General features: G+C 38.7%; 54 protein-coding genes. 29 read left to right on the forward strand and 25 right to left on the reverse strand.

Annotated elements, in window-relative coordinates:
* From LY11_RS01805 to LY11_RS01825, 5 genes are all read left to right on the forward strand, one after another.
* Window positions 1–870, forward strand: an 870-nt coding sequence (locus LY11_RS01805; protein ID WP_211321464.1) for a sensor histidine kinase, incomplete at its 5' end; no start/stop codon positions are given.
* A gap of 18 nt (window positions 871–888) precedes the next feature.
* Window positions 889–1,329: a response regulator gene (locus tag LY11_RS01810; RefSeq protein WP_111632012.1), complete on the forward strand. Its 441-nt coding sequence runs from the start codon at window positions 889–891 to the stop codon at window positions 1,327–1,329.
* Window positions 1,330–1,376: 47 nt separating this feature from the next.
* Window positions 1,377–2,900 carry an ATP-binding response regulator gene (locus tag LY11_RS01815; protein WP_111632013.1) on the forward strand — a complete coding sequence of 508 codons (1,524 nt, stop codon included), beginning with the start codon at window positions 1,377–1,379 and terminating at the stop codon, window positions 2,898–2,900.
* A 129-nt stretch (window positions 2,901–3,029) separates the two neighbouring features.
* On the forward strand, window positions 3,030–3,191 hold the full coding sequence (locus LY11_RS01820) for a lmo0937 family membrane protein (protein ID WP_111632014.1): 162 nt from the start codon (window positions 3,030–3,032) through the stop codon (window positions 3,189–3,191).
* A gap of 105 nt (window positions 3,192–3,296) precedes the next feature.
* Window positions 3,297–3,761, forward strand: coding sequence for a ferritin-like domain-containing protein (locus LY11_RS01825; protein ID WP_111632015.1), 465 nt, complete (start codon window positions 3,297–3,299; stop codon window positions 3,759–3,761).
* 163 nt (window positions 3,762–3,924) lie between these two features.
* Here the strand turns inward: LY11_RS01825 and LY11_RS01830 are convergent, their stop codons facing one another.
* Together LY11_RS01830 and LY11_RS01835 are read right to left on the reverse strand one after the other, a co-directional pair.
* On the reverse strand, window positions 3,925–5,085 hold the full coding sequence (locus LY11_RS01830) for a DmpA family aminopeptidase (protein WP_111632016.1): 1,161 nt from the start codon (window positions 5,083–5,085) through the stop codon (window positions 3,925–3,927).
* A gap of 46 nt (window positions 5,086–5,131) precedes the next feature.
* Entirely contained in the window at window positions 5,132–5,488 is a 357-nt protein-coding gene (locus tag LY11_RS01835) for a winged helix-turn-helix transcriptional regulator (RefSeq protein WP_111632017.1), read from the reverse strand.
* Window positions 5,489–5,649: 161 nt separating this feature from the next.
* Between LY11_RS01835 and LY11_RS01840 the strand changes: the two genes are divergently transcribed.
* The 3 genes from LY11_RS01840 (at window position 5,650) to LY11_RS01850 (ending at window position 8,089) form a co-directional block, all read left to right on the forward strand.
* On the forward strand, window positions 5,650–6,180 hold the full coding sequence (locus tag LY11_RS01840) for an NAD(P)H-dependent oxidoreductase (protein WP_111632018.1): 531 nt from the start codon (window positions 5,650–5,652) through the stop codon (window positions 6,178–6,180).
* 71 nt (window positions 6,181–6,251) lie between these two features.
* Complete coding sequence (locus LY11_RS01845) at window positions 6,252–6,797, forward strand: hypothetical protein (protein WP_111632019.1); 546 nt, start codon at window positions 6,252–6,254, stop codon at window positions 6,795–6,797.
* Window positions 6,798–6,844: 47 nt separating this feature from the next.
* Window positions 6,845–8,089: a PQQ-dependent sugar dehydrogenase gene (locus LY11_RS01850; protein WP_245952553.1), complete on the forward strand. Its 1,245-nt coding sequence runs from the start codon at window positions 6,845–6,847 to the stop codon at window positions 8,087–8,089.
* 62 nt (window positions 8,090–8,151) lie between these two features.
* On the opposite strand, the gene LY11_RS01855 is transcribed toward LY11_RS01850, so the two are convergent.
* A complete protein-coding gene (locus LY11_RS01855; RefSeq protein WP_111632020.1) occupies window positions 8,152–10,386 on the reverse strand; it encodes a S9 family peptidase in 2,235 nt (744 codons plus the stop codon).
* A 93-nt stretch (window positions 10,387–10,479) separates the two neighbouring features.
* Complete coding sequence (locus tag LY11_RS01860; RefSeq protein WP_111632021.1) at window positions 10,480–11,409, reverse strand: NAD-dependent epimerase/dehydratase family protein; 930 nt, start codon at window positions 11,407–11,409, stop codon at window positions 10,480–10,482.
* A 121-nt stretch (window positions 11,410–11,530) separates the two neighbouring features.
* Between LY11_RS01860 and LY11_RS01865 the strand changes: the two genes are divergently transcribed.
* Entirely contained in the window at window positions 11,531–12,190 is a 660-nt protein-coding gene (locus LY11_RS01865; RefSeq protein ID WP_111632022.1) for a hypothetical protein, read from the forward strand.
* A gap of 7 nt (window positions 12,191–12,197) precedes the next feature.
* On the opposite strand, the gene LY11_RS01870 is transcribed toward LY11_RS01865, so the two are convergent.
* Together LY11_RS01870 and LY11_RS26480 are read right to left on the reverse strand one after the other, a co-directional pair.
* Complete coding sequence (locus LY11_RS01870; protein WP_111632023.1) at window positions 12,198–13,061, reverse strand: DUF808 domain-containing protein; 864 nt, start codon at window positions 13,059–13,061, stop codon at window positions 12,198–12,200.
* Window positions 13,062–13,145: 84 nt separating this feature from the next.
* Window positions 13,146–13,442 carry a hypothetical protein gene (locus LY11_RS26480; protein ID WP_146610784.1) on the reverse strand — a complete coding sequence of 99 codons (297 nt, stop codon included), beginning with the start codon at window positions 13,440–13,442 and terminating at the stop codon, window positions 13,146–13,148.
* A gap of 17 nt (window positions 13,443–13,459) precedes the next feature.
* On the opposite strand from LY11_RS26480, the gene LY11_RS01875 reads away from it, so the two are divergent.
* Both LY11_RS01875 and LY11_RS01880 read left to right on the forward strand, forming a co-directional pair.
* Window positions 13,460–14,278, forward strand: a complete 819-nt coding sequence (locus tag LY11_RS01875; RefSeq protein ID WP_111632024.1) for an AraC family transcriptional regulator — start codon at window positions 13,460–13,462, stop codon at window positions 14,276–14,278.
* Window positions 14,279–14,318: 40 nt separating this feature from the next.
* Entirely contained in the window at window positions 14,319–15,887 is a 1,569-nt protein-coding gene (locus tag LY11_RS01880) for an FAD-dependent monooxygenase (RefSeq protein ID WP_111632242.1), read from the forward strand.
* Window positions 15,888–15,996: 109 nt separating this feature from the next.
* On the opposite strand, the gene LY11_RS01885 is transcribed toward LY11_RS01880, so the two are convergent.
* The 5 genes from LY11_RS01885 to LY11_RS01905 all read right to left on the reverse strand — a co-directional run bounded on the left by LY11_RS01885 (window position 15,997) and on the right by LY11_RS01905 (window position 21,011).
* On the reverse strand, window positions 15,997–16,782 hold the full coding sequence (locus tag LY11_RS01885; protein WP_111632025.1) for a hypothetical protein: 786 nt from the start codon (window positions 16,780–16,782) through the stop codon (window positions 15,997–15,999).
* Between the two features lie 134 nt (window positions 16,783–16,916).
* On the reverse strand, window positions 16,917–17,687 hold the full coding sequence (locus tag LY11_RS01890) for a LytR/AlgR family response regulator transcription factor (protein ID WP_170132602.1): 771 nt from the start codon (window positions 17,685–17,687) through the stop codon (window positions 16,917–16,919).
* Complete coding sequence (locus LY11_RS01895) at window positions 17,684–18,754, reverse strand: sensor histidine kinase (RefSeq protein ID WP_111632026.1); 1,071 nt, start codon at window positions 18,752–18,754, stop codon at window positions 17,684–17,686. Before LY11_RS01895 ends, LY11_RS01890 begins: the two co-directional genes overlap by 4 nt.
* Window positions 18,755–18,868: 114 nt before the next feature.
* Entirely contained in the window at window positions 18,869–19,330 is a 462-nt protein-coding gene (locus LY11_RS01900) for a DinB family protein (protein WP_111632027.1), read from the reverse strand.
* Between the two features lie 106 nt (window positions 19,331–19,436).
* Window positions 19,437–21,011 carry an FAD-dependent oxidoreductase gene (locus tag LY11_RS01905; protein WP_146610785.1) on the reverse strand — a complete coding sequence of 525 codons (1,575 nt, stop codon included), beginning with the start codon at window positions 21,009–21,011 and terminating at the stop codon, window positions 19,437–19,439.
* Window positions 21,012–21,132: 121 nt separating this feature from the next.
* On the opposite strand from LY11_RS01905, the gene LY11_RS01910 reads away from it, so the two are divergent.
* Window positions 21,133–22,113, forward strand: coding sequence for an AraC family transcriptional regulator (locus tag LY11_RS01910; RefSeq protein WP_111632029.1), 981 nt, complete (start codon window positions 21,133–21,135; stop codon window positions 22,111–22,113).
* A gap of 57 nt (window positions 22,114–22,170) precedes the next feature.
* Here LY11_RS01910 and LY11_RS01915 read toward each other — a convergent pair whose 3' ends face one another.
* Window positions 22,171–24,312 carry a glycoside hydrolase family 97 protein gene (locus LY11_RS01915; protein WP_111632030.1) on the reverse strand — a complete coding sequence of 714 codons (2,142 nt, stop codon included), beginning with the start codon at window positions 24,310–24,312 and terminating at the stop codon, window positions 22,171–22,173.
* 229 nt (window positions 24,313–24,541) lie between these two features.
* Here LY11_RS01915 and LY11_RS01920 point away from each other — a divergent pair, with 229 nt between their 5' ends.
* Both LY11_RS01920 and LY11_RS01925 read left to right on the forward strand, forming a co-directional pair.
* On the forward strand, window positions 24,542–25,372 hold the full coding sequence (locus tag LY11_RS01920) for a sulfurtransferase (RefSeq protein WP_111632031.1): 831 nt from the start codon (window positions 24,542–24,544) through the stop codon (window positions 25,370–25,372).
* A gap of 201 nt (window positions 25,373–25,573) precedes the next feature.
* A complete protein-coding gene (locus tag LY11_RS01925; protein ID WP_111632032.1) occupies window positions 25,574–26,317 on the forward strand; it encodes a 3-keto-disaccharide hydrolase in 744 nt (247 codons plus the stop codon).
* 24 nt (window positions 26,318–26,341) lie between these two features.
* Here the strand turns inward: LY11_RS01925 and LY11_RS01930 are convergent, their stop codons facing one another.
* Window positions 26,342–27,091 carry a DeoR/GlpR family DNA-binding transcription regulator gene (locus LY11_RS01930; protein ID WP_111632033.1) on the reverse strand — a complete coding sequence of 250 codons (750 nt, stop codon included), beginning with the start codon at window positions 27,089–27,091 and terminating at the stop codon, window positions 26,342–26,344.
* Between the two features lie 122 nt (window positions 27,092–27,213).
* Here LY11_RS01930 and LY11_RS01935 point away from each other — a divergent pair, with 122 nt between their 5' ends.
* The 4 genes from LY11_RS01935 to LY11_RS01950 all read left to right on the forward strand — a co-directional run bounded on the left by LY11_RS01935 (window position 27,214) and on the right by LY11_RS01950 (window position 31,756).
* On the forward strand, window positions 27,214–28,389 hold the full coding sequence (locus LY11_RS01935; RefSeq protein WP_111632034.1) for an MFS transporter: 1,176 nt from the start codon (window positions 27,214–27,216) through the stop codon (window positions 28,387–28,389).
* A gap of 32 nt (window positions 28,390–28,421) precedes the next feature.
* Entirely contained in the window at window positions 28,422–29,006 is a 585-nt protein-coding gene (locus LY11_RS01940) for a gluconate 2-dehydrogenase subunit 3 family protein (protein WP_111632035.1), read from the forward strand.
* A 29-nt stretch (window positions 29,007–29,035) separates the two neighbouring features.
* The gene (locus tag LY11_RS01945; protein ID WP_111632036.1) at window positions 29,036–30,736 is read left to right on the forward strand and encodes a GMC oxidoreductase; all 1,701 of its coding nucleotides are present in this window, start codon (window positions 29,036–29,038) and stop codon (window positions 30,734–30,736) included.
* Window positions 30,737–30,880: 144 nt separating this feature from the next.
* Window positions 30,881–31,756: a sugar phosphate isomerase/epimerase family protein gene (locus tag LY11_RS01950; RefSeq protein WP_111632037.1), complete on the forward strand. Its 876-nt coding sequence runs from the start codon at window positions 30,881–30,883 to the stop codon at window positions 31,754–31,756.
* Between the two features lie 69 nt (window positions 31,757–31,825).
* Here LY11_RS01950 and LY11_RS01955 read toward each other — a convergent pair whose 3' ends face one another.
* The 3 genes from LY11_RS01955 to LY11_RS01960 form a co-directional block, all read right to left on the reverse strand.
* The gene (locus tag LY11_RS01955; RefSeq protein ID WP_111632038.1) at window positions 31,826–32,782 is read right to left on the reverse strand and encodes a helix-turn-helix transcriptional regulator; all 957 of its coding nucleotides are present in this window, start codon (window positions 32,780–32,782) and stop codon (window positions 31,826–31,828) included.
* Between the two features lie 66 nt (window positions 32,783–32,848).
* Complete coding sequence (locus LY11_RS27030) at window positions 32,849–33,043, reverse strand: YdeI/OmpD-associated family protein (protein WP_317047972.1); 195 nt, start codon at window positions 33,041–33,043, stop codon at window positions 32,849–32,851.
* The gene (locus LY11_RS01960; protein ID WP_245952558.1) at window positions 33,022–33,435 is read right to left on the reverse strand and encodes a YdeI/OmpD-associated family protein; all 414 of its coding nucleotides are present in this window, start codon (window positions 33,433–33,435) and stop codon (window positions 33,022–33,024) included. Before LY11_RS01960 ends, LY11_RS27030 begins: the two co-directional genes overlap by 22 nt.
* Window positions 33,436–33,632: 197 nt before the next feature.
* On the opposite strand from LY11_RS01960, the gene LY11_RS01965 reads away from it, so the two are divergent.
* On the forward strand, window positions 33,633–34,025 hold the full coding sequence (locus LY11_RS01965; RefSeq protein ID WP_111632039.1) for a RidA family protein: 393 nt from the start codon (window positions 33,633–33,635) through the stop codon (window positions 34,023–34,025).
* Window positions 34,026–34,124: 99 nt separating this feature from the next.
* Here LY11_RS01965 and LY11_RS01970 read toward each other — a convergent pair whose 3' ends face one another.
* Window positions 34,125–35,759, reverse strand: a complete 1,635-nt coding sequence (locus tag LY11_RS01970) for an ABC-F family ATP-binding cassette domain-containing protein (protein WP_111632040.1) — start codon at window positions 35,757–35,759, stop codon at window positions 34,125–34,127.
* Window positions 35,760–36,273: 514 nt separating this feature from the next.
* Here LY11_RS01970 and LY11_RS01975 point away from each other — a divergent pair.
* The 6 genes from LY11_RS01975 (at window position 36,274) to LY11_RS01995 (ending at window position 42,062) form a co-directional block, all read left to right on the forward strand.
* Complete coding sequence (locus tag LY11_RS01975) at window positions 36,274–37,227, forward strand: helix-turn-helix domain-containing protein (RefSeq protein ID WP_111632041.1); 954 nt, start codon at window positions 36,274–36,276, stop codon at window positions 37,225–37,227.
* 217 nt (window positions 37,228–37,444) lie between these two features.
* Window positions 37,445–38,056: a hypothetical protein gene (locus LY11_RS01980; RefSeq protein ID WP_111632042.1), complete on the forward strand. Its 612-nt coding sequence runs from the start codon at window positions 37,445–37,447 to the stop codon at window positions 38,054–38,056.
* Between the two features lie 85 nt (window positions 38,057–38,141).
* Complete coding sequence (locus LY11_RS01985) at window positions 38,142–38,591, forward strand: hypothetical protein (protein ID WP_111632043.1); 450 nt, start codon at window positions 38,142–38,144, stop codon at window positions 38,589–38,591.
* Between the two features lie 71 nt (window positions 38,592–38,662).
* Window positions 38,663–39,412: an AAA family ATPase gene (locus tag LY11_RS01990; RefSeq protein WP_111632044.1), complete on the forward strand. Its 750-nt coding sequence runs from the start codon at window positions 38,663–38,665 to the stop codon at window positions 39,410–39,412.
* Window positions 39,413–39,500: 88 nt separating this feature from the next.
* Window positions 39,501–39,821 carry a DUF6660 family protein gene (locus tag LY11_RS26485; RefSeq protein ID WP_146610786.1) on the forward strand — a complete coding sequence of 107 codons (321 nt, stop codon included), beginning with the start codon at window positions 39,501–39,503 and terminating at the stop codon, window positions 39,819–39,821.
* A gap of 60 nt (window positions 39,822–39,881) precedes the next feature.
* Window positions 39,882–42,062, forward strand: coding sequence for a TonB-dependent receptor (locus LY11_RS01995; RefSeq protein ID WP_111632045.1), 2,181 nt, complete (start codon window positions 39,882–39,884; stop codon window positions 42,060–42,062).
* 35 nt (window positions 42,063–42,097) lie between these two features.
* On the opposite strand, the gene LY11_RS02000 is transcribed toward LY11_RS01995, so the two are convergent.
* Window positions 42,098–42,670 (reverse strand): hypothetical protein, encoded by a 573-nt coding sequence (locus LY11_RS02000; protein WP_111632244.1) that lies wholly within the window; start codon window positions 42,668–42,670, stop codon window positions 42,098–42,100.
* Window positions 42,671–43,379: 709 nt separating this feature from the next.
* Here LY11_RS02000 and LY11_RS26595 point away from each other — a divergent pair.
* From LY11_RS26595 to LY11_RS02015, 3 genes are all read left to right on the forward strand, one after another.
* Window positions 43,380–43,910, forward strand: coding sequence for a helix-turn-helix domain-containing protein (locus LY11_RS26595; RefSeq protein ID WP_170132603.1), 531 nt, complete (start codon window positions 43,380–43,382; stop codon window positions 43,908–43,910).
* A 100-nt stretch (window positions 43,911–44,010) separates the two neighbouring features.
* The gene (locus LY11_RS02010) at window positions 44,011–46,434 is read left to right on the forward strand and encodes an outer membrane beta-barrel family protein (RefSeq protein ID WP_111632047.1); all 2,424 of its coding nucleotides are present in this window, start codon (window positions 44,011–44,013) and stop codon (window positions 46,432–46,434) included.
* A gap of 166 nt (window positions 46,435–46,600) precedes the next feature.
* Window positions 46,601–47,521: a hypothetical protein gene (locus LY11_RS02015; protein ID WP_111632048.1), complete on the forward strand. Its 921-nt coding sequence runs from the start codon at window positions 46,601–46,603 to the stop codon at window positions 47,519–47,521.
* A gap of 132 nt (window positions 47,522–47,653) precedes the next feature.
* On the opposite strand, the gene LY11_RS02020 is transcribed toward LY11_RS02015, so the two are convergent.
* The 5 genes from LY11_RS02020 to LY11_RS02040 form a co-directional block, all read right to left on the reverse strand.
* Window positions 47,654–48,802 (reverse strand): acyltransferase family protein, encoded by a 1,149-nt coding sequence (locus tag LY11_RS02020; RefSeq protein WP_111632049.1) that lies wholly within the window; start codon window positions 48,800–48,802, stop codon window positions 47,654–47,656.
* A 119-nt stretch (window positions 48,803–48,921) separates the two neighbouring features.
* Complete coding sequence (locus tag LY11_RS02025) at window positions 48,922–49,827, reverse strand: LytTR family DNA-binding domain-containing protein (protein WP_111632050.1); 906 nt, start codon at window positions 49,825–49,827, stop codon at window positions 48,922–48,924.
* A 213-nt stretch (window positions 49,828–50,040) separates the two neighbouring features.
* Window positions 50,041–51,645: an MFS transporter gene (locus LY11_RS02030; RefSeq protein ID WP_111632051.1), complete on the reverse strand. Its 1,605-nt coding sequence runs from the start codon at window positions 51,643–51,645 to the stop codon at window positions 50,041–50,043.
* Window positions 51,642–52,685 carry an HlyD family secretion protein gene (locus LY11_RS02035; protein WP_211321465.1) on the reverse strand — a complete coding sequence of 348 codons (1,044 nt, stop codon included), beginning with the start codon at window positions 52,683–52,685 and terminating at the stop codon, window positions 51,642–51,644. The genes LY11_RS02030 and LY11_RS02035 overlap by 4 nt, the downstream gene beginning before the upstream one ends.
* A 41-nt stretch (window positions 52,686–52,726) precedes the next feature.
* Complete coding sequence (locus LY11_RS02040) at window positions 52,727–54,064, reverse strand: TolC family protein (RefSeq protein WP_111632052.1); 1,338 nt, start codon at window positions 54,062–54,064, stop codon at window positions 52,727–52,729.
* A gap of 138 nt (window positions 54,065–54,202) precedes the next feature.
* Here LY11_RS02040 and LY11_RS02045 point away from each other — a divergent pair, with 138 nt between their 5' ends.
* Window positions 54,203–55,120, forward strand: a complete 918-nt coding sequence (locus LY11_RS02045; RefSeq protein WP_111632053.1) for a helix-turn-helix domain-containing protein — start codon at window positions 54,203–54,205, stop codon at window positions 55,118–55,120.
* Window positions 55,121–55,208: 88 nt separating this feature from the next.
* Here LY11_RS02045 and LY11_RS02050 read toward each other — a convergent pair whose 3' ends face one another.
* Window positions 55,209–55,808 carry a DUF4143 domain-containing protein gene (locus LY11_RS02050; protein WP_394340906.1) on the reverse strand — a complete coding sequence of 200 codons (600 nt, stop codon included), beginning with the start codon at window positions 55,806–55,808 and terminating at the stop codon, window positions 55,209–55,211.
* Between the two features lie 589 nt (window positions 55,809–56,397).
* Complete coding sequence (locus tag LY11_RS02060; RefSeq protein WP_111632055.1) at window positions 56,398–56,994, reverse strand: hypothetical protein; 597 nt, start codon at window positions 56,992–56,994, stop codon at window positions 56,398–56,400.
* Window positions 56,995–57,671: the final 677 nt, after the last annotated feature.

The raw sequence follows: 57,671 nt of genomic DNA on the forward strand, positions 1-57,671 counted from the left end.
AATGAAGAAAAAGAAAACAGGGCAGCAGAACTGATTATCGCCAATAAAGAGCTTGCTTTTCAGAACGAAGAAAAAGAAAAAAGAGCTGAAGAGTTAAGCATTGCGAATAGGGAACTTAAAAATGCAGAGGATGACATTCGTAAACTAAATGATGAATTAGAGCAAAAAGTAATTGAACGTACGGCACAATTGGAGTCTGTGAACAAAGAATTAGAATCCTTTTCTTATTCTGTTTCACACGATTTACGTGCACCGATCAGAGCGATCAATGGGTACACAAAAATTCTAAAGGAAGATTATGCAGATACATTTGATACAGATGGGGTAAAAATACTTCAATCCATTATCAGCAATTCCAAAAAGATGGGTGAGCTGATTGATGACTTACTTGCATTCTCAAAACTCGGAAGAAAACAGGTAACTGTTTCTGAAATCCAGATGACTGATCTTGTAAAGATGGTAACGGAAGAATTTGTTTTCGAGGACGACGAAAACATACCCGAATTTGAAATGGGTATACTTCCAAATGCTAAAGGGGACAAATCCCTGATTAAACAGGTATGGATTAACCTGATTTCCAATGCAATTAAATATTCCAGAAATAAAAGACAAACGAAGGTTGAAATCGGTGCTTATACCAAAGACAATCTCATTGTATATTATGTAAAAGATTACGGAGCTGGATTTGACATGCAATATTATGATAAGCTTTTCGGGGTTTTTCAAAGATTACATTCTCAGGAAGAGTTTGAAGGCACAGGTATAGGTCTGGCCATAGTACAAAAAATAGTGCAGCGGCACAATGGAACAGTCTGGGCCGAATCAAAAGTAGATGAGGGGTCATGTTTCTATTTTAGTCTGCTGGCATAAACCATTAAAAAAAGAGAAATGAGCTACCATAACGTTGAAATTTTATTTGTTGAAGACAGTACTGATGATGCTGCGCTAACTATTCGCGCGCTTAAAAAAAGCGGTTTTACGAATAAGCTGCATCATGTGATCAATGGAGCGGAAGCTTTAGACTTTATCTATTGCAGAGGTGCTTATGCTGATAGAAGTGATAAAGAATTTCCTAAACTGATCTTGCTGGATTTAAAAATGCCAAAGGTATCTGGTTTACAAGTACTGGAAAAATTAAAAGCAGATCCAAATCTTAAATCTATCCCTATTGTGATGTTAACATCGTCCAATGAAGGACCGGATATAGAAAAATGTTTCGCACTGGGTGCAAATAGTTACATCGTAAAACCTGTTGACAGTGATAACTTTTTTAATGCGGTAAAAGAGATTGGTTTATATTGGATGGTTTTAAGCCAGCCTGCGCATTAGTATCGTCCTGATTGATTCTCTCTATCTAATTTTACGTCGTATTCCTAATGGCACCAAATCTTAAAATACTTATTCTTGAAGACAACGAAAGTGATGCTGATCTGCTTAAACGCGAATTAAAAAAGTCAGGATTGAACTTTACGGCTGAAATTGTACAGACGCGTACAACGTTTGAAAACGCACTGGATAGTTTCGGTCCTGATCTGATCTTATCAGATTACTCACTCCCATCTTTTGATGCGGCTGAGGCTTTCCAAATCAAACAGAATAAATATCCTCATACCCCATTTATCATTATTTCTGGTACTATTGGAGAGGAGAATGCAGTAGAACTGATTAAGGCAGGAGTAACCGACTATATCTCTAAAAATAAGCTATTTACCTTATCTACAAAGATTAACAGGGCATTAAATGATATGCGTGCCCGAAAAGAAAAAATAATCACTGATGAAAAGTTAAAGCTCATTAATCAGGAACTTTTAGAGCTGAATCAGGAGCTGGAAGCACGCGTTGCCCGCCGTACTGAAGCATTGGCGGAAAGTGAAAGCCGGTTCAGGAGTATGATGGAGACTATTCCTCAGATTGCCTGGACAAATACAATTAAAGGAGAAGTCGTTTTCTACAACCAGCGATGGTATGATTATACCGGTTTTAATGACCAGCAAACAAGAGCTCTGGGATTTAAAGCCGTAGTTCATCCTGATGATTTAAAAATTGGGTTTGACCAGTTCAGCTCTATACTTAAAACTGGTAATGGTGGTGAATTTCAAATTCGCGTAAAACGGGCGGATGAGCTTTACAGATGGCACCTGATCCGCTTAATGCCAATCATGGACCAACAGGGTTTAATGCAGCTTTGGGTCGGTACAGCCACAGATATACAGGAACTCAGATTACTGCAGCAGTATAAAGACGATTTTATTATTATTGCCAGTCACGAGCTAAAAACCCCGATAACCAGTTTAAGGGGGTCCCTTCAGCTTTTGGATAGAATCAAAGATAATCCTCCTGCTGGTGCTTTGCCTAAACTTATTACCCAGGCGAACAGAGGTTTGGAAAAAGTGAATACGCTGATCGAAGATTTGCTGAATTCAAGTATGGCAAATCAGGGTCAGCTTCATATCCGCCAGCAGCATTTCAATCTTTCAGAAGTCATTAAAGACTGTTATCAGGATATAATCAAAGACGGTTTATATACGGTCCACGTTGAAGGAAACATGCAGGTGGAAATCTTCGCTGATCCTGTGAGAATAGAACAGATAGTTGTTAATTTCATTAATAACGCTATAAAATACGCACCTGAATCAAAGGAAATACACATCCGCATCGATAAGCAAGATAAACAGGTCAAAGTCTCAGTAATAGACCGGGGCCCTGGTATACCGCCTGAAAAACTTCGTTATGTGTTTGACCGCTATTACCGGGCAGAAAGCTCTGGGAGTAAATATACCGGGCTGGGACTTGGACTTTACATTTGCTCAGAAATCATTAAAAAACATCATGGCCAAATTGGTGCTGAAAGTGAATTGGGCCAGGGAAGCACTTTCTGGTTCACCTTGCCTGTTGAATAACAACCAGTAGTTTCAAAAGAAATATAAAACATTTAATGTATACCCATGTTTAATAATCCGTCAGCTTTTATTTACAAAAATTAAGGAAGTAAATGAGCTATGACGAACAAACTTATTAAATAAAAATTTATGGGAAATCTACTTTACCTCGTCGCCGTAATATTAATCTTATTATGGATTTTTGGATTCTTTTTTAACGGTTTCGGACCGGGTGCAGGTGGCTTAATACACATACTTTTAGTGATTGCTGTAATCGCAATTATACTCAAAGTAATCAACAGAGCTTCTTAAGCTGATCACCAGGATTATTTAGATCCTTAAAACAGTTAATCGATTTTTTTTAAAACTAACACAGCGTTTCGTTGTTCTTCTAATTCAAAAACAAATACTACTACTATGAGCGTATCAGAAAAAACAATAGCAACTTTAAACGATCTTACAGAAATCAACAATGACCGTGTAGCGGGATTTGAAAAAGCAATTGCAGACATCAAGGATGAAAATATCGACTTGAAAGCAATATTCTTGAAATACAGTGAGCAAAGCCGCAAATTCAGCCAGGAACTTACTGCGATTGTAGCAGGTTACGGAGAAGATGTAGAAACTGGTAATAGTGTATCAGGTACTTTACACCGCGCATGGATTGATGTTAAATCTTTATTTGGCGGTAGCGACCGTGCAAGTATCCTTTCAGAAGCTGAACGCGGTGAAGATGCAATTAAAGCAGCTTACAAACTGGCTCTGGAAGAAGGAGAATTAAGTGCATCTGCATTAGAAACAGTAACCAGACAAGCTGGAGATATTAAAGCGGCACATGATGCAATTAAAGTTCTTCGTGATGCAGCGAAAGCAGTGAGCTAAGTCATTCTATATTTATAAGAAAGCCGTTTATTTAATAAGCGGCTTTTTTTATGAGTCAAAATCTCCCTCCGGAATTTTCGATCTTTAAAGCATGAAGAACAAAACGCCCGGAAACCGCAAGTCAATATGAAGACCTGAAAATCTGATTAAGTTCCCATACCTTCTATTTGATCCTGTTATACTTTTTCAAAACGTCAATAACTAAATCGTGAGGTAATCCATACGCCTTATTTCCATTGACACCTTCCATAGTTTCAGCTGCAACCATTGCATTAATCACAGATTCTTCTACACTTTGAATGGTAGCCCCGAATAATGGGTCCATTAAGTCATTAGGCAGCTGCTCAACCTTTGTCAAACCATTTCTTTTAAATGCGGTTGGATTGGCTGTTGAAAAAGCAATAAAGATGTCACCAGAACCATTTTCGCCATGCCCACCTACAATCCCTACACCAAGGGCTACTCTTGCAGCTAATCTTTTCAATTGATGAGGTAATAACGGTGCGTCTGTTGCAACCACTACAATGATAGAGCCATCGCCAGGCTTTCTTGATGCTGGCGGAGACTTTATCTCATAATTCATCGTATCTTTTAGTTCCTTTCCAACAGGAACACCTGCAATTGTTAAATTCTGTTTAGCGCCAAAGTTTGATTGCACTAAAACCCCAACAGTATAAGTTGAATCTCCGATTTTTACCACCCTTGATGAAGTTCCGGTACCACCTTTAAAACCTAAACACATCATTCCTGTCCCACCTCCAATATTACCTTCCTGTACAGTACCGGATTTAGCAGTATTTAATGCCTCATATACATGCTCCTCTTTGACATGGAATCCATAAATATCATTCAGTATACCGTCGTAAGTCTCTGCAACAACCGGATATGCAAACCAATAATCTTCTTTAAACCAATTCGTTTTTATAAACCATTTAAGAACAGTTTCTCTCACAATGCCCACACTATTTGAATTAGTGATCATAATGGGCGTTTCTAAAAAACCCGATTCCGTGATCCAGGTAGTTCCTGTCATTTCACCGTTTCCATTCAGGGAATACCAATTTGCAAAAACAGGGTTATTGTGGTGGCCCCTTGGCAGAATAGCTGTTACCCCAGTTCTGACAGGCCCCTTTCCGAGTACGTTTTTGCCTTGTCCTGAGATAATGGTACTGTAACCTACTTCCACACCTTTTACGTCAGTGATCGCATTAAATTTCCCTGGAATACCTGTGAATGGAATTCCAAGATCTCTTGCTCTTGATCTTTGTGCATAGGCAGGTGTTTGAAAAAGAATTAACACAGCCAATATTTGAATTTTATTCATTTTAAATATTTAACTTATCTCCAAGTTAAACATTTACAACCTTAAATCACAATGCTTCTCTTTCCATTATTGTTTTCAACTGTGGCGCGAATTCTAATCCCCATTTATCGACAGCTGAAACTAAAGGTAAAATAGATTTTCCTGATTCGGTCAAAAAATATTCTACCCTCAGCGGAACCTCGGCATAGATTGTTTTTCCCAAAATCCCATGTAATTCCAGTTCACTCAATTGCTTTTGCAACACCCGTTTAGTGATTCCGTTTATAGCACTGACCAGATCTCTGGGACGTGTTTTTCCTTTTGCAATTTCATCCAGTAAACAAAATTTCCATTTAGAACCTACCACTTCCATAGCTACGCTAAGGCCACATTCATAATCAATTGGAATTTTTCGTTGATACATCTGCTTAATTATATTTTTAAAGTTATAAAAGTAAGCAATTGAACAATTTAATGGATGGTGATCAAATTATCACCAAATGATTAATTTACCCCTTATTGATCCACTCCCCTTTTAAATTCACTTTTGTCCCGGCAAATTTAAATAATAATAAAAACTGTAAAATGAAAACTCTGATTATTGTCATCCATCCAGATCCTGAAAATTCAGTGGTCAACAAAAGGTGGATAGAAGAATTAAATAAATATCCAGAAAAGTATACTGTACGTGATCTGCACAGTTTATATCCGGATGAAAGGATCAATATTGAGCAAGAACAGCAATTGTTAACAGCGCATGATCAAATTGTATTTCAATTTCCTTTTTACTGGTTTAACTGTCCTCCCTTTTTCAAAAAATGGCTGGATGTTGTATTAACTCATGGATGGGCATATGGTAACGGAAGTCCTTATCAGTTAAGCGGCAAAAAGATTGCCTTAAGTATTTCAGTGGGCATCAATGAAGAAGACTACCAGGCCTCTGGAAGATACAAATACACGCTGGAGCAATTAACATCTCCATTTGAGATCACTTTTGACTATGTAAAAGCTGATTACAAAACACTCTTCGCCTTCTATGGAACAGAGCATCAGCTTAGTACAGAAAGAATAGAGCAGAGTACACTGGATTATATTTCATTCCTGGAAGCTTTGTAAAAAAACGGACTCACCTGGTCCTGATCTCTGCTCTGGCATGAAAGTAGTGTATACAATTCAAATCAAAAACAATGAAATTACCATCGCTAAAGCATGTCAGTTTTAAAAAAGTAAAGAAAGAGGTCAGAGCAGGGTTCAACCAGCTTGCAGAAGGTGGTTTTAAGCAGATTTTTAACCAAATTGATCAATTGAACATAAAAAAAGGTGTGGATACCATGGGTGTCGACAAGTTTATCAATCAATGTGCATTACTCGCTGCCAGCTCTGGTTTAATCACTGGCGTGGGCGGTATAGGAACAATGTTGATTGGTACTCCTTTGGACGTGATGAATATTATCGCTCAGCAGTTCAGGGTAACATTAGCGATTTCCTATTATAAGACGGGCAAATATAAAATCAGTTTCGATGATTTTTTTAAGATTGTAGCCTCTTCAGTTAAAGCAGATACGAAACTAGCGATCAGCAAGAACGTAATGGAAGAAGTTGCAGAGAAAATCCTGATGGGTTTAGGTACTAAAGCAAGCCGCCGGCTGGTACCTGTGGTTGGTGGTGTAATTGGCGGAACTGTCAATTATCTATTTATTAAAGGAGTAGCGAAGGAATTGAAAGAGAAATAAAAAAACTGTAGATTTAATTAGTTTATCGATTTAACATTTATTAACTCATGATGCAATCTTCTTTTAAAAAAGCTCCGGCTATTTGTGCCGCCCTCCTGCCTTTACTATTTGCCGGCATGAGCAGTCATGCACAAACTGTAAAAGGTAAAGCTGCCGGTAATTTGAATTCACCTGTAGAAACTCAGCCAGCCAACACGAAATATAAGCCTGCTTTTGCCGGACAGACACGAATTGCTGGCGTAAAAACCAAAACGCCTTATACTGTTACCCTTTTAAATAAGACTTTAGAACATCCCTGGGGAATATCTCTTTTACCTGACGGCCGTTTTTTAATCTCTGAAAAGATGGGTACGATGTCCATTGTAACCACAGCAGGAAAAATAGTAAAGAAAATAACTGGCTTGCCCGCGGTAGTACCTGATGGACAAGGTGGTTTGCTGGATGTAAATATTGATCCGCAATTTGCCACTAACAGGATGATTTACTGGGCTTATTCAGAGCAGGCTTCAGGAGGCAGTTTATTAGCTATTGCTAAAGGCAAATTAGCAGCTGATGAAAGTAAGGTAGAAAATATTGAAGTAATTTACCGGGCTACACCAGTCTATAAAGGAAGTCTTCAATTTGGCTCCCGTATCGTATTTGATAAAAGCGGAAACCTGTTTGTAAGTACAGGTGAACGTTCAGGAGCTGATATTCGTATGCAGGCACAGTCATTGAATGCGTCTATTGGTAAGATCCTTCACCTCACTAAAAATGGGAAAGCCGTTCCTGGTGGTCCATTTGCCAAAACACCCAATGCAAGACCTGAAATTTACGCATATGGTCTTCGTAACCCAGAAGGGTTAGCCATAAACCCAGCAACCGGCGAATTATGGGAATCAGAATTCGGGCCAAGAGGAGGTGATGAAATTAACATTATTCGTCCGGGAAAAAATTACGGATGGCCTGTAGTTACTTATGGTATAGAATACAGCGGTGAAAAAGTAGGCGCTGGTATTCAGCAAAAAGCCGGTACTCAACAACCTGTTTATTACTGGGACCCTGTAGTTTCACCTGCTGGAATTGCATTTTATAATAGCAATGTAATTCCTGAATGGAAAGGCAACCTGTTTGTAAGCGGACTGAGCAGTATGCACATTGCCAGGTTAGTCATTAAAAACAATAAGATAGTTGGTGAAGAGCAGTTATTAAAAACTGAAGGTGAACGTTTTAGAGCGGTTGCTGTAGGTAAAGATGGCGCATTATATGCCATAACTGATAGCGGCAGATTTTATAGAGTTGCTAAGAAATAAAAATACCCCCCCTCTATGGCTTGTAGAGGGGTTTTATCTTTAGTGTAAAATCGCTACTACGCTTATGATTTGGGAACCGTAATATTTGGTACCCAATCCCATGCTGGCGGCTCAACACCTAATAAATATTTGACAAAAAAGTCTCTTCGCTTATGTTCACCGTAATCTCCCCCTAAGGAATGTCCCATTCCAGGAACCATTAAGAAATCAAAATTTTTATTGGCTTTGATTAATTTATCGACAACCTGCATAGTAGAAGACGGATCAACATTTTCATCCAGTTCTCCAAGAATCAACAATAATTTTCCTTTCAGATTGGCTGCATGTTCTACATTTGAGGATTCGGCGTATTGCGGACCAACCGGATAGCCCATCCATTGCTCATTCCACCAAAGTTTATCCATCCGGTTATCATGACAGCCTGAGGATGACACAGCGACTTTATAAAATTCAGGATGAAAAAGCAGTGCTCCCATAGCACTTTGCCCGCCGGCAGAGCTGCCGAATATCCCGACCCTGCTGGTATCCATATAAGCATACTTTTTCGCCGCAGCCCTGATAAAAGCGATACGATCGGGGAAACCTCCATCTTTAAGATTCTTCCAGCATACATCATGAAATTTTTTAGAACGGTTAGCAGTGCCCATTCCATCACACTGTACCACTATAAAGCCTAATTCTGCAAGCTCATGCAATCCGGGTATATTGTCAGCTGCAAAGTTCTTAGGCACAAAAGAATCATGCGGACCGGCATAAATATATTCTATAACAGGATATTTTTTAGAAGGATTAAAACTTCGTGGCCGGATAATCAGACCCCATATATCTGTTTCACTATCCCGCCCTTTTGCACTAAAAACCTCGGGAAATGTCCAGCCTGTCTTTAACAGCGCACTAATATCAGCCTTCTCCAATTCCCTGATAACGCTACCCGTTTTAACAACTCTCAGTACTGTAGTTGCAGGTTCATCAATTCTTGAATAGACATCAATGAACATGGAATAATCAGCGTTAAATGTGGCAGAATGATTCCCATTTTCCCAGGTTAATTTCTTTAAACCTGTACCATCCAGATTGATTTGGTAATACTGGATAAAGTAAGGGTCTTGTCCTTTTTCCATTCCACTTCCTTCAAAAATTATATTTCGCTCCTTTTCATTGACCCGAACTACCCTTCTCATTACCCATTTGCCTTTGGTAATCTGGTTCTTCAATTTTCCGTGCTCATCAAATAAGTATAAATGATTCCATCCGTCTCTTTCAGATGCCCAAATCATTTCTTTGCCATCAGCAAGATCATACCGGTATTTTTTGCGGCTATAGTTGAAAAACGTATTACTTTCCTCGTTGATCAGTACCTTGGTTTCTCCAGTTTTGCTAACTTCCATCACGTTATATTTTTGATGCCCCCTTTTATTGTATTCGTAGGTGAAAGCCCGGCTATCACTACGCCATACAGGTTCTGTTAAGCTAAACTGTTCAGTAATCATAGAATTATTAACAGGGATTTGCTTTTTAGAGTCAACAAGAAACAAACATGGCGTATACTGATCAATTGTATCGCCCGGCTTTGGATAAACTCTCTGCCGTAATTTAGGTTGTATTTGATCTGCTGGTGAAGATTCTATAAGATAAATCAACCTTGGTTTAGTGGTTTTGACCTTGTAGGCTGCAATCTTTTTTGAATCAGGGGACCAGGCCATATAAGGAGAATAAGAGTTTTCTTCCACCCCATCTGTACTCAATTGATATTCCCTGGTTTGGTCGTCAACCGGACTGATATATAGATTGAATTCTTTGATATAACTCATCCATTGCTGATCAGGAGATTTAGTTCTCCCGGAATCGGTGTGTTGCGGGACATCAGGATTCTGGCTAAAAGTATAATTATCCAGCTTACAAATCCAGGAAGCTCTTTTATAAGTGAAACGAAGTTCCTTTCCATTACTGCTCATGATAATAGGTCTTGTGATTGGCAGATCTGCAGCATTAATTTTATATTTTGACAGTACAGAAAGTGCCACAGCAAATCTTTCCCTGTCAAATGCCGGACTTTTATGCTCCTGTTTTGTATCAATCAATAGAAATTCAACTCCCTGCGGCGTTCTTCTGGAATAGAAGAATTTTTGCAATTGAGATAACCACTGAATATTTTCAGCAGTATAGTATGTTTTTTTCTGCATCAGCCCGTTTAAAGCTTCGGCATTCTGATAGTCAATTAATTTACCCTGTGCATCAGCCGCATGAATATTTATAAAAATTAATAGTGCAAATAATAGTAAATACTTAAATCTCATTTTCAAAAATTAGCTTGGTTAATTGTATAACTAAATTTATAGTTTATTTATCAATGAATATTAATTTTACAATTTTAATTCTTCATTACAGGCTTAATTTTTCAGAAACCATTCGGCGGTAGCTTTCACTGCATCTTCGTAAGATGTTGGTGTAAAGTTGAAAGCTTTTTCAAATTTGTCCGAGCTGAATTGAAAAGGAAATTCGTCCTGGTAATTCATTTCGTATGCCTCTTTCATGAAAGGGTTGAAAAAGCCGATGATTTTTAACAACCATTTGGGCAGAACAGTTACCCGGTCAGAACTATTCATATACTTTGCTGCCAGCTTAATAAACTGCCTTCCGGTAAGCGGGCTTGCTGAGGGCAAATGCCAGACCTGCCCGAAAGATTTGTCATGGCTTGCAAGGATATAAAGTGCCTCAGCCGCATCAGGAGTATAGTTATAAGAACGTGGTACATCTGCGTTTATCGGCCATTGAGCAGTTTTTCCTTTTTTCATATTGTTAAAAACCAGTATACCCGCAGCACTTTTGTCTGTAACCCCAGGACCGTAAAAATCTACAGCTCTGGCTATAGCAGCCTTAATTGTTCCGGCAGCCATTTCCTGCAATAACATACGGGCAATTTCAACACGTACCCTTCCCTTTTTACTAGAAGGAAAATAGGGCGAATTTTCGGTGATGGCTCCGTTTACCCTGCCATACATATATACATTATCAAAAAAGATCAGTTTAGCTCCTGTAGCTATGCAGGCATCAATAACGTTGCGCATAATCACTGGCCATTCCTTTTTCCATATTTCAGCATTGTATGTGATACCAACAATCAGGTAAACTACTTCTGAACCCGTTACAGCTTTCAGTACCTGATCATAATTGAGCATATTGGCAGCTACAGCTTCTGTACCTTCAATTTGCCGTGGTGTTCTGGATACCAGCCTGATATTCAATTGGTGTGATTTTAAAACTGGTATCAGTTCTGTAGCGATGGTACCAGTGGCACCTAAAATGGTATGTAATTTCATGGCTTTATTTTTTATTTGTTAACCAAAATTACAACAGCCTGAACGGCAAAAATTGTAAGAAAACGAGAGCCTCAGGAAATGAGCTTCAGAATGACCATCTTTATCTCCATATCGTATCTACATGCAGACTACCAACGAAAGCTATCTGAATCAAATCAAAACCGCCAAACGCAATTACTATATTTTTGCGGCAGTTACATTACTGATTCCAGCACTAACCTTAGCTTTTCTTGCCAATCGCATCCTAAGCCTGGATAAGTCGCTGATTAAAATTGAAGCGACTATGGCTTCTTTCAACGTGGGAACTGCTGGTAAAGGCAGACCACGATATTATTTTAAGGTGGCTGAGTATCCCGCAACCTTCAGCCGGGCCTATCATGGCCTGTTTAAATCTTCACCAAAAGATCGCATCAAGGCTATTTACGGTCATATGCCTATATTTACGAATGCAGATACTACCAGCGTTCCAGTAAGCTTTTATATTACTGCTGAAGATCGTGTCAGGCTTAATTCGGCCAAAGAAGAAATTACCTGGTATTATTTGTCATCAGGAAATATAGCAAATCAGGAAAAAAATGGGTTTTACTGGGACTTATATTTAAACGTTTCTCAGCAGTTCTCCTTTTTTATCCTGGCAACTGTGGCGTGTTTATTGACTATGTTAACAGCTATTATTACGCTTTACTGGTCCGCCCGGTTTTTAGTGGTAAGTTCAAAATCAATCCATTTTACCATAGTAGCTGTACTGATCCTAGCCGGCTATTTGTTTATCTCGCTTTAAGTCAATATCATTTCACCAGTGAAACTATCTTTTTGCCAGCTATTGTAATCATAACCACTATCAATCCAGCCACTAACCCAATAGTAAATTCCTTAATGATAGCTGATACCTGCGGAAGTAAATGGTGCAGATATTCAATATTATGAACAAAAATACCACCCGAAACCAAGATCAAAGCTACTGTTCCTACTACACCGAGAATCCTGATAATTATAGGGAGCGATTTAACCAGTAAATGTCCCAGACCTGCAAAGAAACCTTTTTCATTGGAACGTTTGATCAATTTGTAGCCAACATCATCCATTCTTACAATCATTGCAACTATACCATAAACACCAATTGTTGCCAATAATGCAACAATTGAAACCGTCAGGATCTGTATCATTATACTTTCTTCTAAAACAGTTCCCAATGCAATAATTACAATCTCTACAGATAGAATAAAATCAGTTGTTACAGCAGATCTGATCTTTGCTTTTTCCGGATTATTATCCTCCTGTTTAACCTTAGCAGGTGTTTCATGCGCTACCTCTGAGCGATGGAAAAAATATTCTATGATCTTCTCAACGCCCTCATATGCCAGATAAAATCCTCCCAAAACCAGGATAACTTTAATAGCCACCGGAAAAAATGCGTTTAGCAATAATGCGATGGGAACAATGATCAGCTTGTTCACCAAAGATCCTTTAGTGATTGACCAAAGTACAGGTAACTCTCGTGAAGACAAAAAACCAGTAGCTTTTTCTGCGTTCACAGCCAGATCATCGCCTAAAATACCAGCAGTTTTTCTGGCCGCTAATTTAGCCGTTACCGCAACATCATCCATTAAAGACGCTATATCATCCAAAATCGCAAAAAAACCTGAGGCCATATTTATTTCATTTACAGGAACGCAAAATATAAATACGATTTCGAATAACCATAAAAATAAATCAGTCCGTTCATTTTTAAATGCTCACAGCACATTTTCACAACCAGCTTTCAGGAAGCAGTTCTGATCCGGTGTGCTACTCACGAACAAGAATACACTGCAGATCAAATCAGAACGCAATACAGCCTCTCCAAAACAGTACGGATAACGACAAGTCGATACGGTGTTACAACTGCCCGTCCAATCGAAGTCCATCATACCAGAAACGAGTATTCCAATCACTTCATTAGTTTCCTTACTAAATACCGGAGAACCATTAAAAATAAGCGTTGAAATACAATATTGTCCCTTTCCTTTGTGCCGCTGTTCAATCCATTCCAAATATGTTATATTTGAACATGCAGCACCAAGAATTTGAACCTCCTGAAGAGCTACGGGATACTATAAAATGCTTTTGGTATAACAGAAGAGACTCTGGAGAACAAGAATCGGGTTTTGAAGTACTCCCTGATGGTTATGCTGAAATTATCTTTCATTTCGGAAGCGGCTGCAGCATTGCTAAACATGGAGAATTGCAAACGTTGCAATCACCGTTTATCATAGGGCTGCTCAATCAGCCAGTTATTTTTCACACCAAAAGCCGTTTTGAAATTATTGCCATAAGATGCTTTCCCTGGACCGTGTTTGATTTGCTCGGACTACCTTCGGGTAAAGACGGCGTACGGCTTTTCGAACACCCTATCGCACAACTCCAATCCACATTGAACAAATGGGTTAAAGCTGGCAAAATAGAGGAAGCGGTGGCTCATGTAAAACAATTCTTTCTGGATGCACGATCACGCATCCCTACTGATAGTATGCTATTTAAAGCGGGAATTGCAATGAGAGCAGCAAACGGCACTTTACCAGTAAGCCAGGTCGCAGCTGCTGCTCATGCTACGGTTCGTACACTGGAAAGGAACTTCAAGCAATCTTCCGGTTACACAGTTAAAGATGTATCTGCCCTGATTCGCTTTGAGCAGGTACGAAACCAATTATGGCATTATCCAGCTACTAATCTCGCTGGTTTAGCTCATGAACTGGGTTATACCGATCAATCTCATCTAAGCAGAGAATTTAAGCGTTACAGTGGAACAACGCCAGCAGCTTTTGCACGAAAAACGAAGCAAGCAAAGCAGGCTGTGAGTAATGATTTTGTCGCATTTGTACAAGCCTGATACAAGTGCATTCCAGAATTTTGTATCACAATCATTTGATATGAAAACTATACTCGAAAGCAATAAATCCGCACCGCAATATGCTATTTACGACGTAATCATTTCTGGTGCAGGGCCAGTTGGCCTGTTCCTCGCCTGTGAACTGGCCCTGGCTAAATGCTCAGTCCTGATCCTTGAAAAGACAGAGCACCCCGATTCACCTTTAAAGCAGCTTCCTTTTGGTATCCGCGGACTGTCAGCACCTACTATTGAATCGCTTTATCGCCGTAATTTACTTCAGGAACTTGAATTATATAAACACATTAAAAATCCGCATAAAACCTCAGCTCCTGTACAAGGCCCACGCCGTCAGGGAGGCCACTTTGCCGGCATTCCATTTCTTGATGGCAATATTGACACTTCGCAGTGGAAATATCGCCTGGCAAGCGCTACTGACACTAGTTTAATTTCTGAAATGCAGGAGCTTGAAAACGTTCTGAACCGCCGCGCGGAATCCCTGGGCGTAGAAATCAGGCGCGGGCTGGCCATTACTGGCTTTCATCAAACTGCAAATGAAGTAACTGTTCAGTCAGGTGAACAATCTTTCCAGTGCAGATGGCTGGTAGGTTGCGATGGAAGCCGCAGTGTGGTTCGCAAGGCAGGTGGTTTTGAATTCGCCGGTACAGAGCCGGAATTTACAGGTTATACCACTCAGATTGACATTGCTGATCCAGAGAAGCTAAGCCCTGGCAGAAATGTGACCTCACTAGGCATGTACATGCAATCCCAGCCAGGTTATGTATTAATTCAGGATTTTGATGCCGGGGCATTTCATCATTCACAAAAGCCGGTCACTCTCGAACACGTGCAAGAGGTACTACGCCGCGTTTCGAACACAGACGTGACTATCAACGCCCTGCACATGGCAACCACATGGACTGACCGGGCCCGGCAGGCTACAACTTACCGCAACGGACGGGTGCTTTTAGCTGGCGATGCCGCACACATTCATTCACCTCTGGGAGGACAGGGGCTTAACCTGGGCCTTGGCGACGCGATGAACCTTGGCTGGAAGCTCGCTGCAACCATTCAAAACAAAGCGCCGGAAGGCTTGCTGGATAGTTATTATACCGAAAGGCACCCAATCGGTGCACAAGTTCTGGATTGGTCACGTGCACAGGTTGCCATCATGAATCCAAGCCCACAAGCGCGTGCGCTGCAGGCGATTATCCGCGACCTGATGGATACGCGCGATGGTGCTACTTATTTTGCAGGGCGGGTCTGGGGTCTTTCCACACATTACGATCTCGGTAGCGATCATCCGCTAACAGGCTACAGCGTTCCCAACTTTGAATTCGAAGACGGTACAACAATTGGCGGATTAATGCACGATGGGCAAGGGATACTTCTTGATTTTAAAAAGAATACTTCACTGCAAACTTTAGCAGGTAAATATAGTGACCGGATCAAGTACATTTCAGCTGGCGCAAAAGACCAGTTAGCTTTAAGCGCGGTATTGATACGTCCTGACGGGATTATCGCCTGGGTAGCTGACAACGACCCCGATTACAGCGAATTCCAAAAAGCTGCCGGATGCTGGTTTATTTCTGATTCAGGAATTCAACATTAACCTGCAGGTAATCAGCTCTTACAAAACACTTGTAAGCAAATAAAAAGCAGAAGCCGCTTTTTTGAAAAGAAAAGCGGCTTCTCAGGAGTATAAGAATATAATAAACTGATTACTTTTTGGTAAAATTTGAGCGTTCTGTAGCTGTCTGCACATTTACTGCCTGCCCAATAAACTTAGCCTGCATATTAAGATCTTCGTTTACCGGCAAATAACGCTTTGTCTGCTCATCCAATGTATATTTGGTGATCAGGTCAAACTTGTCAACATTAAGGATCTTAATTTTCACTGGCTTTTCATTCTGGGTCTGTACCTGCTCTAGTTTGCAGCTTTTGAGATTAATGGTCATGAACAATCTGCAGTCTTTAATAAAGGCAGCATCCTTTGGAACAGAGGTGGCATCAGGCTTATAACTAATGATAAGATAGTCAGCTGATTCTGATTCGACCCTATAGCTTGCATCATCGGCCTTTTCTGATGACTCTGATTTAACTTTATTTTTTCGAAAGGAACTAATATCACCCTTAGATGGAGATTTTCCATTCACAGAGACTACCGTCCACTGTGCTTCTTTTGGAGCTGACGGGTCAAATTTAGCTATGATAACATTTGTTTTGTTTGCAGCTATTGTAGTTTGCTTGAGGTCGAAGGCGTAATCATCCGGTTCTCTGAGATTGGCCGGATTGAGGAGCCCCGCATCAATCCCGTGTTTAGAAAAGGCATCCAGTACTACCGTTTTTTGGGCGGAAACATGGAGTGTGGATACCACCAGAATAAAAAGAACCAATAATGTCTTTATCATACCACCTTCTCCTTCAAGCTTATTTTTCCCTCTATTAGCAACTTCGATTGTTCCAGTCTCTAAGTTCACCAATGTCATTGCATTTGTGTTTTTCATTTTAATACGTTATTTGTTTATGACTTAATGGCACAAAACTATAACGAACACAAGCTTCTCAATTTGGCTTTCTGAGTGAAACAGCGAAAAGGTCAGGTGAATTGCTGATAGGATATATTGAAATGAATTTGAAATTAATAATCTAACCAGGTTTTAAATAAAGGTGCTTTAGTTCTGCTAACAATAACATCCTGTTCGTCCTCATGATTTTTGATTTTGAGCTTCAGCTTACCGTTGAAAAAATTATGTACCTTTTCAATGGAATTGACATGAACAATATACTGACGGTTTACCCTAAAGAAATTTTTGGGTTCCAGTTCCTGTTCCAGAGTTTCCAGTGTCTGTGGTACTACAATTTTTTCTCCGCTAAATAAATTTGCATAGTTAATGGTCAGGTGAGCATAAAAAAAAGCAATGTCCTCTACCTTGATTTTTCTATAAGAATCCCTGTAGGGAAGAAAAAACCGGGTTCTATATTCTTTAGGCCGCATCTGATTAAGCAATTCTTCGATCAAAGGATATTGCTGTTGAGACTGGTGTATTGAAGATTCAAATTTTGTAATGGCAGCTTCCAGCTCATCCTTTTCAATGGGCTTAAGCAGGTAATCTATACTATTGTATTTAAATGCTTTGACCGCGTATTCGTCATAAGCCGTTGTAAAAATTACCGGGCATTTAACATCTGCCAGCTCAAAGACATCGAAACTTACCCCGTCTGCCAATTGTATATCCATCAACATCAGATCAGGACTTTCATTTTTCGAAAACCAGTCCACCGCCTTTTTAACACTTGGTAAAACACCAATAATTTCAATATCAGGTCTTATTTTGAGCATAAGCCGCTGTATTCTGTCAGCATTGGGCTTCTCATCTTCCAAGATCAATATTTTCTTTATTATATTCATTTGATAAGAGGTACTTTGATGGTAAAATTTTGAGTGTCTTTCTCTATAACAGGCTTTCTGTCACTTAACAAGGCATACCGGCCGATGATATTGTTTAAGCCCAGCCCCGTAGAATCCGGTATTTTTATCAAAGGTAATAATGTATTAGACACAACCAGTTCATTATTATCATTTGAATAAATACTGACAACCAAAGGATTTTCTTCTTCCGTGCGGTTATATTTCACAGCATTTTCAATAAACAGCTGCAGCGTAACAGGCGGGATCAGCAAATCAAGCTTTGATTTGTCAATATTAATCTGAAATATACAACCACCTCCCATCCTGTTCCTGATCAAAAAGAGATAGGCATCAAGAAATTTAAGCTCTTCCCGCAGCGTGATCAGTTTCTTTTTTGAATTAATTAACAGGTATCTGTAGACTTTCGCAAAGTTCTCTGTGTACTCATATCCTAACTCCTGGTCCTTCAATATCAACTCTGAAAGCACGCTTAAGTTATTGAAAACAAAATGGGGGTCGAGTTGTAACTTCAGTGCCTGCAACTCAATTTCAGCTGCTAATTGTTTATTTTGTGCCTCCTTTATCTCAAATCCAGCTACTTTCAAGGCTTCAGTTTTCCAGTTCTTCAGTAAAAAATCACCCGTGTTCACTGCGCTGATCATCAATCCCCAGAACATGACTAAAATAAGGGTAAAAAATGCTTCTCTCAGGCCAATATAAGAGGAAGGCTTACCTACAAAATCTGCAAGCACCAGGTAAATTAATGCCATACAAATGATAATAAGCAATACCCCCAGAATTTGATACAATGCCTGGATCAGTAAACGTTTTAAGGGGCTTACCATCCATGAAACCCTTTTATTCAATCTCTTTTCTATGAAGAGGCTCAACTCCACTATTGCCGCATAAAATAACAGGTTGACCAGAATATCCATCATTATTCTGGGAGCCGGCATATTAAAATAATCTTTCCAATAAGAATAAGGAAAGATGACGAATCCGGTTACATAAGAAAATATACAAGTGAATGCGATCATCAACATTCTCTTCATTCTATTCCTTTTCATGATGTCATTTTTATCAGATAATAGTCAGTAAGACTCTGAAAGACAAATATGCAGTTTTATAAATAAAGGAAGAGAAAGACCAGATTAATGAATTCCAGCGCAGGCCGGAACAGCTTATTTCCAGATTCCCAGCAAACGCCGGATAACAATAATTTCAGCAGTATGATATGCGTTATGATCAGCAATCTGAAGTGCTTCGCGCAGTATACTTTGTCCACTTCCATGCGGAATGGGCTCATATAGATCACATTTTTGGATCAGTTCAATAAATTCGTTTAAATCATCGTCAATCTGTTTCAGCGTTTTATCCCAACTATTTTTATCTGCAGGAGCAGTTTCTTTTGGCCAATATTCATCAGGCCACTTTGGTGATTTATGATTGCCGTCTTTACTAAATTCCAGCATATCCCACTGCGCAATCCTGATATGCTCAACAAGCTGCCAGATACTATAAGGCAAACCATGCGGCCTTTCGCCAAGTAAATTAAAAGGGATACCTGCTGTGGCATCTTTCACACCAACATGAGCGCCGCCACCAATTAATAGTTTTTTGAGTTCTTCAACTAAGAGTTCCATTTGATGAATCTAAATATTTGATATAATTTATAAACCAGTACTAATAATACAATTCATGCTGAATAAAGTTTACGAAACTACGCATCGCCCATTAATGCCATCCACCTTATTTACTTAAAACAGATAATATCACATCCAGTAAATTGCCTGACGTTAATTTTGCTGCTACGAAATCATCGGGTCTGATCAGCAAAGCCTCATGACCATTTGTATGGGTAATGGTCTTCCATTTTTCTACTATATTTTCGTCATCCAGTGTTACCAATTGAATGTTGATGTTTAGCTGCTGCTCCACTTGATCACATTCCACCTGCCAGTCTTCGCTGCTATTCGCGATTAACACAAACTGGCCTCTTATCCAGTCAAGCGAAGACAGCGTTTGCGATTCATTGAGCCATAAGTGCGGGATGCGTGTTCCTGGCTCGCCAATAAAATAAGTAAACGGCAAATCAGTTTCTCTTTTAACAGCCGCAGAGTAATAACCATAATCCGGCAATCCCATCAGATCTTTAGCTTTGGTAAGCATTAATACACTATTTATCAGTCCATTTTCATCCGCCAGTTCACCAGAAAGCGCCGCATAATAGGCCCCTACCCGCTGACGTTCAATAGCGTAGGTATCCAATAAAGCATCACCTGCACCATGTTTCAAAACTGCTGCCAGTTTCCAGGCTAAATTCTGTACATCCTGAACACCACAATTTGCGCCCTTACCTGCATAAGGTGTCATTGTATGCGCGGCATCCCCTGCAAGAAAAGTTCTGTTGATACGCATTTGGCTGGCAATTATCACTGTAAGCTGCCATGGCATAACTTTAAGAATAGAAATCTTCAGGTCCGGAATCCCTAAAATATGCCTGAGGATTGTGATGAGTTTTTCTTCCGGATAATCGGCTGTTGTTTCACCATTTTCAGGATAGAAACGTAAATGAAATGCCCACTTATCTTTGTTATTTATGGTCAAAAGAAAACCTGTTATTTCAGGTGTATCTATCAAAAACTGGCTAAACTCCCGATCTTTCACTAAAAGTTCTAAATCGGCCTCAAAATAGATGTTTAGCAAATCCTTCCAGGAACCATTGCCAGATACCGGAATATTCAACTGTTTTCTAACCAGGCTATTTGCACCATCCGCCGCAATCATGTAGTCCGCGATGATCCTATATTGCTCACCGGTTGCTCTATTTTCCACTAAAATCTGCACTTCATTTTCTTGCTGTTCAAAAGCCAACATCTGGTGATAAAAACGGAGGTTTAAGTCTTGCTTTTTCGCGGTTTTACGGAGGATAGCCTCGCTAATATCCTGTGTACAACGACATACCGTTTCGGGAGATTTTCCGGCAAAAGACTTCATATCCTTTTGTGCCTCCATTAACTGAGCAGGGGTTATTTTTCCTACAGGATTTCCCAAAGCTTCCATCAAATTATTTCCACGTATAATGCCCCAGGCAGGAGCCAGTGCTTTTCCACCTTCACGCAAATCTTCACCGATTCCCAGTGCCCTGAATAGCTCCATCGTTCTAATATCAATGGTTCTTGCCCGTGGATAGATAGATGTATCTTTATGTTTTTCTATCAGGATAAAGTCAACTCCTTGCTGCGCTAAATACAGTGCAGCGGTAAGCCCGGTGATACCACCGCCCAGAATTAATACCGGCGTTTTCTCTATTTGCTGTTTCATTTCTCTTTGGTTTTTCAAATTACGTTTTAACTGATAAATAATTAATAACACAAATCTAGATGACCGGTAAAAAATAAAATAGCTAGTTTTGATCAAATAATAGTTCTATTCGGCCAAACTTATGAGATCAGATTCAGAAGATAACATTGAGCTTTCAAAAAACCCGGCAAAGGCAATTGGAGAAAAGCTGGAAAATGGTGTGACACCTATTCCTTCAAATATGGGCACTGGTTATATTAAGGGCTTCTTTATCAATCCTGGATTACGGCTAATTGTGCGGCAATATGAGTTGAAAGAGGACTGGATACTGGACAGGGGGATCGGTACAGAAGAAGATAAATTTGTAGTGATTGCTTTTCACAATATCTATCAGTCAAAAGACGCTATAAAAAACTTGTTGTTACCACCATCATCCAGCAGAAAATTGTTACCCTCGGTGCAGGTAGCCACTTCTGGATTTAATATTGAATATCTTCCTGCCAACAAAAAGATTAATTCAATAGTGATCACTGTAAGTATAAACTATTTAAAAGAATTGCTGAAACCAAAGCCTGGAGATACACTTTTGCACATGATAACTTCTGGCAATCAGCCCTTTTTATTTGAAGAAATAATTTCACCACAAATACAAGAAACCGGGAGTGAAATTGTCACGGCAAACCCTGCAAAAGAATTACAAGAACTTTATTACAAAATAAAAGCTGAAGAGCTTATTTATTTATTGTTTGTGGAGTTACTGAAAAGACAGGATACTACACTGCAAAAATTGAATATTACTGATGTTAAGAAGATCTATGAGATAAAGGATAAAATTCTGTCAGATCTTGACACTCCCCCTGCCCTTGCTGAACTTGTGAGACTTTCCGGTATGAGCGAATCTAAATTAAAGCGGCTTTTTAAACAGATCTTTGGCAACAGTATTTACAACTATTACCAGATTTTCAGAATGAAAAAGGCAGCTTACCTGATCAAAGAGGAACACTTGTCGGTTTCAGAAGCTGGTTATCGATTAGGTTTTTCAAACCTTAGCCATTTTACAAGATTATTTGAAGCGCATATCGGCGTAAAACCAAAGAAGTATTCTGCAGGTAATAAAAAATAAAACGCCTGTATTATCTTTTAAATGACACAGGCGCTCTAAATTAAAGTTTTTTCAATACTACAGTTTTTTTAACCCTTGAATAGCTGCCTGATCAGCTATTTTAAAGCTGATCGCATAACCACCACCCGGAGCACAAAGCTGAGCAAGTTTCGATTTATTCGTTACTAAGACCTTACGGATAGTATAGGCCTGAGGATTAGTCTTATAATGTGCATCTTTTGCATCAGCATAAATAGTAGCTTCATAAGTTTTACCAGGTGCTAAAAAGTTGAAAGAGATATTGGAAACACGTGCCTGATCACCATTTACGCTGCCTGCAAACCATTGTCCGGTTCCCTTTGCCATACGGGCAACAGTTACATACTGACCTGGCTCTGCTTCCAGATATTTACTATCATCCCAATCCACTGCCACATCTTTAATAAACTGGAAAGCATCAGGGAACCTTTCATAATTCTCAGGTAAATCTGCTGCCATCTGCAGCGGGCTGTACATCGTTAAATAAAGTGCAAGCTGATTGGCAATCGTACTGTTTACATGAGAATGATTATCAGGATTAAGTTTGCTGATGTCCATTTCAAAAATCCCAGGTGTATAATCCATTGGCCCGCCAATCAAACGTGTAAACGGAAGTACAGTAACATGATTTGGCTTAGACCCTCCAAAAGCCTGATATTCTGTACCTCTTGCAGATTCATTGCCAATCAGGTTAGGATAAGTACGTGCAATACCAGTTGGGCGGACAGCTTCGTGCGCATTGACCATTATTTTGTATTCAGCAGCTTTTTCCAGGGCATACTGATAATGGTTTACAATCCACTGGCTGTAATGATTTTCGCCTCTTGGCAGAATATTACCTACATAACCGCTTTTAACGGCATCATAACCGTTGGCTTTCATAAATTTATAAGCCGTATCAATATGACGCTCATAATTACGTACTGAACCTGACGTTTCATGGTGCATAATCATTTTTATGCCTTTAGCCTTGGCATAATCTCTGATTTCAGTTACATTAAAATCAGGATAAGGGGTTACAAAGTCAAATACATAATCTTTTGAATGGCCATACCAATCTTCCCAACCCTCGTTCCAGCCCTCAACCAGTACGCCACCAAAACCATTTTTAGCAGCAAAATCAATGTATCTTTTTACATTAGCAGTGTTTGCACCATGTTTGCCGTTTGGCTTAGCTTTTGAAAAATCAGTAATACCAAGCTGTACAGAAGGGTACTCATCCGTATAAGCCCATGTAGACTTTCCGGTAATCATTTCCCACCATACCCCAACATATTTGATGGGTTTGATCCATGAAGTATCTTCTATCTTACCCGGATCATTCAGGTTATAGGTCATTTTTGAAGCCAGAATATCACGGGCATCATCACTTACCATCACCGTACGCCATGGTGAATTGGCTGGTGCCTGCATATAACCTTTATCTCCTTTTACGTCTGGGGTAAGCCATGATTCAAAAATCATATTTTTATCATCCAGATTCAGGTGCATACAAGCATAATTGATCAATGCAGCTTCATGTAAATTGATATATAGTCCATTGCTGGTTTTCATCATTAAAGAAGTCTGGACACCAGTTGGAGAAAAAGATGTCTGAGAAAGGTTTTCTGTTTTGTTTTTTGCAGCCAGTTCTCTTATTTCAGAAAGCTTTGAGGTCGTATAATCATATTCCTGTGTATCGTAATCTCCAGCTATCCAGAATGCAGTATGATCCCCTGCCATTGCAAACTGTGTTTTCTCTTCTTTAATTACAAAATAAGTCAGATTTTTCTGTGAAGGGAATTCATAACGGAATCCCAATCCCTCATCAAACATTCGGAAACGAATAATCATTACCCTGTTTGTTTCTTTCTGATTCAAAGTAACTGCCAGTTCGTTATAATGATTACGGATAGTTTTTACCTCACCCCAAACCGGTTTCCAGCTTTCATCAAAAGAGGAAGTTTTAGTATCAGCAACAGTAAAATCTGATAGTAAAGATTTTTTATCATCTTTAAGCTCCAGTCCGAGCTTACTTGGTTTAATCACATCTTTGTTTTTGTAAACCAGGCTGTAACCCGGCCGGCCCCCATTTTCCAGTGCAAAAGTCATCGTTAGTTTTCCATCCGGGGACTTCAATTGCTGGGCTTTGGCAAGCGTTAAACTGCCCCATAAACATGCTATTAAAATTAGCTTCTTCATATATATTGTTGTTTTTACCAGATCTACTGAATCTTAATGAGCGCATTAAGCTTGTTGATCGTAATGTTATAATTTCCGGCAGTTTCCATTTCTTATCCGGATTACCAATTTTTACAAAAATAGCCGAAGTACTGGTAATTCCTTCCAGGATTATGAAATTAATAAGATTGGATTTTACAAGGTAGAAATCAACTACTTTTCCATTATATTCACAACTTAAAAAAAGGCCATGAAACTATCATCCATTATACAACCTGAGGAATTAATTATACTAAGTAAAAACGATTTCATCCTTTTTGATGTAAGCGCAGGATCGAAACCAAGGTATGATGAACAACACTTAAATGGTGCGTTTTACCTGGATTTAAATAGTGATCTGGCTGACATCAAAGATTTCGCTATTGGCGGCAGGCATCCGCTACCAGCTTTTGAGCATTTTGCCCGGCTTTTAGGTAAATACGGAGTCACAAAAGATACGCATGTAATTGTTTATGACGATAAAAACGGATCTAACGCTGCTGCAAGATTCTGGTGGATGTTAAAGTCAATAGGTCATGAAAAAGTTCAGGTTTTAAATGGTGGTTATACTGCTGCAACTAAAGCCGGCTTTGCTGTAAACGCTGAAGTTCCGTCAGTGAAACCAGCAGCGCCTTATCAATTTACAGAATGGCAGCTACCACTGGCAGCAATAGCTGAAGTAGAAGTTGCCAGCAACAGTAATAATCATGCAATTATTGATGTGCGTGACGCAAATCGCTTTGCAGGCTTAACCGAGCCTATAGATTTAATTGCTGGCCATATACCTAACGCTATAAATATTCCTTTTACGGAAAATCTGGATGCAGACGGGGCCTTTTTAGCACATGAAATTCTAAAAGAAAAATATTCAAAAGCGCTGACTGCTTATAAAATTGAAAATGTGATTGTACATTGTGGCTCTGGCGTAACCGCTTGTCATACACTCTTAGCGATAGATTATGCAGGTATGCCCCTACCGAAATTGTATGTAGGTAGTTGGAGCGAGTGGAGCAGAAATAACAAGAAAATGATTTTGGCTTAGCTTTAGTATTAAGGAAGAATATTAAAACTTTTGAGCTTTTCCTTTAAGGATGTAAGGTCTGCAGATACCTGGGATTCCAATCAGACAAAACATCCCCAAAGCCGATATTATTTTTGACCTCCACATTATGCAAACTAATGCAAATTTGCTTACATTAGCAACAAAGGTATTCGTTTTGATAATTATCATCTATTATTTTCTATGAAGAAGCTCGTTACAATAATCACTGCCACAGCACTGACCGCTGCCATCATTACCTCATGCAGTTCTACTAAACCTAAGGATAACGAACTCTCCAGGCAGGAGAAAGAGCAAGGCTATCAATTATTGTTCGATGGCAAAACTTTAAAAGGCTGGCACCTCTACAATCAGGGCGATGTTTCCTCAGTATGGGTGGCCCAGGATGGTGAATTAAAATGTCTTCCCGGTACAGCTGCCACGCACGGAGATCTGGTAACCGATCAGGACTTTGAAAATTATGAACTTAGCTTCGACTGGAAAATATCCAGGGAAGGAAATAGTGGCGTATTCATTAATGTAGTCGAACGTCCCGATATTCCTACTGCCTGGGCTTCAGGTCCGGAATATCAACTGCTGGAAAAAGGACATCTTGATTACGAAAAGGAAATGAAGCGTCCCGGTTGTCTCTATAATTTCGCCCCCCAGTTAAACGCCGCAGAGGTTAAACCGCCAAACGAATGGAACCATTCCGCGATCAGACAACAAGATGGGAAGATTGAATTTATGCTTAATGGCATTGTAACCGCTAAAGAAAACTTTAATTCCATTCACTGGAAAGAAGCGGTTGCCAACACCAGTTTTAAGAACTTTCCTGAATTCGGAAAGCACCTGAAAGGACGTATCGCCCTGCAGGACTGGAACAAGGGAATCTCTTTTAAAAACATTAAGATCAGGAAGGTAGAGAAGGCAATAGCCAGCCTGTAACTGCGCCTTGTTCCGGGCACATTATCAGATAATCTTAAGGTTCTTAAAACGCAGCTCATCCAACTTAGGATCATTACTTGGAAGTTCAGTTACCAACACGTTAATCCCTTCCAGCCCACAAACCACGAAAGGTTCGTTTGCGCCTACTTTTTTGCTATTGCTAAGCACAATAACCGTTTTCGAACCTTTCAGCATCGCTTTCTTTACAGCCCCATCCTCTCTTATGGAAGCAGTTATACCAAAATCCTTTGAGATTGCACAAGTGCCCATCAGGTAAAGGTCAACAACGAACTCAGCAGCCTCATCACATGTTCTGGCACCTGTGTTTGTTTGTGTATCCCTATCATGATTTCCCCCAAGTACGATGATCTCTATATTCCGGAACCGGGCCAGCAAAGGAACCAGGGCTAAATTATTTGTTATAACCCTAAATGAAGCATTAGTTGGTAAACATTCCGCAACCGCACATACTGTAGTCCCACCATCCATGAACACGCTCATTCCGGGCTTAATTAAAGGCTGAACCTTCATTCCGATTATCTCTTTTTCCGTAGAATGAAAATCAGTGCGGTCCTGAAAGGAAAGTGGGTTTTTATCACGCGATATTGCTCCCCCCCTAACTTTTGACAAAAGGCCATTTTCGTCCAGATAATCAATGTCCCTGCGAATGGTGTCTTCAGAAACTAACAGATCCATAGACATTTGACTATAGGTAACTGTACCTGTATTCTTCAAACTGGAGATTATATGCCCGAACCGTTTTTCTCTGATCATTTCCTTACAAATATAATTCTTTCAGCTGGTTGCCTGAAATACTTGTATTGTTAAAGTAATTTTTAAAGGTACAGATTTAGCGACTATTTGCAAATTTGCAATAAATTGCATTAATTTGCCCCATGGATAATAACCAGGCTACAACTAAAGCCAAAAAAGCAACACAATATATATTCCTGGTGTGCGGGTTTGCGCTCTCCAGCTGGGCCCCTATGGTACCCTTTGCAAAAGAAAGACTGCACTTGAATGATGGTAGTCTTGGACTGCTACTACTTCTTTTTGGGGCTGGTGCCATTTCAATGATGCCCCTGAGTGGATACCTTTCTAAGCTTTACGGTACACGGATCGTGATATTGATTTCGGGACTGGTCGCTGCTATCTTTCTGCCCATCCTGTTATTGATGCCAAATCCATGGATGATGGGAGCCGCACTCTTTGTTTTTGGAGGAGCGATCGGTGTCATTGATGTAGCGATGAATTCCCATGGTATCCATGTTCAGAATCTATATGGGCGGCCTATTATGTCATCCCTCCACGGTCTTTTTAGCGTAGGTGGCTTATGTGGCTCCCTGGGGCTGGGATTACTGATGAGGGCTGGTCTTGATCCCTTAACCGCCGCAATTTCAATTTCAATACTGCTTATAGTCATTCTGCTCTGGAAATACCAGTTGCTGTTCTCCAAACAGCAGGAAGGTAATCTGCCAGAAAATAATATACATCAGGAAAATAAAACAAAAACCAGCCCGGGATGGCTCAGTTCCCGCGTAATTTTTCTTGGCGCAGCATGTTTTGCCGTATTTCTATCTGAAGGAGCTATGCTCGACTGGAGCGCCCTTTTCTTAAAAGAGAACAGAGGAATAGACGCAGAACTTGCAGGGGTTGGGTATGCAACCTTCTCCATTGCAATGGCAGCCATGAGACTTTTGGGGGATCGTATAGTAGAGCGGTTTAGTGGAAAAACCGTAGTAGTTGGTGGTGGCCTGATCGCTGCCTTGGGGATTTTCATTGCCGTAGCAACCCAATGGATTCCAGCTACTCTTTTTGGCTTTGTACTCCTGGGTGCAGGTGCCGCAAATATAGTACCTGTATTCTTTAGTGAGGGCGGCAGGCTTAAAGGTATCCCTGCTTCAGCCGCCATTCCCGCAATAAGCACTATGGGCTACGCAGGTCAGCTTGCCGGACCAGCAATGCTTGGATTTATTGCCTATCACTTTTCCCTGACCATTGCGCTTGCCTTTACCGGGGCATTACTTTTAAGTGTTGCTATAGCTTATGCGTTCAGGAAACCTACTGCTTAATTTCTCCCAAATACTAGTACTTACATAAATAAATGAAAAGAAGAGACGCATTGAAGAACGTTGCACTCCTGCTGGGTGGTGCAATTTCAGCTACCACAATGGGAGTTCTGTTCAAGAGTTGTACCAATCCACAAGAGTCAGGTGAGCAAATCAATTTTTCACCTGAAGACAGGAAATTACTCGCGGATTTTGCAGATATAGTCATCCCTGCCACAAAAGATTCTGCAGGTGCAAAGCTGGCAGGACTCGGGGAATTTATTCCAATGATGATTACAGACTGTTATCCGGAAAAGGAAAGGTCGGCATTTTATAAGGGCATGCAGGAGTTCCGCCAAAAAGCAATAAGTGATTATAAAAAGGATTTTAGTGCAATGACAGTGGAAGAGAAAAACCACTATGTGGGGAGCATCAGGGAAATGGTCATTCTCCAAAGCACGAACAGTACTGACGGTTTAAGCCCACTGAAAACCTTTTTTATACTTGGACGGGACTTGACGCTAATCGGTTACTTTTCCTCAGAAATAGGCTGTACACAAGCAAGAGCGTATGTGCAGGTGCCAGGAAGATATGACGGTTCTGCGGTATTGAAACCCGGTCAGAAATCCTGGGCAACTTAAAGTTAATTATAAACAACGAACGACACCTCATGAATATAAACACAAATTTAAAGGCTGAAAATACTTACGATGCAATTGTTGTGGGCTCAGGGATCAGTGGCGGATGGGCTGCAAAAGAATTAACCGAAAAGGGCCTTCGTGTGCTGATGCTCGAACGTGGAGAGAACATAGAGCACATCAAAGATTACGACACGGCCATGAAGAACCCCTGGGAATTCCAACATGCGGGGAGGTTAACCGAAGAACAAAAAAGTACCCACCCTGTCCAGAAAAGGGACTATCCCTTTCAGGAAGCGAATGCTAAGTGGTGGGTAAACGACCTGGAATGTCCATATACAGAAGATAAAAGATTCGACTGGTACAGAGGCTTTCATGTTGGGGGGAAATCCCTGATGTGGGGCAGACAAAGTTATCGCTTTGGCCAGGCGAACTTCGAGGATGATGCTAAAGACGGATACGGATCAGATTGGCCGATCCGATATGATGACCTCGCCCCATGGTATGATTATGCTGAACAATTTGCAGGGATCAGTGGCTCAAAAGAAAACTGGCCCTTATGTCCTGATGGAAACTTTTTGCCTCCAATGGACCTGAACATCGTGGAAAAAACGGTGAAAAAGAGAATCGAAGAGAAATATAACAGGGAACGGATTATGATGATAGGCCGTGTGGCTAACCTGACCGTTCCGCATAAAGGCAGGGGCAATTGTCAATATCGTGACCTTTGCAGCCGTGGTTGCCCTTTTGGTGCATATTTCAGCACCCAGTCAGCAACCCTGCCCGCTGCAGTTGCAACCAATAAATTAACCTTAAGGCCTTATTCAATCGTAAACCATATTATCTACGATAAGGATACCAAAAAGGCAAAGGGAGTAATGGTAATCGATGCACAGACGCAGCAAACGATGGAATTTTATGCACGGATAATTTTCGTGAATGGTTCTACGCTTGGCTCAACTTTTATCTTGCTTAACTCGACCTCTGAGGCTCACCCCAATGGCCTGGGAAATGGCAGCGGGCAACTTGGCCATAACCTGATGGACCATCATTTCAAATGCGGTGCATCAGGTGATGCAACAGGCTTTGAAGATAAATACACTTATGGACGCAGGGCAAACGGGATTTATATTCCCCGGTATCAGAATATCGGTCACGACAAAAGAGATTACCTGCGTGGTTTTGGTTACCAGGGAGGCGCAAGCCGGGAAAACTGGCAAGATGATGTCGCGGAACTTTCATTTGGATCAGGTCTTAAGGAAAAGATGACCAGTCCCGGCAAATGGACGATTGGACTGGGTGGTTTTGGAGAAATGTTACCATACTATGAAAATAAGGTCTACATCAATCATTCCAAAAAGGATAAATGGGGACAGCCTGTATTGGCAATAGATTGCGAATACAAGGAAAACGAGAAAAAGATGCGGATAGATATGATGAATGATGCCGCAGAAATGCTTGAATCGTCAGGAATGAAGAATGTAAAAACATTTGATAATGAATGTTATCCGGGTATGGCTATCCATGAAATGGGAACGGCAAGAATGGGTAAAGACCCCAAGACTTCTGTACTGAACAAATGGAACCAGATGCACGAGGTGAGCAATGTGTTTGTAACCGATGGTTCCTGTATGCCCTCAATCGCTTGCCAGAATCCTTCATTAACATTTATGGCTTTGACCGCCAGGGCTTGTGATTATGCGGTCAGTGAAATGAAAAATAATAATTTATAATACATAGGGTAAACAAATAATTATAAATTTTCCAATAGGCGAAGGACTTTTGGTTAATAGTTGAAGGGGCCGGGGATTCAGTTTAATAAACATTATCTTTCCCCCGGTACCCTTTTTTAAATCATTAACGTAAAAAAAATCTATATGTTTAAATCACAGAAAAAACTATCAGGAATACTACTTATTGTTATCCTGTTCTTCACAGGGATAGCAGCATCGAATGCCCAAAAAAGAAAAGATGTTGGCCTGCAGCTATATTCTCTTCGTGAGCTCATTTCCAAAGATGTTCAGGGAACCTTACAAAAAGTTTCCACGGCAGGTTATACACAAGTCGAACTTTATGGCTTTAGCATCAAGGATCAATTTTGGGGTTTGAAACCAGCTGAACTTAAAAAAATCCTTGACGAAAACCATTTGAAGCCAATCAGCGGTCATTTTAATATGACTCCCTACTTTAAGACAGGTGAACAGGCCGAACTTAAGGCTGCAATCGATGCCGCTAAAATTCTTGGATTGAAATATGTTACCATTCCCTGGTTGAACCCAGATGTCAGAACCAGTGCCGCGGATTACAGAACCATGGCTAAAAGGCTCAATTATGCAGGTCAGCTTTGCAAAAATGCAGGACTGAAATTGGCTTATCATAACCATGATTTTGAGTTTATCAAATATGGCAATGAAACAGGGATGGACATCCTGCTAAAGAATACAGATAAAAAATTAGTCAACTTTGAAATGGACATCTATTGGGTTATTCGTTCAGGTATTCAGCCATACACACTATTTAAGGCTAATCCCGGAAGGTTTGTGATGTGGCATATTAAAGACATGGACAAGTCAGATCCGGCTTTGAATGCAGAAGTTGGTTCGGGAAGTATCAATTATAAAGATATTTTCAAACATGCAAAGCTTTCCGGCATGAAATACTTCTTTGTAGAACATGAAACTAACTATAAACCAGATATGATTGGTTCGGTTACACAAAGCTGCAAGTTTATTAAAGATGAAATTCTAAAATAAATAAAATACTCAAGCTTAAAAAGCCGCCTTTCTTGTCAGAAAAGCGGTTTTTTAAGTTAAGAGAACGTATTATTCCTGCTCCCTGATTACCATAGCAGCCTTCAATATGACGAATAGTTCTTCTTTAAGATGAATCGGTCCTATAATTTCCCCGACATCAATAAATCTTAAAAACCACCTGACGAACGATGTCGGATGAGATTTACAATTAAAATACATCAATACGGTTTCATCATTTATAATTTCTTTGACGTAACCAAAATTATCACGTTCAAATGATAAAAAATGAGCATATTTTTTATCAACACTCACTGTAATTTCCGTAAAATACTGGGAATGATAAAGCTCATTTAATGCGTTCACTGAGGGATGGTCTTTCTCAAAATGTTTTTCCAGTACCTCTAATTTTTGTATTCTATCCAGTCTGAAGTTCCTATAATCACCTCTGGAATGGCAGTAGGCTAAAAGATACCAATTCCCATTTTCATTGAAAACACCAATTGGTTCTACCGTCCTTAAATTTGGTTTATCATCCTTTGCATTTTTATATAAGATTCCTGTCAGCTTCTTGTTTACAGAACTTTTGAGCAAAGTATCCATAATATTGGGGACATAGTTTTTTGCATCAAATTTTTCCTTAATCAGAAGTTTATCCTGAAGGTGCAGAATTTCATTTTTCTGGTAGCTATGGAATGAACTCTTGATCTTGGTCAGAACTTGCTCAAAATTTCTTCGGACAGATTCAGTTTCATGATTGCGCATAATTTTCTCTGCGATCATTACGCTCAATACCTCCCCTTCTGTAAACCTGGCTGGAGGAAGCCTGAAACCATCAACTATTGAATACCCCGCTCCTGCGGTGTGGACCATTGGAACCCCTGCACGTTCAAGCATATTCAGATCCCTGTAAATCGTCCGCCTGGTTACCTGAAATTTCTCTATCAATTCTTCGATCGGTAAGACAGACCTCGATTGAAGCAGAAAAAATATATGAACTATCCTCTCAAATTTTTTTATGTTTTCCATCTTCCATGATTATGGGTTCAATATTACATTTAAGCCTGTATTTTATAATTTAGTGCACAGAAATCGTTATGAAAACTGTTTGGGCAGTTTTCTTTCGTTTGTAAACCTGATGATTTCAGCAATCCGCCGATTTCGTGTCTCCTCTCTTTTTGCACATAAAAGCCAGTAAAGAATAGATTTTTTAACTGACTTACTGAGCGAATTAAAAAAAACTTTGCAATGGCCATGCGTTTTCAGCATTAAAGCCAGGTCTTCAGGCATGATGAGCTTTCGACGGCATCCAGCATTTCCCAGGAGCCATCGAGTTTTGCCGCTTTGATGGTCTGTAAGCCAGCATTTGCCATGAGTCCAAGATCAATTAGATTTTCAACCTTTTGCTTATTAATTCCCGACCAGCCACTTTTAGGCTTTCTTTTTGAAAAATACTGCATAAATTTCTTTTCGTCGATAGGTAGTTTTTTACTGTCTATCCAACCAAAACAAAGCGCTGTATCTACAGCCTCGCTCCAGGAAAGCCCTGGTAATTCTTTTCCCCTGACCTTCTTGTTATAGACCAGCCAAATGCCTTTGCATTCTGAATGGTTTAACACGAACCATTCGCGCCATTGAATATTGTCTGCCGGATATATTGTTAAGCTGTCTTCCATAGCCATTGTCTTCATTATTTCTTGTAACGCGCGATTTTAATATTAACAAATTTAAGCGTACCAGTGACAACAGTATGTCACAACCATCCTTAAATTCAAATTAATTATAGCCTATATAAAATGATCTGAGTTTTTGGTGTGACAAACAGTTGTCACTATTGGGATTTAGGTTTGTAGAATAAATAATACTTAAATCAAAAACAATGGAAAAAAGATCAGTTGACCCGTGGAAATGGGGTGAATACACAAATTCAGCTCAGGCAGTTGAGGTTAAAAATGTGGAGGGCACACTTTATTGCTCAGGACAAGCAGCAATAGACGGGAATGGGCAGCCTAGTGCGGCGGCTATGAGAACTCAGCTCCTGCTTACTATTCATAACCTGGAAGAACTTATTCAGAGTGCCGGGTATGATTGTTCCGGCATTGTCCGTTTGAATGTTTACACTACTTCTGTGCAGGATTTTTTTAGTACATGTGCAGATGTGTATCAGGATTTTTTGCAGAAGTATGGCATAAAACAAGCTACAACCTTACTGGAAGTTAAAGGTCTTTTTGCAACCCTGACGGTCGAACTGGAAGCTACTGTAGTCAGATAATTCCAATAAAATACATAGATCATTTAACATAAAAAGCCGCTTTTCTTTATAGAAAGCGGCTTTTTATGTTTAGGTAAAACTGGTTATTTCCTATCTGATTTATATTTTATCAATCTCTTTCAAGCTGCTCATTTTCTTATAGGCCAGGAACCCCTTAATATCTTCAAAGTGCTCACGGACACGTTTATTACCAAATTCGAATACTTTTTGAGCCAGTCCGTCTAAGAAATCCCTGTCGTGCGATACCAGAATCAAGGTACCATCAAAATCTTGCAAAGCCTCTTTAATAATATCTTTGGTCTTCATGTCCAGGTGATTACTCGGCTCATCAAGGATCAATACATTTACTGGTTCAAGCAATAATTTAATCATCGCTAAACGCGTTTTCTCCCCGCCAGAAAGCACTTTAACCTTTTTAGTTGTATCGTCACCACTAAACATAAAGGCACCTAAAAGGTCTTTGATTTTCAGGGTTCCACTGCTTAATGGAATCTGATCAATTGTTTCAAATACTGTTAAATTCTCATCCAGCAGTGCCGCCTGATTTTGAGCAAAGTAGCCAATCTTTGCATTATGGCCAACTTTTAAACTGCCTTCAAAATCAATCTCATTCATAATTGATTTAATCATGGTTGACTTCCCTTCGCCATTTTTACCCACAAAAGCCACTTTTTCTCCCCGTTCAATCACCAGTGATGCTTTTTCGAAGACTACATGATCACCATACTTTTTGGTCAGCTCTTCTACAATTAACGGGTATTGCCCTGAACGTGGCGATGGTGGGAACTTCAGGCGTAATGCCGAAGTGTCCACTTCATCTATTTCGATAACTTCTAGTTTTTCAAGCATTTTCACCCGTGACTGCACTTGCAGAGTCTTTGAGTAAGTACCTCGGAAGCGGTCTATAAATTCCTGGTTATCGGCAATAAATCGTTGTTGTTCTTCGTAAGCTTTTAACAGGTGAACACGGCGGTCGGCACGCAACTGCAGGTAGTGGCTATATTTGGCTTTGTAATCGTAAATCCGGCCCATCGTAACCTCAATTGTACGATTGGTAACGTTATCTATAAAAGTACGGTCATGTGAAATTACCATCACAGCCTTTGCTGAGTTGATTAAAAAATCTTCCAGCCATTGAATACTTTCAATATCCATATGGTTGGTAGGCTCATCCAGTAAAATCAGATCTGGTTTCTTTAATAAGATCTTGGCCAGTTCGATCCGCATACGCCATCCGCCCGAAAACTCAGAAGTTTGGCGGGTAAAGTCCTTACGTTCAAAACCTAAGCCTTTTAATACTTTTTCTACCTCAGCATCGTAATTGACTTCCTCTACCGAATAGAACTGCTCACTCAGTTCCGATACACGCTCAATTAACTTCATGTAATCGTCGCTTTCATAATCGGTTCTGATCGTCAGCTGCTCATTCAGCTCGTCCAGCTCCTTTTGCATCTGATGTACCTCTTGAAAAGCTTTTAAGGTTTCTTCAAAAACAGTAACATTGTCTTGCGTAAGCAAATGCTGTGGCAAATATGCAATTACAGCATCCTTTGGCCCGGTTACATTACCCGAAGTGGGTTTTATAGCATCGGCAATTATCTTTAAGATGGTAGATTTGCCGGCACCATTTTTACCCATCAGGGCTATTTTATCATTTTCATTAATTGAAAACGTTACATCACTAAACAGGGTAGTTCCGCCAAATGAAACGGAGATATTATTTACATTAATCACGAAATGAAGATATTAAATTGAGCAGTAAAGATAATGGAATTTGGTATAAATACAGAATACACAACTGTTATTAGCTCCTACCTAAAGAATTGCAAAAAATGTTAAGGAAATGTGATATAAATAGGTTTTAAGCAGTAAGCTGATGATTGATTCGAATCATCAGTCAAGACTATGAGTTTACTTGACTGTAGTACCGAAATATAATCCGACCTGATCAACATGGCATATCAAATTACATTATAAATTTATTATATCACTTTCTTGTAGATATATAAACTTATAGTCAATCAAATTAACATATTAATTTAAATGTAACAAGTATTATAATGGCAACCGTTAAAAATACCTTATATTTCCAATATGGAATTAAATTCCAAAATAAAACGTTAAAATTAAAATAATAAGTAAAATAAAACAATATTTTAAACGAACAGAATCGACTAACCTGATAATTGTTTTCGAAGAGAAATTATTCTCTTGCTACATAAATCCACTTAATCTAAAATATGTACAGATGGAAAGCCCGATCAGAACCTGTTACAGCTCAGAAACCATATCTGTAGAGAATGCAACAGGTAGACTCCCCAAAAACTGCCTGTTTCCTATAAGCTATGCAGATGCAGAATTAACCAGACTTAGCGCGGGTACGGTAGTAAGACAATATGTGAGCAATTATCATTTTTATATGGAAATGTATGATCTCAACCTACATATTCCACTTATTTTAAGTTATACCGTAGAACACCCAACAATGTTTCTTTTCGGAATGCTTAAAGGAGTCGTTAAGTTTACTACGGTTAATGGACAGATAATTACCGAAACAAATGAGAATACCTGCTATGCTGCAACCAACAAACCCGGACAGTATCTCAGTCATTTTTTCACAGGTAGTCATTGTTTATTGTACATTGTATTTAAGGAAGATTGGCTTAAAAGAAGTCCGGAGCGTTACCCATTATTAATTGATTTTTTACAAAAAATTGAAACAGATGATTTATTATATGCTTTTATGCCCCAATGCCCAATAACTGGCCATATAAAAGAAACTTTTTATAATCTTTGCAAGCCTACAATTATCGAGAAAGAAATCTTTGAAGACATCCAAGCTATTAGATGTAAATATTTATTAATAGCTTACCATGCAGCGCTAATATACAAATCCAACCTTCCTGCTTATCGTGTAAAAGACTTTTTAGATGCAAATTATGGAAATTCTGAATTGAGCAATGAAAAATTAGCAGATGAGTTTAATACAACAAAAAAAACACTTATAAGAACCTTCAAGACAGAGTTCGGCATCTCTCCTTACGCATATCTGATAAACGTCAGAATGAAACAGGCAATGCAGTTGTTTAACAATAATGTTTCTGTAAGCATGACTTATCAACAGGTTGGTTATGCAGATTCACGAAGTTTCAGCAAACAATTTAAGATTTTTTTTGGCTATCCGCCTTCAGAATACCAATAGACAACTCTTTCCGATTTATATAAAATTTTTTCAATACTAGAAAGAACTTTAAGGACATTTTAAACACTGTGTTTAACCATTTTTTGTCCCTTTTGTTCTACCTGAAAATGAAAAATATCCTGAAATTTAATTAAAATATTTTGATACAAAATTTACTGCAAAGAAATCAAATACTATATTTCATGATTTGATAAAAATATTATCAAATATACAATCAATGAAAGACCAAAAAACAATAAAATCCAAATATAAATTCACTAATAAAAAAATGACTATGAAAACCTACATGAAACTAATTTTATTACTCTTACTAAGTGTTCTCACAATTACCTCCTGTAAAAAGGATGAAAAAATTAATCCCGCTGAGAAAAATTCAAAAATCATTCCAAATGATCCAATCGCAAGTATCGTTATTGATAAACATGGCACTGCAATAATTAAAACTAAATCAGGGAAGGAAATCAAGCAAAGTGTACTTACAAAATCCGAGCTAGGTATATTAAACGATACAATTACAAATAAATCCCCAATTACACTGACTTTTAGATTACCGATAAAATTAGATAATGTCAGTTCATTCAACACATCTTCTTCAAGTTCTATTGAGGTGCCAAATAGTTACTTCACCTTTACCCTTACACGTTTTTCAGCCTCCTACGTAAGTATAAGTGTCTGGCCAGCAATAATGCCAGTTGATGATTATGTTGTTCGGGCCACTCCATTTATTACAAGACATACTAATCCGGTGTTATGGGAGATAAATTATGTATATACCAGGAATGGAAGTGCATTTTATTCTACACAAGTACAAATGTCTACTTGGCTTTAAGCCAAGTAGATAATCCCAAACAAATATTAAAGCCAATATTTGTTTATATTGGCTTTAATATTTGTTTGGGATTACAAATTAAATCATGAAAATATTAAAGAAGCATAACACGTTATTGCAATACTCTATAAACCTTCTTTACTTTGAGAAAAATTCAGAGTTAAAGCAGACACAATATACTTCGAGCCACTGGACAATGGGAGCAGAAAACAGCTTACTTTTACAATATGATATATTTTTCTACGCCAAAAATCCAATTACAAATGAGTGTTTTGTGAACTATCATAATAGATTCGACTTACAATGTATAATAGAGGATATTGTAGTTGATGCGGAAGAAGTAGTGAAGTTTAAAGAGATTATAAATGTTTCTGCTCAACTTTTCCTTATGCAGAACACAAAAGATTATTACTATTTATTAAATTTTAATGAAATGAATTTAACAAGCGATAATAATCAAAATCCAACCAGACTAAGTGGAATCGACCTTGAGATCAAAAGTGTAAAGAAGGCAATGGGAATTTCACCCATTTAAACGCATATCAGCTGATGAATAAACTTTATTGTTCCAAGGAAACCTTAGTGTTAATCAATCATAATTAATGTATGGAGGCTAAACCATACTTGCAAGAAATTGGACTAAAAGAAGGAAGCATTGCGTCCTTTGCCAATTATCCATTTAACATTCCTTCAATAAAAATGATGCCTGTAATTAAATTTCATGCAGATGTAACCTTTATTGTTGGAGAGAACGGTTCAGGAAAGTCTACATTTATTGAAGCCCTGGCCCAATGGTTAGGAATTTCAGCACAAGGAGGGTCAAATCAGGTTTATATGGAGGAAAGCGCTGGCCTGTTACTTCCCAGACATTTGAAAGGTTCAAAAAGCTATCGTAAACCAAAGGATTACTTTTTTTTACGTGCAGAGAGTCTTTATAATGTAGCCACTTATCTTGATGAAGTCTACCAGGGATCAGTAGCTGAAAATTACGGAGTTAATTCGTTACACGAATGTTCACACGGAGAATCTTTTTTAGCTATAATGGCAAATAGATTAGGAGGTAATGGTTTATATATCTTTGATGAACCTGAAGCAGCCCTTTCTCCAACTAGACAATTAACCGCCTTGAGCCTAATTGATACACTGGTAAAAAAGAACTCACAATTTATAATTGCAACACATTCTCCCATATTATTAGCCTATCCGAATTCAATAATTTACCAATTCGATGAATCAGGAATAAAAGAAATTAGTTATGAAGATACACAGCCATTTATAGTTACAAAGTCTTTTTTAAACAACCATAAATCAATGATAAATAACTTATTATACAATTCAGAAAATGATAAAGGTTAAAAACTCTTGCTTTTCACCTAACCGATGAGTAACATTGCAAAGAAGCATAGTCAAATGAACTGATCTAAACTCATTTATTTTTTACACCGTGAAATTTATAGCACTTCTTCTTTCTGTCATGGCGCTGCTGCTAACTGTCATCCCTTGTTGTGAGTTAGAAGCAAAAGAAAACCATACGCATCAAATTGAGCAAAAGAAAGTGCGCGTGCACAATGAAACAGACGATAACTGCTGTAAAGATTGCTCCCCTTTTTATGTTTGCGGCACTTGTACAGGATTTGCTTTTACTGGCGAATTTGTGTGGACATATACCTTTCTGTCAGTACCGTTCCAGCACAATACTATTTACATCCCCTTTAAACTGACTAACCCTTCTGTTCTCATCTGGCAACCGCCCAAGCTATCTTAAGTTCCCTCAACCAAAGTCCGCAGGACATATTTACCGAATGCAATAATTTAAAATCAAATCATGAAAAGAACGATTGTGCTTTGGGCTATGCTATTATTTACAGCAGGTGCCTTTGCTCAAAATACTTATAAAGCAACAATTAAGGAAGCGAAAACCAATAGGATATTATCTGGCGCAACTGTCAAAATATCAGGTACGTCACTTGAAACTACATCAGATGAAAAAGGATCAATTATACTAAATAATATACCATCGGGTAAGCAGATTATACAATATACTTATGTCGGCTTTCTGACCAAAACTGATACTTTAACCTTTCCCCTCTCAAACACCACACCTGCGGAAATTTCACTCACCTCAGTGGCAGAAAATGAGGAACTTGAAGAAGTAGTTGTTTCCGCGACCAGGAGCACCCGCACCATAGCCAGCATTCCAACCCGCGTAGAAGTTATTGGAGGCGAAGAGCTCGATGAAAAAGGGAATATGAAGCCTGGCGACATCCGCATGATGCTGGCTGAAAGTACAGGAATACAAACACAGCAAACTTCTGCCACAAGTGGTAACTCTGCTATCCGCATTCAGGGACTGGACGGAAAATACACGCAGATTATACGGGACGGTTTCCCCCTGTATTCAGGTTTTTCTGGCGGACTTGGCTTATTACAGATAGCACCGTTAGACCTGCAACAGGTTGAAGTGATCAAAGGATCATCCTCTACCCTATACGGTGGCGGTGCGATAGCTGGCCTGGTAAACCTGGTATCCAAAAAGCCAACGAACGAACGCCAGCTGAATTTCCTTTTAAATGGAACTTCTGCTCTGGGTTTGGATGTCAGTAGTTTTTACGCACAGAAATTTGACAAAATCGGCATTACTATTTACGGAGCCTATAACAAAGGAACTGCCTATGATCCGTCAGGTATTGGTTTAACAGCGATTCCTAAGTTTGACCGTTTCACCTTAAACCCGAAACTATTTTTTTATTTTAATGAAGCTACAACACTTTCTGCAGGGATCAATGCTACGACTGAAAAACGTATTGGCGGTGATCTGGAATACGTAAGAGGAAACGCCAGTGCCGCGCACTCTTATTTCGAGGAGAACAAAACCGGCCGTTACAGCTCACAATTAGAACTGGATCATAAACTAAATGATAGCGAAAAAATCGTAATCCGTAATTCCGTGAGTTACTACGATCGTAGTATCGGGCTGCCTGACTACCTGTTCTCAGGGGTACAGGTATCTACCTATAGTGAGGCTAACTATAGCTGGAACAGTGAGAAAGCAGACTGGGTTGCCGGGGTAAATTTCCTGACTGACCATTTCAGGGAACATCAGAACAGCAGCGTAGCACTAAGAAGTTACCACTATACGACCATTGGGGCATTTGCACAAAACACCTGGAACTTAGCTGAAAAATTCAGTATAGAATCTGGTATTCGCGGTGATTATCACAATGAATACGGCTTTTTTTTCCTGCCGAAGATTTCTGGACTATTGAAAATCAATCAACATTTCTCAATGCGCTTAGGCGGAGGATTAGGCTATAAAGCACCTACTGTGTTTACTGAAGATGCAGAAAGGATTCAATTCCGGAATGTGTTACCGATTGACGTGAAGAATACCAAAGCAGAGCGCTCCTACGGCGCGAACTACGATGTAAACTACCGCACCAGTATAGTTGATGGTCAGGTCGGATTTAGCATCAACCACATGTTTTTCTACACCCGGATCAATAACCCGATTTTGTTAACCCCGGATGCAGGCGGCAATTTAGCTTATGTTCAGCCTAACGGAAATCTGGATACGAAGGGGATGGAAACCAATGCCAAAATCACTTACAGCAATTTCAAATTATTCATTGGTTACACATTCGCTGATGTAAACCAGCATATGGGAAGCAAAAGCATGGTTTACCCTCTTGTTTCTAAACATCGTCTGAATAATGTGCTGATGTACGAAATAGAAGATAAATGGAAAATTGGCTTAGAAGCTTATTACTTCAATAAACAGCAGCTAAACGACGGCACTACAGGTAAAAGTTACTGGACTACAGGATTTATGGCCGAAAAACTTTGGGAGCGCTTTTCTATTTTTGTGAACTTTGAGAATTTCAGCGATACCCGCCAGACTAAGTTTGATACGATCTATACAGGAACCCTCACTGCTCCTGTTTTCAGAGATATTTATGCACCCGTTGATGGTTTTGTAGTTAACGGAGGAATAAAAATAAGATTATAAAATTTCAAAAACCGTTACCTCAGCTGTAACGGTTTTTATTTTGAGCCGATTTTTAATAATTCAGCATACATATTATTTAAAAAACTTTGCTGACTGGTATCTTCCTTGAAATATCGCTGATAGAGGACACTGCAACTCTCTACATCGGAAATATTTTTTGTGTTAAAAGACCAATCATCTGTGTTCTTGACTGTAATTCCTATATCAGTACTGCAGCTTTGCCACAGCTCGGAGAATTTAGTGCTTTTATCTTTGCTTAATTTATCGAAGTCTGCATAAACTGAAAATCCGTGCATTTCCGAATTAAAAAATTTCGTAATCGAAGTTACGGGCACACCTCCCCAATCTATCGTTTGACCACTTGGAAGCTCTATTGAATTGAGTTTTTCCTCACTCATCATTTTATCTTGTTTTCCTTCTTTGAAAAAGTGTTCCTCATAAACCAAAGTTGTTCCCACCGGAACTAATATCTTTTTAACTACCATTGGTTCCGTAGTCATATAATAAGGATAATCTGGAGAAGAATTTCCTGTCGGATTCATACTTCCCATACATCCCATTAAAGAGAATAAGCCCAATAAAAAAGAAGAAAATTTAAAAAATTTCATAAGCGTTATTTCAGCAAGTTCAGCACATTCAGCTTGCGTCATTTGCTAAAATAATAAAACATATTCCTTATATGATAAAAAAGTACTATACAAGTCAGTTATTTTGAAATGCTATATTGCATTATGGATTATAGCTTTTATTGCGCCTGATATGGTAGTGTTTAACTTCTATACCCTTTTGACGGGTATTTCTGGCATCAATTTAATTTTCATCGCGCTTTACAGCCTCTTAAATAAAGAGCGCAGAAAAAGCCTGACTGCATTTTTTCTTTCTTTTTTCTGCATTTTTTTATCAATAAATCTTTTATATGATATTTTAACGCTTAACAATGTCTTTGGGTTTTACCTCAGATTTTTAGACGAATTTTCTCTTTTATTAGCTTTTCCATGCCTATATTTTTATGTGCTCTTGTTAACAAATAATCGCCTGGCATTTGAAAAAAGATATTTATTCCACTGTATTCCTGCAGTTTTTTTTCTGGTTATATGGGTATTTCCGCCAGAAAGCTTCTTATTGTGGAACCGAAACTTGCCTATGAGTTTGCTTTACCGGCACCTTAATCATATCCAATTCTTGTTCTATATCATATTAATCTTTAGCACTCTAAGGAAAAATGACAAAGTTTCGAAGGAACTGATCTCTACGATTGAAAATGGAAATTTAAAGTGGATTAAAGAATTGTTAATATTCTTATTTATCCTGTTTTTAGTGTGGATATTAGATAATGCAGGATTAATCAACGGAACTGTAATGGCCATCCCCTTACTGTTATTTAGTTATTGGCTGGGGCAACATGCAATTAATCAAAAAGACATTTATTACAACGTTTCAAAAGATTTTAAAATAGATTCTGTAATGCCAGAACAGAATCGATATAGAAATTCAAAACTTACTGAAGCTAATAAGAGAGGTTATGTGGCAAGCATTGAAGAATTTATGTCTACGGAGAAGCCTTACCTGAATAATGAACTTACCTTAACTTCTATGGCAAACAAACTTGATTTAAAACCGATTCATTTATCACAGGTTTTAAATGAGGAATTCAAAGAGAATTTTTATGCCTTTATAAATCGCTACCGCATTATTGAAAGCCAAAGATTATTAAAAGATATACGCTATCGGAACTATAGTATACAAGCGATAGCCTTTGAAGCTGGTTTTAATTCCATGTCTACCTTCAACAAAGCTTTTAAAGAAATTGTGGGCAAGGCTCCTTCAATCTATCAAAAAGAGGATTAGTTAATTCCTAAAGCCTATGCGGTTATACGCCTAAGCTTAGCCGGAAGGCCTTTCGTGGAATAACAACGAGTTTTGGATTACAATAAAAATCCAATTGCTCATGAAAACATCAATACTTTTTATGCTCATGCTAATTAGTAGCTTAGGCTTTGCCCAGTCCAACAGCAGCCTGTCAGGACATTTAAAATACAAAGATGGTCTGACTGCAAAAGACATTACAGTTTCTCTTATAAGGTTCAGTGACTCCGTTTTAGTACAAAGACTCAATGTTTTAGAAGATGGCTATTACCTATTTAAGGATTTGAAACCCGGAACATATGTTATTGTTTTTACATCTTTAGGCATCCGGGAAGTAAAGCGCGGACCGATACCCCTTAAAAATGAAAGTCTTGTTTTAGATACTATTCTCTTAAATCGGAGTATACAACAACTACAAGAAGTTAGCATTAAAAGCACCCAGCCTTTAATCCAGAGATCAATTGATAAAACTATTTTAAATGTTGAGCATACGAGCCTTGCTATAGGTAATACGGCATTAGATCTATTGAACAGAGCGCCCGGTTTAACCGTTCTAAATGATGGAACCATCCAATTAAATGGCAAACAAGGCGTTACAGTTATGTTAGATGGCAAACTTACTTATTTATCATCTTCACAACTTACCTCCTTATTGCGTAACACAAATTCAAGTCAAATTAAATCAATAGAAATCATGACGCATCCACCAGTTAAATATGATGCGTCTGGAAGTGCTGGTTTAATTAATATCATTTTAAAAAAAAATAAGGAGCTTGGGAGCAACGGGACGATTACTGCAGATGGTGCAGTTGGAAAATATATAAAGGCTAATACAGGATTTTCAATAAATCAAAGGAGTAAAAAGTTAAACGTTTACGGGAACTATAATTATGCTGACAATAAAAGATACGGAATATTGAACCTCGACCGGGCAGCCAATATGCTCGGAAACCTAAGTAATATAGTCCAGCAAAGTAATTCAACAACAACGAATCACAATCATACTTACAAAGCTGGCCTGGATTACAATTTTGATAAAAATAATACGGTTGGATTAGTTGTAGCTGGATATACCAATGACCAAGATGAAATAATAAACAATAAATCGTTCATTAATCATTCTGTTACACAGCCATCCCAAATTATAGCGCTTAATAAGGGGAAAAACAGCTATTCAAATATAGCTTATAACCTGAACTATAAATCTTTAATAGATACACTTGGTCAGCAAATAGATATTGATTTAGCACTTTTAAACTATAATAATGCTGAGCAGGTTATTTATGAGAACAACTTTTTTGATGAGAATGGAAACCCTGGTATGAAGGCAGCAATATTCAGAAATATATCACCAACAGACTTAAAAATAAAAGCACTTACCATTAATTATACACTCCCGCTTTCAAAAACATCAACCGTTGACATTGGTCTTAAATCAAGCCTTGTCAAGACAGACAACGATTTTCTGGTTGAAAACAAAGAGGGAAATTCGTGGTTGAAAGATTTTGAGCAAAGCAATAGATTCCGGTATAAAGAACTTATCAATGCCGCTTATTTAAATCTTAATAAAGATTTGCCTGGTTTCAATATGCAGCTGGGTGTACGCGCTGAGCATACATCCACCAAAGGTAATTCTATTACAATGGCTGAGGTGGTCAAAAGGGAATATTTGGATTTGTTCCCTGTCATTACCTTTAGCAAAAAAATTAACAAGGATAATACAGTTAGTTTAACAGCCAATAGCCGAATAGATCGTCCTAATTATGGCACTTTGAATCCATTTATTTATTACCTGGACTTATACACCTATAAACGCGGCAATCCTGATTTAAAACCGCAATACACTAACAGCTTGTCTTTCAATTATATTTTACGACAAAAATATGGGCTGCAAGTCGCATATAGTCATACGAAGGATGTCATTACCGACATTATAAAGCCAGACACAGTCCGCAAAGCCCTATTTACTTCTCCTGAGAATCTGGCCAGGCAAAATTCAATCAGTTTAAGTCTGAGTATACCGCTGACTATAGCCAGTTTCTGGACTATGTATAATGATCTTAGCGCATATCATGTGAATTTTTACTCCAATAATATTTTAGGCACAACCTATAACAGTAATCAGAATGCCATGAATTTTAAGTCTTATTCTACATTTTCACTAAGTAAAAATTTCAGCTTCGATCTCTCTTATTGCTATCAATCCAGGCAGCTTTTTGGCACCTCCTATTTGAAATCATTTTCATTTGTAGATGCAGGCACGTCCTATAAATTTTTCGGCAATCGTTTAAATGCTAAACTTTCCGTTAAAGACATCTTTAACAAAAAAACACAAATTATATATAGCAACCTGCCTGGATTAAATTACACGATGTACGATAAACCAGAAACAAGGATAATTGTGTTAGGCTTAAGCTATTCCTTTGGTGGTAAGGAAGTAAGACAGCCAAGAAGGAGATCAACAGGAATTGAAGAGGAAAAAAGCAGGATCGGAGGTATCAGGTAATACGATCTCTTAAAAAAATTTCATCAGAATACGGGGGAATAATGGCATTATACAGTTTGCCTGATAGAATCAAAATTTTAAAAAAATTAACTCCATCATACAGAAAAATGTTATTTTTTTAATAATCAAATAAGATTATTATCTTACAAAAACCAAATATACCACTATGACTAAACGCTTCTTTATCCTGCCACTATTGCTGCTTTCAATTTTCAGCTGTAAAAAAAAAGTTTCACAACCTGAAATTAAACTTTTTAGCGCCGATTACAAGGATATGCAATTGAATAGCGGTTTTAAAAACAACAGCATCTCCATCAAGGGAACGGATTGGTCGGTCGAATATGTGAAAGATGCAGTCTCAGGAGAGGTGTTTCTGGATCAGGCCGGACAACCTATAGCCTTAAAGGGCCTGGGTAATGTAGAATTACAAAAAGGATGGCTGAAACTAGAAAGAAAGCAAGCAAATGATCAGCTTACCCTGTCCTTGAAGGAGAATTTAGGTACTACTGCAAGAAAATTCCTGATCGGCATTCTTGCTGACGGAAATCGGGATCAGCTTTCTTTTACCCAAACCCGCGGTAAAGGTTATACCCTAGTGAAAAAGGAAATTACAGAGGTTCCGGGAAGCAGGAAGGAATATACCAGTGAAGAGGGTTTGCATACAATCACGGCAACTAATCCAGACTGGGTAGCAAAGTTTGTTGACATTTCGGACATCTATAAAGATGTGAAACATATGTCTGAATTTACCAGTGACGATGATGACGCATTTAATTGGGTAAATGCAACAGATACATCAGTATTTATGGATGAAATTAAGAAAGATGGCAAGATTTACTGGTCACAGCCTGTAGCCTATAAAAAAGGGCAGTCCTTAGAACCCTATGTAAAAACCGGTGGTAGTAAAATAGAAATTCTTGTTCAAGCCAACACAAGCGCTAAGGCCAGGGGAAAGATAACTTACTTGTCCAGAGAAAGCCATTATACCTTTACCATTAAAAATTCATCTTCAGGAAACCTCTTTGAGGTGTCTGGCACTTGGAAACAGAAAGTGCCAATATCCACGTCTACTGAGCTTTATGAATAATAAACAGTTTCTACTAACGCTGAGCTTTTTCCGTTTTTGGTCTGATTATCAGGAAAACAGCAAACAGATCTCTTATATTAGATCAGTGTAAAAAAACAGCACTTATTTGGTTATAACCGGAGGATTTTGAGCTTAAACAATTCTTTTCACTCCCGGAATCAATAGAATAAGTTTACCGAGCATAAAGCTGCCCAACACAGCTAAAGGAGCTACCAGCAGCAGCTTAATTGCAGGATCAACCGTCCAGTTTCTTACCGCAAGGGTTAGCAAAACTATGACCATCGGATGAAAAATATAAACAGCAAAAGAGCAACGGGATAACCCATTAAGTAGTGGCGATGAAATATTCCACGATCCCTTTGCCCAACTCAGCATTGCGGTTATGATAGACATCCCTATCCATTGTTCCCATACAGCATACAATAGCGACTGCCAGTGAAAACCGCCAGAATACCAGGAAACCGGCATATTCAATTTGACGCGGATAATGAAAAATAACGGAAAAAATAACAAACATAACCATGCAGACCATTGGAGACATTTTCCAGTACGTTCGGATAATCCGTCAAACCATTTATTTCGACACGCCAGCAAACCAACAATAAACAATGCGATGTATTGCGGAAAATGCCCCAATTGAAACCCCAATGGCTTAAGCACCCATCCACCGGGAAATAATATCCTGGTCAAAAAACTTACCACCCCCAATGAAACAGCAAATAGCAAGATAGTACCAGCACCCGGCGCAGGCAGCGGATTTTTGAATGTAATATTGATCAGGCTTCGTCCTGCCACGTAAATCAAAATGAAAATCAATAAAGCTGCAACAAACCACATTACACCAAAATCTACCCAGGAATCATACCCCGACAAGTATTGCAGGTAAGTTATATAATGACCCTTAGCAAAATAATAAACTAAATAACTGATAAAGGGTGAAAATACAAAAGAATAAAACAGCAAAGGGATGCCCAGTCTCAGCAAACGGTCAATAATAAACTGCCGGCATCCTTTCCTATCGTAAGAAGGGGCTGTAAAGTAAGCTGATAGCAGAAAGAAAAAGCCCATAAAGAAAGATTGGTTTATACTCACAAACATCGTCATGGGAACAAGCGCACCAATATGGGTTGTTTTTTGCGTATAATACCAGCCAGTGGAAGAGCTGTAGGCAATAAATGTGTGATGGAGCACCACAAGAACAGTCAACAGTATTTTAATATTATCGATGTAAAATAACTTGTTTAACTGGTCAGATTGAGTTGGCTCTAGTGATGATGACATGATTTATTTTTGTTTAAGATTGATAGGTTAACTCTGTACTGATGGCAAACCTACAAACAACAAAAACACATTCCCAAGCACTTGTTACGGGTAACAAGCCTTTGTGATGAACAACAAGCCTAAGTGATATACTCTTGCTTGAGCTGTTCATACAAGCTGTTAAAACTGTCTAACTGTGCCCTTGAAACAGGAACCTTTGCGCCGGTAGCTTTGAAAGCAAGTAAGTAGCCCTGAGCATTACCTGATACATTTTCGATCAGGAGCATATTCACTAAATAAGCTCTATGGCAACGAAAGAAGTTAGGGTGACTGGAAATTTGTGAATTAAACTGTGTAAGGGAAATCCTTTTGAGTTCGGTACTGAGCTGAGCATCTTTATAACTGGTGAGTTCAATATAATTGCCTTCTGCTTTAGCGAAAAGCAAATCACTTAAATACAAACTAAAGTCGTCTTGTTTAACTTGTGTTTTGATAAAGACCGGAGATTGAATAACCATTTTTGGCTGTTCAACACTCAACGGAATAAATTGAACAACAAACGGAGCACCTTTTTTGGATTGAAAATAGAAATTGGCTACCCGAAAAATCAAATAAAAAAAACTACCCGCCACTAAACTATTCCTTAATTCTTCCCATAAATAATACCACGACAAATTATCGGTGTTATGATAAATTATGTCGCGCATTAAAAAGCCGGCAATGCCTGTTAAGATCAGAACAATTCCTATATGTTTGTATTCCTGAAGTAAGGTCCAGCCTTTTGATTGTGACCGCTTTCTTAAATAATTAAGCGTTCTAAAATAAGTATAAATAACTATTGCCGGCGACAACGCATGAAGAGCACATATGAAGAAATAGTTTATCTTTTGTTCCGGTGCAGACACACCAAAGGGCTTAAATAATAAAAGAAATAGTAGAATAACAACAAAGATAACAGCTGAATTTTTAAGCAGATTACCGGGAAGGTAGCGGTTCGGATATTCAATCTCTTTAAATAAATGTTCTCTGTTAATATAAATTTCCATAGTTTAAGCTACGCTCTGCCGCACATCAAAAATATCATTTTTTATTTAAGCTATCTGATTATTGTGTCGTCCTGTTAGTTTGTCGGTTACTCTTGCCCGGTACAGGGGCTGAAGACTGAAAACCTATTTTTAGAAACGTAAAATCAACTCAAATTTTCAGAAAAGTCATTAATAAAAAAGGATTGTAACATTGAATCTGTGGCTAATCGGCCACTATTTGTGAAACACCCAGATAAACATACGCTTACTATAATGCAGCACAGTTTTATGGAGTGAAGGCATCACAGCAATTAAAAACAAGACAATGGACAGCACGATAGCAATAGTCAAAAATATCGCCCTGTAACCTAATATCTGTGCCTGAAGGTCTACTGCCCGTCCCAAAGAACTGTAAGCAAGAGAAGTTGCCTGCTCCGTAGTGTAACCTTTGGAGCTGAACATTTGTACATAACTATTTAGCCGTTCGCTGGTTGCAAAATCAAGAAAGCTCACCCGGTTTAGAATCCCTGTTTTATAGTCTTTATTAAAGTAAAGCTGCAGGTTGTAAAATCCTGCAATAGATTGAAGGGTGGCATTAAAGCGGGTACATGCGGCAACAAAAATGCCAGTAGTCCCCGTATGTTTCGGTGCAGAAGACAGGATGAAAATAACTACCGGAACGAAAATCAGTCCTGCAGATGCCCCCTGAAGGAACACAGGGATAATTAAATCTGGAAAGGAAAGGTCCGGGGTGAATACAAAATACATCCATAGGTGATATATGATCATGATGCTAAACCCTACGATCAGAAACCCTTTAGTAGAATGGCGGTTCCTGATGATCAACTGCCCTGATAAAATCATAAACAGGATAATACCGCTTACATTGCAAAGTCCTAAGATCATTAATCGATAAGGGCCCCAACCAAGGACACCTCCTGTATAACTGTAAATGAGATTGATAGAATCCTTGAAGCCATAATAAATAGCGAGTATCACCAACCCAATTACAAAATTGCGCGATTTAAAAATACTCAAATCAATTAAGGGCCTTCTGATCAGGTATTGTCTGAAAAGAAAGCATAATGTGCCAGAAGCCGCAGCCAGAGAAGAAATTATAATTCTTCTGTCCTGAAACCAATAATATTTTGAGCCATAAACCATGGTATAAGTCAGGGAAGTTGCTGCAGCAATGAGCAGTACAAAGCCAATCCAGTCTAATTGATAGAGCGGATATTTTTTATGGCCTGAGGTTGATTTTAAGGCAAGCAATACGATAACCAGGGTGGCCAGCTGAAAAATGATGGAATAAACATACACCTGGGTCCAGTCTGAACTATTCACTACCATGGCAGCGGCGATACCTATAATTACCCCATTGCTGAAAATAGACCCGTAAAATACTGAAGATCCAATGGCCTGCATATGTTCTGTTTTAAGCCTGGAATAGATCAACACGACCATACAACCTGCGATATTACAAACTACAATACCTTGTAAGAACCGGACAACGAAAAACACATTAACGTCCCTGATGAACAGACAAGCCAGACTGAGCAGAATTCCTGCTGTTATGTTGACGATGAGGTAATTTCTCGTTTCGAAATAGCGCAAAAAGCGGAACTGTATAGGGAGTATGCCCAATATACCAACATAACATATCTGCATGCCAAACGACAAATCTTCACTTTGAAAGCCCAGCAAAGAGATCAGGTAATTCTGGGTCATCGCAAATACCCCGAATTGAACCAGCGAAGACATCAGGATCAGGAACAGGGCGATACGGACACCCCAGTTCCAATCTATGATCCAGTTCTTGAAGTATTGAGGCCCCCTCATGATTTTCTTTGTTTCTGAATAGATACGATTACATTCATCCCCACTTTAACAGCATTCATATCGTCCTGATTGAGTTTAATTTTAACTGGAATGCGTTGAACTATCTTTACAAAGTTCCCGCTTGAGTTATCTGGAGGAAGCAATGAAAATTTAGAGCCGGTAGATCCCGATATAGCCTCAATAGTACCGCTGTAGTGTGCGCCATCGAGCGCATCTACACTAATATCTACAACCTGGCCGATGTGCATTCCCCCAACCTGGGTTTCCAGGAAATTAGCAGTAACCCATTTTTCTTTTTCATTGATGATATAGACCAGAGGTTGTCCCGGTTGTATCTGCTGGCCAGTCAATACAGTTTTTCTTCCCAATCTCCCACTGTATGGAGCTGTGATTACGGTATATGAAAGGTTAATGCGGGCCAGTTCCAGCTGAGCTTCTTTTTTCTTTAAATCAGCCAATAGCAGACCTGTCTTAGATTTAAGTTCCAGAATTCTGGCCTTGCTGGCTGTCAAGCTGCTTTTTGAAGCGTTAAAATCACTTACTGCTACATCATAATGAGCTTTTACCTGCTCGAATTCAGCGCCAGTTACGGCTTCTGCCTTTACCAGGTTTTTATATCTGTTGATGTCCTGCTGACTTTGCCATTGCCGTGCTTTAGCACCTTCAATCTGATCTTTATTGACTGTAGTAGCTACTTCCGCTGCATAGACGCTGGCATCTAACATTTTAAGCTGTGCATGGGCATCATCAACTGCAGCCTGCGCTTCCTGCAACCTGGCTTTATATTCACGGTCCTCGATTGTGATTAAAGTATCTCCCGCCTGAACAGGAAGATGTTCGTTAAACCAAACTTTTTTAATATACCCTCCCGCCCTTGCGGAAACCGGATTGATGTTTGCTTCCACCTGCGCATCATTGGTTTCTTCATATTTTTGCATTCGCAATAAATAACTGACCGCGTAAAATATACCCGTTACAACGACCAGTGCTGCGACAATTGAGAGTGTGATATTACCTGCATGAGGTCTTTTTCTTTCCATTTTTATAATCACTAATAGTTCTTAAATTTTGTCCTGCTGTTTTAAAGTCTTCCTGTGGAATAAAGCATCCGGTAATAGATCATCATTGCTTCTACTTGTGAATTGACCAAATTGAACCTTGAACCCTGAAACAGGTTATCAGCATCCAGTAAGTCGGTCAGTAGTGCGAGTTGGTTAAAGTATTTGGTGCTCATGATTTCATAATTCGCTTTAGCCTGCTGAATAGACTTTTGATTCACCCCGATCCGGTTTAGGGCTTCGCTATATTTAATATAATAACCTTCAATTTCCTGAAGTTTATCGTCCAGCTGAGCTTCTTTTTCTTTTTCGGCCCTATTTAAACGCCATTTTACTGCTGCAACTTTGTGCTTATTCTGGTACAAAGAAGAAATACTGTACTGCGCTTTTATTCCAACGAAACCGATAGCATATAGCTGGTCCACTGCCGGTTTAAAAAGAAAATTCGGATAGTTGAAACCATAGGCCGTCACGAGGTTTAAAGTTGGCAGGTTATAGCTCCTGGTTAGTTTGAGGATAGATTGATTTAACGCTATCGATTGATCCGATTTTAATATATTAAATGCCCCCTCACCTTTGGTTTTTACTAAAGCTTCTAATTCATCGGCAGAAGGTTTAATCATGGCGGCAGAATCTTTGGGAAGGATAAGGGTAGATTGCGACAGGTTCAGCAGAACGGCTAGCTTTTGACCCGAGATCTTAATATCATTCTCTGTTGAAGCTAAATCAAGCTGAACATTTGACAACATCACCTCTGCTCTCAATACATCACTTTTCGTTACTTTTTGATTTTTGTAAAGTGTTGTAATATTCTTCAGGCGAAGCTCTGCCCGCTTAAGTTGATCGGTGGTAAACCTTTTAAGGTCATATAACCTGATCAGTCCCAGATAATAAGAAGCCGCCTGTAATTTAATACTGCCAGATCGTTCTTTTACATTCAAAGAAGCTATATCGGTTTTAACAGATTGCTGCTCTTGTATGGCTTTTATTCTCCCTCCACTATATACATTAAAATTGCCTTCCAATCCTAAACTGGCCTCGTTTGGTGTTGGATACCTTGGAGCAGAGTTGCGTCCCCCTAAACCATCTTCATATACAGACAGACTTGAATAACGAAGATAAGACGCTTTTGCTTCAAACTGCGGGAGCGCCATTAGCCTGGTATCTTTTTTCTCGGCTTGTGCAGCTGATTCTTCTATTTTATCAATATCTATCCATTTATTCTTTGCTCCGGCTAATGTAAGTGCTTCTTCTAAAGAAAGTTGTTTTACATTTTCATCCTGGGTAAAACTTTGTCCTTTACTGGTAAAAACGCTAAATAATAAAATTGGTATTAGAATAAACTGGGTTTCAAATTTCATTACGGATTAATTTTTCGTCCGTGCAAAACTACCCTCATTACAATCGCGCCTGATGAGCAAACCCGAAAAATACTGGTACTTTTCGTGCATTCAATCCACATCCAAACCGATTTATGTTTTCCAATTGTCTACTTTTGCATGGTACTGCTAGAGCTGTTGCCAATGGATGCCCCAAAGACTAAAGGAATTAAACACATATCATCCGCTGAATATATCAGTCGTTTTGTAAATACCTATTCGACTGTGCAGTTTAAGAACGCAATGGTACAGGTATACGATTATCAAAACCACTCTAAATTCTTAAAAACACCAACCACACTTTTCCGGCCGGATTACAACTATGTTATTTATCTTAAAAGTGGTTTCATTAAAAAACAACTGGGTACAGAGATAAAATGTATTGAGGCTCCTGCAGTTGTTTTTGTTGGTGCGGGTCACGTAGTTGGAATGAATGAAGTATCTGCTGATCCGGAGGGAACAATTGTAGTCTTTGAGAACGATATATTAAATGAAATTCTTTCCAGACAAGATTTGCTTAAATTGTTCGACATCAACCCTATTATCAAACTGAATGAAAAAACAAGTGCATATATTGGCGCATTAGGTGAGCTCCTATTACATGAATATCAGGAAAATAAAATGGACATGCAGGTCATTACCCCATTACTGCAGGCAATGTTCCAAAAACTGTTAAGCTTATCTGACCGGCATTTTGTGCTTTCACAGAGCCATTTAATCGCCCTTCGCTTTAAGGAGCTGGTCTATAGAAATTTTGTACAGGAAAAAAGTGTTTCCTATTACGCCAGGGAAATGGCCATTACTGAAAACTATCTGAATAGATGTTCTAACCAGATTTTAAACAAATCAGCAAAAAAATTCATCATTGAAGTTACAGTTTTACAAAGCAGGATTTTACTTCAGGATATGGGAAAGCATGTGGCTGAAATTGCAAATGAACTTAATTTTGACGATCCGGCATACTTTACCAGGATGTTTAAAAAAGTAACAGGTATTTCACCATCAGATTATAAAAAACAAATATTAAACAATTTATGATTCCAAGCTAAAGTGGTTAATTTTAAGCAGGGGACCCAAACTCTTTAGCTATCATGAACTCGGAATATCTCTCAAAAGACGATGGACTTTATAGTTCCTGCTGAATAAACCACTCAATATATTGTGGTAAAGATGTACCTGCATAATATGGTAAATTCATCAGCAGATATGGCTTTTTATTTGGCGTGATTGCTTTCTCTACATTGAATGTGCCTGCATACATTCGAATAGCATAAGGATGATCTACTGCATCAATGAACAGGTGAAGTGATTTTAAACTCCCTGTACTTCCCGATTTTATCTCTATTGGAAAGATTAAGCCGTGATAAGAATAGAGCAAATCAACTTCAGCGCTTGAAGTATTTTTGTCTCTAACCCAAAAACTGGGCGTTTTCGCTGAAATACTTAGCAGGGATATAAGCTCTTGTGTAACTAAGTGCGGTATAACCGCACCTTTATAAGCGCTGTTCAAGTCTTGCATTGCCAGCATTTCTGCTTGTATTCCGAGAGAATAGTTAACTAATCCTGTATCCAGGAATTGTAAGCGTGGAGCTTTTTTCAGATCAGTTTTCAATGGAGGATTTATATCTGTTGTAGGATAAATCAAACGAACAATTTTTGCATCATCAAGAGTTCTAAATGCCTCTCCTACCCCTCTTGAACGTTTAATAATGATAAATTGAACTATAAAATCAGTAAGTAATCATCTTATTAACGAATCGTAACCAGCTGCTTTGAACTAAGAAAATATCAAACCCAAAACTTGAAATTTAATCCCTGATCCACAAGTTTATGACTTGATCCTGTATTAATACAAACCGTTACAATCAACAGAATAACCCCCATTCAATCAGACAAATCTTCCTCAAAACAGAAATGGCCCTTAAACACAAAACCCCGCGTTTAGAAACGAAAAAAGCCGCTTCTCTTTTCAGAAAAGCGGCTTTTTAAGCAGTGACCCAAGTGGGCGCTTCTCGAACCATTTCCTGTCTGATTTACGTTTAATCACTGATTTGACTAAAAAAATTGCATAATAAATACGCGGTGATTCTTTATGATAAATGCCAAATAACAAAATTGATATGAACCAGATTTAACCTAGTCCTTGACTTCAGAAATCAATTCAGTTATAGTTATGGTTTTCTTTTTAATGCCGCCCGCTTTACTGGCCGACTCTCCGCCGTGCAAATTGATGAAAATGATGTAAAAGATCTTATCTCTAAAATTGACCCTTTGCGGCCAGGTATTATCTTTTTCAGTCCCTGTTAATTCGAATTTTATCGCATCAAAATTAAACACAACCAATATCCGATGTTCTTATGATAATCATCTGCATATTTTACTGTTTGGGCAAAACCTCCTTTTATTCTGTTTAGTCCATATCCTTTACTTTCATCCGTAATCTTGATCTCCAACACAATAGGATCTTCAGTGTGTAACATACTCACGACATCCGCCCGCCCTGATGCTGACAAGGGTGTTGAGAAAGGGAATTCAATACCCTGATCAAATAGAAATAACCTTAGATTGTCTTCAAGTTTGCTTTCCCCAGTCTTGCTGTTAGATGTATATAGTACATTCAGTTTTGCTTTAAAAAACCATTCGCATCTGAGTTTATATTTTTCCAGCAAAAAAAGTACAGAACTGGATTCACCCAACACATCGTTAAGATAATTGACTATGGGATCTATGATCAACTCGACATATTCAATCACCTTATCATTGTTATTAGAAGCAGTGCAAAACTCCCAAAGAAGGCCTTGTGGATTTGTTCTAGGTTTTGATAAAAAGTATCCAATCAAATGAAATTTGTAAACCGCTTCTTCTTCCTCGCTATCAAAAGTTAGACAACTAAATTGATCAGTATCAAGCACAAAAACAGTCTCACTTGGAACATAAGTGCTTTCAGATAAGATCGACAGCAGAGCGGGTGTATTTATTACTTTATCAAAAAATACTTATGCGAATTGTTAAACTGATCATGGCTGGATTTCATTACTCGGTTCCGCCACTCTTTCAAATTTACTCTCAGGTTATGATTATAGTACATTATTTAAACATATTTTTTAAAGCTTTCTCCAAATCCTTCACGACTTGATCCACTTGGTTTAATCCTGTATGAAAAGTGGAGTCTGCATCGACTAGGTGAATTATTTTTTTACAGTTATGGCAGAAGCAAAGTTCCTCCAATTTAATGTCCCTGACCATTACATCAAAGTTATAGCCACACGATGGGCAGTCAAGATCGATCCAGTTGTAAAGCAAATGGAACATTCAGCAATTTACTCAATTAATCATCAATCCAGATAATTTTCCGTTATCACAGAAATCCAACAACCCATCAAATACTTAATTGATTAAAAACCGCAACTTTCGCTATGGTACTTTCTATACCGTCCGTTCAAAAGATATATAGGAAAGATCAATAACTTCATCTCTAATCTTAGTTTCGTTAGAGGATAGATCGACATATTTAAATTTATAATCTATTTTAACAACGTCAAGAAGTTAGCGTTCTTATAATCTTCCTTATTTTGATTGTATATAGCGG

This window comes from Pedobacter cryoconitis (assembly GCF_003259615.1).
In the GTDB taxonomy this organism is placed as follows: Bacteria; Bacteroidota; Bacteroidia; order Sphingobacteriales; family Sphingobacteriaceae; genus Pedobacter; species Pedobacter cryoconitis.

Coding starts and splice junctions, on each gene's coding strand:
- LY11_RS01810 (WP_111632012.1), top strand. CDS start 889: ATGAGCTACCATAACGTTGAAATTTTATTTGTTGAAGACAGTACTGAT.
- LY11_RS01815 (WP_111632013.1), top strand. CDS start 1,377: ATGGCACCAAATCTTAAAATACTTATTCTTGAAGACAACGAAAGTGAT.
- LY11_RS01820 (WP_111632014.1), top strand. CDS start 3,030: ATGGGAAATCTACTTTACCTCGTCGCCGTAATATTAATCTTATTATGG.
- LY11_RS01825 (WP_111632015.1), top strand. CDS start 3,297: ATGAGCGTATCAGAAAAAACAATAGCAACTTTAAACGATCTTACAGAA.
- LY11_RS01830 (WP_111632016.1), bottom strand. CDS start 5,085: ATGAATAAAATTCAAATATTGGCTGTGTTAATTCTTTTTCAAACACCT.
- LY11_RS01835 (WP_111632017.1), bottom strand. CDS start 5,488: ATGTATCAACGAAAAATTCCAATTGATTATGAATGTGGCCTTAGCGTA.
- LY11_RS01840 (WP_111632018.1), top strand. CDS start 5,650: ATGAAAACTCTGATTATTGTCATCCATCCAGATCCTGAAAATTCAGTG.
- LY11_RS01845 (WP_111632019.1), top strand. CDS start 6,252: ATGAAATTACCATCGCTAAAGCATGTCAGTTTTAAAAAAGTAAAGAAA.
- LY11_RS01850 (WP_245952553.1), top strand. CDS start 6,845: ATGATGCAATCTTCTTTTAAAAAAGCTCCGGCTATTTGTGCCGCCCTC.
- LY11_RS01855 (WP_111632020.1), bottom strand. CDS start 10,386: ATGAGATTTAAGTATTTACTATTATTTGCACTATTAATTTTTATAAAT.
- LY11_RS01860 (WP_111632021.1), bottom strand. CDS start 11,409: ATGAAATTACATACCATTTTAGGTGCCACTGGTACCATCGCTACAGAA.
- LY11_RS01865 (WP_111632022.1), top strand. CDS start 11,531: ATGCAGACTACCAACGAAAGCTATCTGAATCAAATCAAAACCGCCAAA.
- LY11_RS01870 (WP_111632023.1), bottom strand. CDS start 13,061: ATGGCCTCAGGTTTTTTTGCGATTTTGGATGATATAGCGTCTTTAATG.
- LY11_RS01875 (WP_111632024.1), top strand. CDS start 13,460: ATGCAGCACCAAGAATTTGAACCTCCTGAAGAGCTACGGGATACTATA.
- LY11_RS01880 (WP_111632242.1), top strand. CDS start 14,319: ATGAAAACTATACTCGAAAGCAATAAATCCGCACCGCAATATGCTATT.
- LY11_RS01885 (WP_111632025.1), bottom strand. CDS start 16,782: ATGAAAAACACAAATGCAATGACATTGGTGAACTTAGAGACTGGAACA.
- LY11_RS01890 (WP_170132602.1), bottom strand. CDS start 17,687: ATGAATATAATAAAGAAAATATTGATCTTGGAAGATGAGAAGCCCAAT.
- LY11_RS01895 (WP_111632026.1), bottom strand. CDS start 18,754: ATGAAAAGGAATAGAATGAAGAGAATGTTGATGATCGCATTCACTTGT.
- LY11_RS01900 (WP_111632027.1), bottom strand. CDS start 19,330: ATGGAACTCTTAGTTGAAGAACTCAAAAAACTATTAATTGGTGGCGGC.
- LY11_RS01905 (WP_146610785.1), bottom strand. CDS start 21,011: ATGAAACAGCAAATAGAGAAAACGCCGGTATTAATTCTGGGCGGTGGT.
- LY11_RS01910 (WP_111632029.1), top strand. CDS start 21,133: ATGAGATCAGATTCAGAAGATAACATTGAGCTTTCAAAAAACCCGGCA.
- LY11_RS01915 (WP_111632030.1), bottom strand. CDS start 24,312: ATGAAGAAGCTAATTTTAATAGCATGTTTATGGGGCAGTTTAACGCTT.
- LY11_RS01920 (WP_111632031.1), top strand. CDS start 24,542: ATGAAACTATCATCCATTATACAACCTGAGGAATTAATTATACTAAGT.
- LY11_RS01925 (WP_111632032.1), top strand. CDS start 25,574: ATGAAGAAGCTCGTTACAATAATCACTGCCACAGCACTGACCGCTGCC.
- LY11_RS01930 (WP_111632033.1), bottom strand. CDS start 27,091: ATGATCAGAGAAAAACGGTTCGGGCATATAATCTCCAGTTTGAAGAAT.
- LY11_RS01935 (WP_111632034.1), top strand. CDS start 27,214: ATGGATAATAACCAGGCTACAACTAAAGCCAAAAAAGCAACACAATAT.
- LY11_RS01940 (WP_111632035.1), top strand. CDS start 28,422: ATGAAAAGAAGAGACGCATTGAAGAACGTTGCACTCCTGCTGGGTGGT.
- LY11_RS01945 (WP_111632036.1), top strand. CDS start 29,036: ATGAATATAAACACAAATTTAAAGGCTGAAAATACTTACGATGCAATT.
- LY11_RS01950 (WP_111632037.1), top strand. CDS start 30,881: ATGTTTAAATCACAGAAAAAACTATCAGGAATACTACTTATTGTTATC.
- LY11_RS01955 (WP_111632038.1), bottom strand. CDS start 32,782: ATGGAAAACATAAAAAAATTTGAGAGGATAGTTCATATATTTTTTCTG.
- LY11_RS27030 (WP_317047972.1), bottom strand. CDS start 33,043: ATGCCTGAAGACCTGGCTTTAATGCTGAAAACGCATGGCCATTGCAAA.
- LY11_RS01960 (WP_245952558.1), bottom strand. CDS start 33,435: ATGGCTATGGAAGACAGCTTAACAATATATCCGGCAGACAATATTCAA.
- LY11_RS01965 (WP_111632039.1), top strand. CDS start 33,633: ATGGAAAAAAGATCAGTTGACCCGTGGAAATGGGGTGAATACACAAAT.
- LY11_RS01975 (WP_111632041.1), top strand. CDS start 36,274: ATGGAAAGCCCGATCAGAACCTGTTACAGCTCAGAAACCATATCTGTA.
- LY11_RS01980 (WP_111632042.1), top strand. CDS start 37,445: ATGAAAGACCAAAAAACAATAAAATCCAAATATAAATTCACTAATAAA.
- LY11_RS01985 (WP_111632043.1), top strand. CDS start 38,142: ATGAAAATATTAAAGAAGCATAACACGTTATTGCAATACTCTATAAAC.
- LY11_RS01990 (WP_111632044.1), top strand. CDS start 38,663: ATGGAGGCTAAACCATACTTGCAAGAAATTGGACTAAAAGAAGGAAGC.
- LY11_RS01995 (WP_111632045.1), top strand. CDS start 39,882: ATGAAAAGAACGATTGTGCTTTGGGCTATGCTATTATTTACAGCAGGT.
- LY11_RS02000 (WP_111632244.1), bottom strand. CDS start 42,670: ATGAAATTTTTTAAATTTTCTTCTTTTTTATTGGGCTTATTCTCTTTA.
- LY11_RS02010 (WP_111632047.1), top strand. CDS start 44,011: ATGAAAACATCAATACTTTTTATGCTCATGCTAATTAGTAGCTTAGGC.
- LY11_RS02015 (WP_111632048.1), top strand. CDS start 46,601: ATGACTAAACGCTTCTTTATCCTGCCACTATTGCTGCTTTCAATTTTC.
- LY11_RS02020 (WP_111632049.1), bottom strand. CDS start 48,802: ATGTCATCATCACTAGAGCCAACTCAATCTGACCAGTTAAACAAGTTA.
- LY11_RS02025 (WP_111632050.1), bottom strand. CDS start 49,827: ATGGAAATTTATATTAACAGAGAACATTTATTTAAAGAGATTGAATAT.
- LY11_RS02030 (WP_111632051.1), bottom strand. CDS start 51,645: ATGAGGGGGCCTCAATACTTCAAGAACTGGATCATAGATTGGAACTGG.
- LY11_RS02035 (WP_211321465.1), bottom strand. CDS start 52,685: ATGGAAAGAAAAAGACCTCATGCAGGTAATATCACACTCTCAATTGTC.
- LY11_RS02040 (WP_111632052.1), bottom strand. CDS start 54,064: ATGAAATTTGAAACCCAGTTTATTCTAATACCAATTTTATTATTTAGC.
- LY11_RS02045 (WP_111632053.1), top strand. CDS start 54,203: ATGGTACTGCTAGAGCTGTTGCCAATGGATGCCCCAAAGACTAAAGGA.